The organism is Synechococcus sp. MIT S9220 (assembly GCF_014304815.1).
Lineage (GTDB): Bacteria > Cyanobacteriota > Cyanobacteriia > PCC-6307 > Cyanobiaceae > Synechococcus_C.
In genome coordinates, this window is record NZ_CP047958.1 from 1,532,754 (window position 1) to 1,585,208 (window position 52,455).

70 protein-coding genes (2 of these 70 running past the window's edge) are annotated in these 52,455 nt (G+C 55.4%); 35 read left to right on the forward strand and 35 right to left on the reverse strand.

Annotation, left to right across the window (positions count from 1 at the left end):
* Together SynMITS9220_RS08420 and SynMITS9220_RS08425 are read left to right on the forward strand one after the other, a co-directional pair.
* Positions 1-341, forward strand: the 3' portion of a protein-coding gene (locus SynMITS9220_RS08420; protein WP_186988582.1) for a hypothetical protein. It extends 169 nt beyond the left edge of the window; 341 of the gene's 510 nt are visible here — the last part of the coding sequence; its start codon lies beyond the left edge, outside the window; the stop codon is at positions 339-341.
* Positions 341-511, forward strand: coding sequence for a hypothetical protein (locus SynMITS9220_RS08425; RefSeq protein WP_186988584.1), 171 nt, complete (start codon positions 341-343; stop codon positions 509-511). Before SynMITS9220_RS08420 ends, SynMITS9220_RS08425 begins: the two co-directional genes overlap by 1 nt.
* On the opposite strand, the gene SynMITS9220_RS08430 is transcribed toward SynMITS9220_RS08425, so the two are convergent.
* The 4 genes from SynMITS9220_RS08430 to SynMITS9220_RS08445 all read right to left on the reverse strand — a co-directional run bounded on the left by SynMITS9220_RS08430 (position 508) and on the right by SynMITS9220_RS08445 (position 3,801).
* Entirely contained in the window at positions 508-2,010 is a 1,503-nt protein-coding gene (locus SynMITS9220_RS08430; RefSeq protein WP_186988586.1) for a SagB family peptide dehydrogenase, read from the reverse strand. The genes SynMITS9220_RS08425 and SynMITS9220_RS08430 overlap by 4 nt on opposite strands.
* A 477-nt stretch (positions 2,011-2,487) precedes the next feature.
* Entirely contained in the window at positions 2,488-2,739 is a 252-nt protein-coding gene (locus SynMITS9220_RS08435; protein ID WP_136975612.1) for a hypothetical protein, read from the reverse strand.
* Positions 2,740-2,961: 222 nt separating this feature from the next.
* On the reverse strand, positions 2,962-3,603 hold the full coding sequence (locus tag SynMITS9220_RS08440) for an SOS response-associated peptidase (protein WP_186988588.1): 642 nt from the start codon (positions 3,601-3,603) through the stop codon (positions 2,962-2,964).
* A 15-nt stretch (positions 3,604-3,618) separates the two neighbouring features.
* Complete coding sequence (locus SynMITS9220_RS08445) at positions 3,619-3,801, reverse strand: hypothetical protein (protein ID WP_115126865.1); 183 nt, start codon at positions 3,799-3,801, stop codon at positions 3,619-3,621.
* A 47-nt stretch (positions 3,802-3,848) separates the two neighbouring features.
* Between SynMITS9220_RS08445 and SynMITS9220_RS08450 the strand changes: the two genes are divergently transcribed.
* Positions 3,849-4,004 (forward strand): hypothetical protein, encoded by a 156-nt coding sequence (locus tag SynMITS9220_RS08450; protein WP_170951887.1) that lies wholly within the window; start codon positions 3,849-3,851, stop codon positions 4,002-4,004.
* Between the two features lie 18 nt (positions 4,005-4,022).
* Here SynMITS9220_RS08450 and SynMITS9220_RS08455 read toward each other — a convergent pair whose 3' ends face one another.
* Complete coding sequence (locus tag SynMITS9220_RS08455) at positions 4,023-4,544, reverse strand: DoxX family protein (protein WP_186988590.1); 522 nt, start codon at positions 4,542-4,544, stop codon at positions 4,023-4,025.
* 242 nt (positions 4,545-4,786) lie between these two features.
* Complete coding sequence (locus tag SynMITS9220_RS08460; protein WP_186992023.1) at positions 4,787-5,206, reverse strand: nuclear transport factor 2 family protein; 420 nt, start codon at positions 5,204-5,206, stop codon at positions 4,787-4,789.
* A gap of 84 nt (positions 5,207-5,290) precedes the next feature.
* On the opposite strand from SynMITS9220_RS08460, the gene SynMITS9220_RS08465 reads away from it, so the two are divergent.
* Positions 5,291-5,506, forward strand: coding sequence for a chlorophyll a/b-binding protein (locus tag SynMITS9220_RS08465; protein ID WP_186988592.1), 216 nt, complete (start codon positions 5,291-5,293; stop codon positions 5,504-5,506).
* Positions 5,507-5,526: 20 nt separating this feature from the next.
* Here SynMITS9220_RS08465 and SynMITS9220_RS08470 read toward each other — a convergent pair whose 3' ends face one another.
* On the reverse strand, positions 5,527-6,381 hold the full coding sequence (locus SynMITS9220_RS08470; RefSeq protein WP_186988594.1) for an NAD(P)-dependent oxidoreductase: 855 nt from the start codon (positions 6,379-6,381) through the stop codon (positions 5,527-5,529).
* 167 nt (positions 6,382-6,548) lie between these two features.
* On the opposite strand from SynMITS9220_RS08470, the gene SynMITS9220_RS13385 reads away from it, so the two are divergent.
* Positions 6,549-6,680, forward strand: a complete 132-nt coding sequence (locus SynMITS9220_RS13385; RefSeq protein WP_255482993.1) for a hypothetical protein — start codon at positions 6,549-6,551, stop codon at positions 6,678-6,680.
* A gap of 132 nt (positions 6,681-6,812) precedes the next feature.
* On the opposite strand, the gene SynMITS9220_RS08475 is transcribed toward SynMITS9220_RS13385, so the two are convergent.
* Both SynMITS9220_RS08475 and SynMITS9220_RS08480 read right to left on the reverse strand, forming a co-directional pair.
* A complete protein-coding gene (locus tag SynMITS9220_RS08475) occupies positions 6,813-7,112 on the reverse strand; it encodes a DUF2811 domain-containing protein (protein WP_186988596.1) in 300 nt (99 codons plus the stop codon).
* Positions 7,113-7,997: 885 nt separating this feature from the next.
* Positions 7,998-9,248 carry a glutathione S-transferase gene (locus SynMITS9220_RS08480; protein WP_186988598.1) on the reverse strand — a complete coding sequence of 417 codons (1,251 nt, stop codon included), beginning with the start codon at positions 9,246-9,248 and terminating at the stop codon, positions 7,998-8,000.
* On the opposite strand from SynMITS9220_RS08480, the gene SynMITS9220_RS08485 reads away from it, so the two are divergent.
* The gene (locus SynMITS9220_RS08485) at positions 9,234-9,767 is read left to right on the forward strand and encodes a hypothetical protein (RefSeq protein WP_255482994.1); all 534 of its coding nucleotides are present in this window, start codon (positions 9,234-9,236) and stop codon (positions 9,765-9,767) included. The genes SynMITS9220_RS08480 and SynMITS9220_RS08485 overlap by 15 nt on opposite strands.
* On the opposite strand, the gene SynMITS9220_RS08490 is transcribed toward SynMITS9220_RS08485, so the two are convergent.
* Together SynMITS9220_RS08490 and SynMITS9220_RS08495 are read right to left on the reverse strand one after the other, a co-directional pair.
* Complete coding sequence (locus tag SynMITS9220_RS08490; RefSeq protein ID WP_255482995.1) at positions 9,757-10,317, reverse strand: pyridoxamine 5'-phosphate oxidase family protein; 561 nt, start codon at positions 10,315-10,317, stop codon at positions 9,757-9,759. The two genes, SynMITS9220_RS08485 and SynMITS9220_RS08490, sit on opposite strands and share 11 nt — an antisense overlap.
* A 13-nt stretch (positions 10,318-10,330) precedes the next feature.
* Positions 10,331-11,065, reverse strand: a complete 735-nt coding sequence (locus SynMITS9220_RS08495; protein ID WP_186988602.1) for a peroxiredoxin-like family protein — start codon at positions 11,063-11,065, stop codon at positions 10,331-10,333.
* A 160-nt stretch (positions 11,066-11,225) separates the two neighbouring features.
* Between SynMITS9220_RS08495 and SynMITS9220_RS08500 the strand changes: the two genes are divergently transcribed.
* Positions 11,226-11,507 carry a hypothetical protein gene (locus SynMITS9220_RS08500; protein WP_186988604.1) on the forward strand — a complete coding sequence of 94 codons (282 nt, stop codon included), beginning with the start codon at positions 11,226-11,228 and terminating at the stop codon, positions 11,505-11,507.
* A 125-nt stretch (positions 11,508-11,632) separates the two neighbouring features.
* On the opposite strand, the gene SynMITS9220_RS08505 is transcribed toward SynMITS9220_RS08500, so the two are convergent.
* The 3 genes from SynMITS9220_RS08505 to SynMITS9220_RS08515 all read right to left on the reverse strand — a co-directional run bounded on the left by SynMITS9220_RS08505 (position 11,633) and on the right by SynMITS9220_RS08515 (position 12,386).
* Complete coding sequence (locus SynMITS9220_RS08505) at positions 11,633-11,863, reverse strand: hypothetical protein (RefSeq protein WP_255482996.1); 231 nt, start codon at positions 11,861-11,863, stop codon at positions 11,633-11,635.
* A 104-nt stretch (positions 11,864-11,967) separates the two neighbouring features.
* Positions 11,968-12,204: a hypothetical protein gene (locus SynMITS9220_RS08510; RefSeq protein WP_186988606.1), complete on the reverse strand. Its 237-nt coding sequence runs from the start codon at positions 12,202-12,204 to the stop codon at positions 11,968-11,970.
* A gap of 11 nt (positions 12,205-12,215) precedes the next feature.
* Positions 12,216-12,386, reverse strand: coding sequence for a hypothetical protein (locus SynMITS9220_RS08515; protein ID WP_170951890.1), 171 nt, complete (start codon positions 12,384-12,386; stop codon positions 12,216-12,218).
* 249 nt (positions 12,387-12,635) lie between these two features.
* Here SynMITS9220_RS08515 and SynMITS9220_RS08520 point away from each other — a divergent pair, with 249 nt between their 5' ends.
* Complete coding sequence (locus SynMITS9220_RS08520; RefSeq protein ID WP_115126817.1) at positions 12,636-12,884, forward strand: DUF1651 domain-containing protein; 249 nt, start codon at positions 12,636-12,638, stop codon at positions 12,882-12,884.
* Positions 12,885-12,917: 33 nt separating this feature from the next.
* On the opposite strand, the gene SynMITS9220_RS08525 is transcribed toward SynMITS9220_RS08520, so the two are convergent.
* Positions 12,918-13,187: a cupin domain-containing protein gene (locus SynMITS9220_RS08525; RefSeq protein WP_067093031.1), complete on the reverse strand. Its 270-nt coding sequence runs from the start codon at positions 13,185-13,187 to the stop codon at positions 12,918-12,920.
* A 130-nt stretch (positions 13,188-13,317) separates the two neighbouring features.
* Here SynMITS9220_RS08525 and SynMITS9220_RS08530 point away from each other — a divergent pair, with 130 nt between their 5' ends.
* Positions 13,318-14,250 carry a bestrophin family ion channel gene (locus tag SynMITS9220_RS08530; protein ID WP_186988608.1) on the forward strand — a complete coding sequence of 311 codons (933 nt, stop codon included), beginning with the start codon at positions 13,318-13,320 and terminating at the stop codon, positions 14,248-14,250.
* A 29-nt stretch (positions 14,251-14,279) separates the two neighbouring features.
* Here the strand turns inward: SynMITS9220_RS08530 and SynMITS9220_RS08535 are convergent, their stop codons facing one another.
* Complete coding sequence (locus SynMITS9220_RS08535; protein ID WP_186988610.1) at positions 14,280-14,630, reverse strand: hypothetical protein; 351 nt, start codon at positions 14,628-14,630, stop codon at positions 14,280-14,282.
* 91 nt (positions 14,631-14,721) lie between these two features.
* On the opposite strand from SynMITS9220_RS08535, the gene SynMITS9220_RS08540 reads away from it, so the two are divergent.
* A complete protein-coding gene (locus SynMITS9220_RS08540) occupies positions 14,722-15,156 on the forward strand; it encodes a DUF1499 domain-containing protein (RefSeq protein WP_255482998.1) in 435 nt (144 codons plus the stop codon).
* Between the two features lie 568 nt (positions 15,157-15,724).
* Here SynMITS9220_RS08540 and SynMITS9220_RS08545 read toward each other — a convergent pair.
* On the reverse strand, positions 15,725-15,913 hold the full coding sequence (locus SynMITS9220_RS08545) for a hypothetical protein (protein ID WP_186988612.1): 189 nt from the start codon (positions 15,911-15,913) through the stop codon (positions 15,725-15,727).
* 173 nt (positions 15,914-16,086) lie between these two features.
* On the opposite strand from SynMITS9220_RS08545, the gene SynMITS9220_RS08550 reads away from it, so the two are divergent.
* Positions 16,087-16,317 carry a hypothetical protein gene (locus SynMITS9220_RS08550; RefSeq protein WP_186988615.1) on the forward strand — a complete coding sequence of 77 codons (231 nt, stop codon included), beginning with the start codon at positions 16,087-16,089 and terminating at the stop codon, positions 16,315-16,317.
* A gap of 349 nt (positions 16,318-16,666) precedes the next feature.
* Here SynMITS9220_RS08550 and SynMITS9220_RS08555 read toward each other — a convergent pair whose 3' ends face one another.
* Together SynMITS9220_RS08555 and SynMITS9220_RS08560 are read right to left on the reverse strand one after the other, a co-directional pair.
* The gene (locus SynMITS9220_RS08555; protein WP_186988617.1) at positions 16,667-17,791 is read right to left on the reverse strand and encodes an NAD(P)-binding protein; all 1,125 of its coding nucleotides are present in this window, start codon (positions 17,789-17,791) and stop codon (positions 16,667-16,669) included.
* A gap of 224 nt (positions 17,792-18,015) precedes the next feature.
* Positions 18,016-18,216: a hypothetical protein gene (locus SynMITS9220_RS08560; RefSeq protein WP_067093164.1), complete on the reverse strand. Its 201-nt coding sequence runs from the start codon at positions 18,214-18,216 to the stop codon at positions 18,016-18,018.
* A gap of 282 nt (positions 18,217-18,498) precedes the next feature.
* Between SynMITS9220_RS08560 and SynMITS9220_RS08565 the strand changes: the two genes are divergently transcribed.
* On the forward strand, positions 18,499-19,167 hold the full coding sequence (locus SynMITS9220_RS08565; RefSeq protein WP_186988619.1) for an SDR family oxidoreductase: 669 nt from the start codon (positions 18,499-18,501) through the stop codon (positions 19,165-19,167).
* A gap of 86 nt (positions 19,168-19,253) precedes the next feature.
* The gene (locus tag SynMITS9220_RS08570; protein ID WP_067093023.1) at positions 19,254-19,481 is read left to right on the forward strand and encodes a TIGR02450 family Trp-rich protein; all 228 of its coding nucleotides are present in this window, start codon (positions 19,254-19,256) and stop codon (positions 19,479-19,481) included.
* On the opposite strand, the gene SynMITS9220_RS08575 is transcribed toward SynMITS9220_RS08570, so the two are convergent.
* On the reverse strand, positions 19,467-20,132 hold the full coding sequence (locus SynMITS9220_RS08575; RefSeq protein ID WP_186988621.1) for a methyltransferase domain-containing protein: 666 nt from the start codon (positions 20,130-20,132) through the stop codon (positions 19,467-19,469). The genes SynMITS9220_RS08570 and SynMITS9220_RS08575 overlap by 15 nt on opposite strands.
* Before the next feature lie 104 nt (positions 20,133-20,236).
* Complete coding sequence (locus tag SynMITS9220_RS08580) at positions 20,237-21,772, reverse strand: NAD(P)/FAD-dependent oxidoreductase (protein WP_186988623.1); 1,536 nt, start codon at positions 21,770-21,772, stop codon at positions 20,237-20,239.
* A 139-nt stretch (positions 21,773-21,911) separates the two neighbouring features.
* Here SynMITS9220_RS08580 and SynMITS9220_RS08585 point away from each other — a divergent pair, with 139 nt between their 5' ends.
* On the forward strand, positions 21,912-22,448 hold the full coding sequence (locus SynMITS9220_RS08585) for a rhomboid family intramembrane serine protease (protein WP_186992029.1): 537 nt from the start codon (positions 21,912-21,914) through the stop codon (positions 22,446-22,448).
* Here the strand turns inward: SynMITS9220_RS08585 and SynMITS9220_RS08590 are convergent.
* Positions 22,445-22,681 carry a hypothetical protein gene (locus SynMITS9220_RS08590; RefSeq protein ID WP_186988625.1) on the reverse strand — a complete coding sequence of 79 codons (237 nt, stop codon included), beginning with the start codon at positions 22,679-22,681 and terminating at the stop codon, positions 22,445-22,447. The two genes, SynMITS9220_RS08585 and SynMITS9220_RS08590, sit on opposite strands and share 4 nt — an antisense overlap.
* Before the next feature lie 38 nt (positions 22,682-22,719).
* Complete coding sequence (locus tag SynMITS9220_RS08595) at positions 22,720-23,022, reverse strand: hypothetical protein (protein ID WP_186988627.1); 303 nt, start codon at positions 23,020-23,022, stop codon at positions 22,720-22,722.
* 140 nt (positions 23,023-23,162) lie between these two features.
* Between SynMITS9220_RS08595 and SynMITS9220_RS08600 the strand changes: the two genes are divergently transcribed.
* A complete protein-coding gene (locus SynMITS9220_RS08600; RefSeq protein WP_115126827.1) occupies positions 23,163-23,372 on the forward strand; it encodes a hypothetical protein in 210 nt (69 codons plus the stop codon).
* Between the two features lie 308 nt (positions 23,373-23,680).
* Positions 23,681-24,124, forward strand: coding sequence for a hypothetical protein (locus SynMITS9220_RS08605; RefSeq protein WP_186988629.1), 444 nt, complete (start codon positions 23,681-23,683; stop codon positions 24,122-24,124).
* An 82-nt stretch (positions 24,125-24,206) separates the two neighbouring features.
* Here the strand turns inward: SynMITS9220_RS08605 and SynMITS9220_RS08610 are convergent, their stop codons facing one another.
* From SynMITS9220_RS08610 to SynMITS9220_RS08625, 4 genes are all read right to left on the reverse strand, one after another.
* Positions 24,207-24,521, reverse strand: coding sequence for a hypothetical protein (locus tag SynMITS9220_RS08610; RefSeq protein ID WP_186988631.1), 315 nt, complete (start codon positions 24,519-24,521; stop codon positions 24,207-24,209).
* Positions 24,522-24,588: 67 nt separating this feature from the next.
* The gene (locus SynMITS9220_RS08615) at positions 24,589-24,765 is read right to left on the reverse strand and encodes a hypothetical protein (RefSeq protein WP_186988633.1); all 177 of its coding nucleotides are present in this window, start codon (positions 24,763-24,765) and stop codon (positions 24,589-24,591) included.
* 380 nt (positions 24,766-25,145) lie between these two features.
* Positions 25,146-25,496 (reverse strand): hypothetical protein, encoded by a 351-nt coding sequence (locus tag SynMITS9220_RS08620; protein ID WP_186988635.1) that lies wholly within the window; start codon positions 25,494-25,496, stop codon positions 25,146-25,148.
* Positions 25,497-25,752: 256 nt separating this feature from the next.
* A complete protein-coding gene (locus SynMITS9220_RS08625; RefSeq protein WP_115126832.1) occupies positions 25,753-25,959 on the reverse strand; it encodes a hypothetical protein in 207 nt (68 codons plus the stop codon).
* A gap of 78 nt (positions 25,960-26,037) precedes the next feature.
* On the opposite strand from SynMITS9220_RS08625, the gene nth reads away from it, so the two are divergent.
* From nth to SynMITS9220_RS08660, 7 genes are all read left to right on the forward strand, one after another.
* The gene (gene nth / locus SynMITS9220_RS08630) at positions 26,038-26,691 is read left to right on the forward strand and encodes an endonuclease III (RefSeq protein ID WP_186988637.1); all 654 of its coding nucleotides are present in this window, start codon (positions 26,038-26,040) and stop codon (positions 26,689-26,691) included.
* Positions 26,691-27,509, forward strand: coding sequence for a bifunctional hydroxymethylpyrimidine kinase/phosphomethylpyrimidine kinase (gene thiD / locus SynMITS9220_RS08635; protein ID WP_186988639.1), 819 nt, complete (start codon positions 26,691-26,693; stop codon positions 27,507-27,509). The genes nth and thiD overlap by 1 nt, the downstream gene beginning before the upstream one ends.
* A gap of 49 nt (positions 27,510-27,558) precedes the next feature.
* The gene (locus SynMITS9220_RS08640; RefSeq protein ID WP_067093010.1) at positions 27,559-27,795 is read left to right on the forward strand and encodes a high light inducible protein; all 237 of its coding nucleotides are present in this window, start codon (positions 27,559-27,561) and stop codon (positions 27,793-27,795) included.
* Positions 27,796-27,869: 74 nt separating this feature from the next.
* Entirely contained in the window at positions 27,870-28,139 is a 270-nt protein-coding gene (locus tag SynMITS9220_RS08645; RefSeq protein ID WP_186988641.1) for a hypothetical protein, read from the forward strand.
* A gap of 141 nt (positions 28,140-28,280) precedes the next feature.
* Positions 28,281-28,763, forward strand: a complete 483-nt coding sequence (locus tag SynMITS9220_RS08650; protein ID WP_255483000.1) for a hypothetical protein — start codon at positions 28,281-28,283, stop codon at positions 28,761-28,763.
* 4 nt (positions 28,764-28,767) lie between these two features.
* Positions 28,768-29,607 (forward strand): PfkB family carbohydrate kinase, encoded by an 840-nt coding sequence (locus SynMITS9220_RS08655; protein WP_186992031.1) that lies wholly within the window; start codon positions 28,768-28,770, stop codon positions 29,605-29,607.
* 17 nt (positions 29,608-29,624) lie between these two features.
* Complete coding sequence (locus tag SynMITS9220_RS08660) at positions 29,625-29,849, forward strand: hypothetical protein (protein ID WP_186988645.1); 225 nt, start codon at positions 29,625-29,627, stop codon at positions 29,847-29,849.
* 24 nt (positions 29,850-29,873) lie between these two features.
* On the opposite strand, the gene SynMITS9220_RS08665 is transcribed toward SynMITS9220_RS08660, so the two are convergent.
* Positions 29,874-30,347, reverse strand: coding sequence for an HIT family protein (locus tag SynMITS9220_RS08665; RefSeq protein ID WP_186988647.1), 474 nt, complete (start codon positions 30,345-30,347; stop codon positions 29,874-29,876).
* 106 nt (positions 30,348-30,453) lie between these two features.
* Between SynMITS9220_RS08665 and gap the strand changes: the two genes are divergently transcribed.
* Positions 30,454-31,458 (forward strand): type I glyceraldehyde-3-phosphate dehydrogenase, encoded by a 1,005-nt coding sequence (gene gap, locus SynMITS9220_RS08670; protein ID WP_186988649.1) that lies wholly within the window; start codon positions 30,454-30,456, stop codon positions 31,456-31,458.
* Positions 31,459-31,492: 34 nt separating this feature from the next.
* On the opposite strand, the gene SynMITS9220_RS08675 is transcribed toward gap, so the two are convergent.
* The 3 genes from SynMITS9220_RS08675 to SynMITS9220_RS08685 form a co-directional block, all read right to left on the reverse strand.
* Entirely contained in the window at positions 31,493-32,722 is a 1,230-nt protein-coding gene (locus tag SynMITS9220_RS08675) for a HEAT repeat domain-containing protein (RefSeq protein WP_186988652.1), read from the reverse strand.
* A 672-nt stretch (positions 32,723-33,394) separates the two neighbouring features.
* Positions 33,395-34,342, reverse strand: coding sequence for a helix-turn-helix domain-containing protein (locus SynMITS9220_RS08680; RefSeq protein ID WP_186988655.1), 948 nt, complete (start codon positions 34,340-34,342; stop codon positions 33,395-33,397).
* Complete coding sequence (locus tag SynMITS9220_RS08685) at positions 34,342-35,373, reverse strand: AraC family transcriptional regulator (RefSeq protein WP_186988657.1); 1,032 nt, start codon at positions 35,371-35,373, stop codon at positions 34,342-34,344. Before SynMITS9220_RS08685 ends, SynMITS9220_RS08680 begins: the two co-directional genes overlap by 1 nt.
* A 312-nt stretch (positions 35,374-35,685) precedes the next feature.
* On the opposite strand from SynMITS9220_RS08685, the gene SynMITS9220_RS08690 reads away from it, so the two are divergent.
* The gene (locus SynMITS9220_RS08690; protein ID WP_186988659.1) at positions 35,686-36,009 is read left to right on the forward strand and encodes a Nif11-like leader peptide family natural product precursor; all 324 of its coding nucleotides are present in this window, start codon (positions 35,686-35,688) and stop codon (positions 36,007-36,009) included.
* Between the two features lie 300 nt (positions 36,010-36,309).
* Here SynMITS9220_RS08690 and psbA read toward each other — a convergent pair whose 3' ends face one another.
* Positions 36,310-37,386 (reverse strand): photosystem II q(b) protein, encoded by a 1,077-nt coding sequence (psbA, locus tag SynMITS9220_RS08695; protein ID WP_186988661.1) that lies wholly within the window; start codon positions 37,384-37,386, stop codon positions 36,310-36,312.
* A 198-nt stretch (positions 37,387-37,584) separates the two neighbouring features.
* A complete protein-coding gene (locus tag SynMITS9220_RS08700) occupies positions 37,585-38,946 on the reverse strand; it encodes a YcjF family protein (protein WP_255483001.1) in 1,362 nt (453 codons plus the stop codon).
* A 234-nt stretch (positions 38,947-39,180) separates the two neighbouring features.
* Here SynMITS9220_RS08700 and SynMITS9220_RS08705 point away from each other — a divergent pair, with 234 nt between their 5' ends.
* From SynMITS9220_RS08705 to SynMITS9220_RS08715, 3 genes are all read left to right on the forward strand, one after another.
* On the forward strand, positions 39,181-39,711 hold the full coding sequence (locus SynMITS9220_RS08705) for a hypothetical protein (RefSeq protein WP_186988663.1): 531 nt from the start codon (positions 39,181-39,183) through the stop codon (positions 39,709-39,711).
* Between the two features lie 3 nt (positions 39,712-39,714).
* A complete protein-coding gene (gene trpS / locus SynMITS9220_RS08710) occupies positions 39,715-40,728 on the forward strand; it encodes a tryptophan--tRNA ligase (protein ID WP_186988665.1) in 1,014 nt (337 codons plus the stop codon).
* A 249-nt stretch (positions 40,729-40,977) separates the two neighbouring features.
* Positions 40,978-41,691, forward strand: a complete 714-nt coding sequence (locus tag SynMITS9220_RS08715) for a glycoside hydrolase family 104 protein (protein WP_255483002.1) — start codon at positions 40,978-40,980, stop codon at positions 41,689-41,691.
* A gap of 63 nt (positions 41,692-41,754) precedes the next feature.
* On the opposite strand, the gene SynMITS9220_RS08720 is transcribed toward SynMITS9220_RS08715, so the two are convergent.
* Positions 41,755-42,066 (reverse strand): DUF2605 domain-containing protein, encoded by a 312-nt coding sequence (locus SynMITS9220_RS08720; RefSeq protein ID WP_186988667.1) that lies wholly within the window; start codon positions 42,064-42,066, stop codon positions 41,755-41,757.
* Between the two features lie 106 nt (positions 42,067-42,172).
* On the opposite strand from SynMITS9220_RS08720, the gene thrS reads away from it, so the two are divergent.
* The 7 genes from thrS to SynMITS9220_RS08755 all read left to right on the forward strand — a co-directional run bounded on the left by thrS (position 42,173) and on the right by SynMITS9220_RS08755 (position 51,881).
* On the forward strand, positions 42,173-44,110 hold the full coding sequence (gene thrS, locus SynMITS9220_RS08725; RefSeq protein WP_186988669.1) for a threonine--tRNA ligase: 1,938 nt from the start codon (positions 42,173-42,175) through the stop codon (positions 44,108-44,110).
* Positions 44,107-44,493 carry a DUF1824 family protein gene (locus tag SynMITS9220_RS08730; RefSeq protein ID WP_186988672.1) on the forward strand — a complete coding sequence of 129 codons (387 nt, stop codon included), beginning with the start codon at positions 44,107-44,109 and terminating at the stop codon, positions 44,491-44,493. Before thrS ends, SynMITS9220_RS08730 begins: the two co-directional genes overlap by 4 nt.
* Before the next feature lie 92 nt (positions 44,494-44,585).
* Positions 44,586-45,662: a glucokinase gene (locus SynMITS9220_RS08735; protein ID WP_186988674.1), complete on the forward strand. Its 1,077-nt coding sequence runs from the start codon at positions 44,586-44,588 to the stop codon at positions 45,660-45,662.
* A 14-nt stretch (positions 45,663-45,676) separates the two neighbouring features.
* On the forward strand, positions 45,677-46,624 hold the full coding sequence (thrB, locus tag SynMITS9220_RS08740; protein WP_067092996.1) for a homoserine kinase: 948 nt from the start codon (positions 45,677-45,679) through the stop codon (positions 46,622-46,624).
* 72 nt (positions 46,625-46,696) lie between these two features.
* Positions 46,697-48,268 carry an NAD(P)H-quinone oxidoreductase subunit 4 gene (locus SynMITS9220_RS08745; protein ID WP_186988676.1) on the forward strand — a complete coding sequence of 524 codons (1,572 nt, stop codon included), beginning with the start codon at positions 46,697-46,699 and terminating at the stop codon, positions 48,266-48,268.
* Between the two features lie 6 nt (positions 48,269-48,274).
* Entirely contained in the window at positions 48,275-50,392 is a 2,118-nt protein-coding gene (locus SynMITS9220_RS08750) for a M3 family metallopeptidase (RefSeq protein ID WP_186988678.1), read from the forward strand.
* Between the two features lie 19 nt (positions 50,393-50,411).
* Positions 50,412-51,881 carry an ArgR family transcriptional regulator gene (locus SynMITS9220_RS08755; RefSeq protein WP_186988680.1) on the forward strand — a complete coding sequence of 490 codons (1,470 nt, stop codon included), beginning with the start codon at positions 50,412-50,414 and terminating at the stop codon, positions 51,879-51,881.
* On the opposite strand, the gene SynMITS9220_RS08760 is transcribed toward SynMITS9220_RS08755, so the two are convergent.
* Positions 51,853-52,455, reverse strand: the 3' portion of a protein-coding gene (locus SynMITS9220_RS08760; RefSeq protein ID WP_186988682.1) for an alpha/beta hydrolase. 525 nt of this gene lie beyond the right edge of the window; the window shows 603 of its 1,128 coding nt (coding positions 526-1,128); the start codon falls outside the window, past its right edge; its stop codon occupies positions 51,853-51,855. The genes SynMITS9220_RS08755 and SynMITS9220_RS08760 overlap by 29 nt on opposite strands.

The window sequence follows — 52,455 nt, forward strand, 5'->3', positions numbered from 1 at the left end:
CGGAAGGAGCTAGCTGCTACGTGCTGAGCGGAAACGTCAACAACCCCGGCCGCAACTCCGTTGTGGATACGGATGTGTATGCCCGAATTCTGGATCGCAGTGGCGAACCGGTGCTCCAGAACCGCACACGCGTGGGATCGATCGGCGATGTGCTTCCAGGAGACCACCCTTTTGCACTGCGACTGGCAGTGCCGGCTGGAACACCAGGACCGTTTGAGGTGAAAAACCCACGCGCTCGCGGCTTCAGCGCTCCGGTGCGCAGCAGGGCCGGCGACGACGAAGAGTTGCTGCCGCTCGAGCAGGGTGTGGTGCAACCTGGACTGGAGGACGAGATCAGCTGATGCTCCAGATGCTTCGAGCCGGAGCGGTGATCCTTTTGATGCTGATTGGCATGGTGCTGATCGGCTTCCATCCGCGCGCACGACAGCCGGGGAATCGGATGCCCTCACTGCAAGACAACCGGATGATGCCCAGAAACACCATGAGGCGTCTGCGGCAGGACAGGCTTTAAGCCACAACAGCAGCCCCAGGGTCAAATCCATGCGTTGACGCTGGATTGCCAATCATGAATTCACCCACGGAACATTCCAGCCGACCGGAAAGGCCTGAAGCCTGCTCAAACAATTCGCTGCTGCCAAAACTCAGCCCACAAGGAGCGAGTCCAAGCGCCGTCGCCACCAGATACAGCTGCTGGTAGATCGACCCCACGTCTTTGAGGATCAGCGCGTAGGACAAACCGGTGTGCTGATGAAGACTTGCATGTCTGCCGTAGCGGGCAGCCATCACAACAAGCACATCCGGTCGCTGGCCCTGGCCCGGCGATACAGAAGCGGCCTGAGGTGCACGACAGGTGGATGCAGCAGCAAGGTCGAGCATCTGCAGACAAGATTCGCCGAGATCACTCAGTTTTCCTAGAGAGTGATTGAAGGAGTCGTAGTGATAAAACCCAGGCTGAAGACCGATGCATCGGTGGATGCATAAATACAGCTCAATGGAATGAAGAGCTCCTGCGCTGGCGACAGGTCTCAACAAGCCGGAATACGCTCGCGATAGACCTGGATCGCAGAGAATTTCCTCCCGAATGTGCATGGAGTACCAGAGGAAATCACTCAACACACCTGCAGTCACGGGCTGTTCGTGAAAAGCCCGGATTGTTTTACGTTCGCGAACGACTTGAAAAAAACTCAGGTTGTGATGAATGTGCGACGGCTCAGGAAGGGCTGCCGTAGAGAGAACGATTCTTTGATGCTTCGCAGAAAACCGCTGTTGGTTGATTGGCTTCGGGAGTGATTGATCGCGACAAACATCAATCATCTGTTCACGCGTATGACAGTGAAACGCGAGGTCTTCAGGCGTCCAGCCCGCATCGACGGCTTCCTTGTCGATATCAACAACACACTCACCATCACAGACGCCTGCGACACCAGAGCTCAACAACAGAGAAACAAAATCCTCATGGTGCCCACGCAGATCATCAGGCAGAGCCTCCTGGAAGGTCTTCCGGTCGGACGCCGAAACGAGCTGCATGAGGATCGGGAACAATCGTTGATCCTTCAGCAACACCGTTGCCGTTGCCAAAGGTGTTGTGATCTGTAGCCCATCAACCCGGGGCAGAACACGAACAAACTTTGACAACTTAATGCGGTAGTCGCCAACAGGGACAGTCTTTCGCTGAAGCGACGACTTCACAGGATCAAGACAGATCGCTGCACCCTTGAATCCGCTAATTTCAACGAAAAGCAATCCCTTGGCGTAAAAAACCTCAAGCTCATCAAACAGTTCTTGATGATCAGCAAAGGCGGACAAAGCATCATCATTGATGCAAAACTGTGCTCGACTCACGCCTTTTGCAGACAAATCTTGCAAGAGACTCATTAATGAATCACTTGGGGCTTCAATCTTCAGGCTTTGCTGAATCGAGTTCAGCCTCGTGGCATAGGGACTGGTGATGACAACAGCGTTCTCATCCGAATCAACGTGAACACCCTCGCGGAATCGATAGTTCAGCATCCTCCAAACACTAGCCTCAAGTGCCTTCGACACCATGGCTGGGATCAGAACAGGCTCACATCAATGCATCAATGAAAATCGCAATCAAAGTCGCCCAAACTAGGACTACGCTGCATCTGCGCAATCCAAAGGGTAGGACAACCACAAGCTCACTGATTCAACGAAACAGGATGAACATACAAGCCGGTATCTCCTGAGAAAGATGGAGATCCAACAGAACCCCATGCAACCGCGACCAAAAGACCTAAGGCAATCGTTAGACCAAATATTTCCAGAATTTTTTATTCACAGCAATTCGAGCCCAAAAATATAACGACAACAGAAGTGCTCCTAAAAATCCGAGCCCCATTCCCCACATCAAAGTGTCTTCAGCACCAAGAAAGTCAATGCAATGGAAGCAAGCACCAGTCATAAAGAATGCAAAGCCAAAAGCCCGAAAATTCTTTGGCAATTCAGTTGTGACCTGAGTGGAGCTGTTCATTTCCGGTTAAAGCCTCTATTCAAAAAGGTGAACCATCCACCAGCGACAAGAAGCATTGCCGGCAGACCCGCGATGAAAACGCTGAAATCCGATTCCGCTGCATTAACAATCCAGAAAATTCCCCAAAACCAGGTCAGGAGAAAAATCAGATTGAGCAGCAGCTTCGAGGAGAATTGAGCAATCAGCACTTCTCCAACTCGACGCTGAAAAGTTGTAGCTTGCGTGTTAGCCATAATCATCAGTGCCAACTAGATTTTGATACTCACGCGTCCCTGTGCCGTATCAATTGCTCCACAAAGCAAGGTCTCCTCGACCAGGCGAGGGATTCAATTGATGCAGACGGAAGCTGAATGGCCCAAAAGGAGAGGCACCGTCGAACGTCTTTTCGCAAGCCATCAACTCACTGCCTGAACAGGATTGGCTTGAAAGCAATTGGGGCTTGCCGAAAACTTCGTCCGTTCACCAACAGATCAGCTCTGCAGAGCAGAAAGCAACGAAAGCTGGCCATCGTCCTTGCCAGAGACCACTTCCCAGCCCCTGGGATCCCATGGACTGAGCAGCGGCTCAAGCGCTCTCAACTGCTGGCCATCCAAGGCTGACATCCAGGCTTCTTCCAATCCCTGCGGAATCAGCACGGGCATCCGGTGATGCAGTGGTTTGACGAGCTGATTCGGACTCGTTGTGAGGACAGTGCAGCTATCAACCTCACTGCCATCACTCCCCAACCAACGCTCCCAGAGGCCAGCAAGCCAGAAGGGTTGGCGATCAATGCGTCTGATCGCGCGACCTTTTTCGAAGAAACAACTGGCAGGGATCAGACAGCGTCGATGACGCCAGGAGCCTCGAAAACTGGGCTTGTCTGCGACCGTTTCCGAACGGGCATTGAAAGGCCTGGGCCCCTGCGAAGGATCCTTCAGCCAACCAGGAATCAATCCCCAAAGCATCAGCGATGCTTCTGGACCCGACTGATCAGAGCGATAGGCCAGCAGCGGCTCGCCAGGAACAATCAAATCGCGTGGTGCGTAGCGAGTGCGATGTTCGTGGTCCATGCGCTCGAGCAAAACCTTTGGAAGCTGGCTCAGGGGCGTGGCGAGGGCATAACGACCGCACATTTCAGCTTGGCTCGATCAGGATTCCTGACGGAAGATACGTTCCAGATCGCGTCTGAACTGCTGAGTGGAAAGAGGTCGCTCTCCGCGACGGCGATTGTTGCGAATCACCAGTGAGCCAATCCACCAGACCTGCAGGCCCGCAAAGACCGAACCGACCACGAGCAAACTGAATGTTGGAGGGTCGAGGTGAAAAGGCATCAGCGAAGCGACAAATCGAGCAAAATGAAGATCCTCGCCACCGGTCAATGAAGGAGATCAGCATTGTTGAGCTGGTTGCCCGCAACTTCGCCCGCTTCGCTGCGGTCTCTGGCGTTGTCGCCCTGGTGATCTGGCTCAGCTGGGTGTTGCTCGATTTCGAGCACATGAACAGTGGATTCACCCTGCCTCAATCTGTGTACTGAGGCAGAGCAAAAGCTAATTCAGCTGACGCCGTCAGCAACAACGTCGGCTTTGACGTCGTTAGCGGCCTCGGCGTCTGCGGTAAAAGCAGCTTCAAGACGATCGGCCTGAGAGCGTGTATCGGGTGCAAATCGGCGAGCAATCAACTCGTCAACGGACAGTCGACCTGGACCCACGGCCAGAATTGCTGTCGCAGATGCGAAATACAGACCAAGAAGCTCAAGCAGGTAGATATTGAATCCAGCGGTGCTGACAGCGTGGTAGATCGCCACGGTCATTGTTCCGAGAATGGCCAGGGCACCGAAACGGGTCAGCAAACCCGTGATCAGCAACCAGCTGCCGCCGACTTCTGAAAAAGCTGCGATGTAAGACAGCGTGATGGGGAAGGGAAGTCCGAGAGGACGGACAAACGCGTCTGCAAAATTGTTGATATTGGCGAGCTTCTCGTAACCGTGGTGGATCAGGAGCACTCCGGTGAAGACTCGGAGCAGAAGCAGACCAGCGTCAGCAAGGAATGGACGAGTAAGAATTGCCCTGATCACAGAACTAAAAGATAGTTTACGAAACGTAAGGGACGAGCCCCCTGTCTCGTGTGACCAAAGAACGGATCAGGCGAAAAATAAGCAGATATACTCATCTGCAGCGGGGTCGCGGCCCGTGGTCGCACCCTCCAGAATGAAGCAACATTACGAGTGCTTGACATGACCAGCGAAGCCCTCATCACTTTGTTCCTTGGCTTCGGGGCTGCGACACTCAGCCTGCTGTTCTGGAAACTGAGCCGTGCTCAGTCAACAAATCGCTTGTAAAGCCAGCGCACAAAACCACCCACCACGGGAACGGGCTCAAAGGTTGGGCCCACGAAATCGAAATAATCCCTGTGGTCCTCCACCTTGCCTTCAGCGTTGAAGCGCAGCCGACTTGTGCCTGGGTAGACAAACTCAATTCCCTTGATCTTGAGTCCCATCTCCCATTCCACAAATGCGGTGTCGCCCTCGACGGCGATGGCGGCGGGAGTGAGATACACATCATCGCAACGCCGCATTAAGCCGTCCTGGGCCTCCACGTAGGCCTTGATGCCCTGGCGCTCCTGTGTCGGGTCCTTGAAGCGCACGTTCTCGTCATACAGCTCTCGCCACTGCTCCTCAGTGGGAGCAGCCATGCCGTAGGGCTTCGTGAACAGTTCTCGCAGACGATCAACGTTCACAGCCAAGACCAACAAGGAAAATCACACTATTCAGATTTCTGCGCAGATTGCATAAGCTTCTGGGCCGCACAAGCGCCTCGTCCCATGTCCGATCAGCGATATCAATACGAACCCATCGAAGCCTTCGGAGAAAGCCTCACCACCAATCGCCCCTGGAACACGTCGGCTCTGGAGATCGTTGAGCGAATCAATGGACGCACAGCAATGGTGGGATTTGCAGCCGCGATCATCGGCGAGTGGATCACCGGCCATGGTCCCGCCGGGCAGGTAGTGGCCATGATCCGTTGGTACCTCAGCTGAGCTTCAACACAACCGCCAACTCATCGTCCATCCGTCAGTTCATGCAGGGCGGAGTAGTCGCCAACATCAAGGTCCGTGCCAGTAGCCCGTTCCAGCAAACTCGAGAGTCCGTCCAGAGCAGAAGCGTCCACTCCAGCCAATCGCGCCTCCCGCAAAAAGAGCTTTAGATCCTTGCGCAGCAGACTGGTACTGAAGTTTGGATCGCCGTAGTGGTGAGACATCATCCGCTCCAGCTTCTTGTCGACGGTGGGGGCATAAAGAGCTGAAGGACGCAGAACCTCCATGAAGCGATCGACGTCCAGACCGGAGGCTTGAACCAAACGCAGTGCCAGTGAATATCCATGGGTCAGGCTGGCAATCAGCTGATTGAGTGCCAGCTTCGAGGCAGCACCCGTGCCCACAGCACCCATCAATCGCGGCTCTGATGCCAGCTGGCGCAGGAGGGGCAATTGAGCTGCAAACACGTCCTGCTCGCCGCCGGCCATCACCAACAAACTTCCCTTCAACGCTTCAGGGCGACTGCCGAGCACCGGAGCTTCCAGATAAGAGCCTCCCTGCAGGCTTACCTGCTCAGCGAGGGAGACGCTCTCACTGATGCCCATGGTGCCCATCGGCACGATGCATCTCCCAGCCAAGGGTCCGAGGCTGCCGATGATCTCTGCGGTAACAGGACCATCACGCAGCACAGTGATCACAACGGATGATGCGTTCAGCCCCTCGCCGGGAAGGTTCAGCTGCTGAGCCCCTGCCTGCACAAGCCCAGCACAGCGAGTGGGGTTGCGATTCCACACGTTCAGCGTGCAGCCCACATCAAGCAGACGTTGTCCGATCGCAGCGCCTAGAAGGCCAGCACCCAGCAAAGTAATGGTGGTCATCAGGCAGCCTGAAATCCCTTCCACCTTGCAACAGGCGTCGGCCTAGCTCATCTGTGCATGCACCTCGATGAGCCTGCGCCAGTCAGGTGCTCAGTCAGAGCTCGAACACATCAGTGGTCACCAAGGCCGGATTGAGCAACCAATGGGGAGATGTCTGGCCTCAAGTGATGGCGAGAAAAATCCAGCTCCCACTGTCCAAGCGCCCCAGTTCAATCACGACAGCGTTGGCCACGTTGACCTTCGCCTACATCGCAGCCTGGGCTCTTTGGGGATTGGCAAACGCTTATCCCAGCATTTGAGCCAAAAGAATGCCTTCTTCTAACTGGAATGATGGCCTCTGAGGATTAGCTCGCGACAATCAATATGCCCGCTGACATTCATCTCTAACAGTTCTCAAATCAGTCAAAACTGATCACCTGAAAACGAACTTTTCAAGTCGTTGTTGAGCCTTTCCTTTGCTTGGAGGATGCAGCGATCGGAGTTGCGAACAAGTCATCGAGATAACGCTCCGTTACTGCCCTTTCGCTGCAACCGTTCTGGTACAAGAATCGCGCCAACGCCGAACTCATCAGCTGATATTGATCCCAGTTGGGATTGGCACCGATGAACCCCTTCATCGCGTTGAAAAGGACTTCAGGTATTTCAGATTCCAGACTCACAAACGGTGTCTCTTGTTCAGTGGCGACAGCCAGCGCGGGGTTGACGCAGCTTTCCAGTTGATAGCGATCCATTCAGTCTTCGGACGTCCGGCTATTCGCCACTACAAAGCCATGAATCAGAGAGGACGTCAAAGCTCTCGCAGAATTACCAGCAATCCCTGATCTCAGACGAGACTCGTCTCACTGCAGTGGCTTCCGGTTTGACGATCCGGTCCAACAGTTGCCTTTCAAGCGAAATTCCTTTTCTGTCAAGCGCCGAATGGCACTCGGAGCAAAAACCACAGATTTTCAATTTTCATCTGCTGTTTCGGGGATTTTCTGTGGAAAAGCTCTTGAGACCAGTGGAAAATCGTCCTTTTTTTCCACAGGACAACCCGCCATCAGCAAGGCTTATCCCTCGAAGTCTCATAGGACGCGCCAAGAGCAAAGACATTTGAGAAATAAACTGGGGCAAGGTTGCTTGGGAAAGCGAGTAGCGCTTGCTACTTATTTTTTCTCCATGTCCGATACGGATCAAACGCGATCCGCATCGATGTTCTGATCGCTCACAAGCTCAGCTGAATTCCAACGCCTGCAGGAACGGGGCCTGAAACCGAACCTTCAAGGGCGGTCAGCCCCCATCCATGGACAACGAAACAGCTTGGCTCCAGTCCCACAACCCGGGACAGCAACAAAAAAGACCCCACTGCTAGTGCAGCCGGGCCAGGGTGATGGGGATCCACATCTTGGGATCACTCATCAGGCTCGTCAACGCCACATATGGTGCATCGCTGCTGAAATTGATGACCAGGTATGCCTGAACACCTATTTCGCGTGTTGGATCCCTACTCTCCCGAAGAAGGCCGGGTGATGGGAATGATCCGAGCCAAGAGTCGAGCCACTGCCAAGGCGGTGGCTTTTTGATGGCAAGGGTCTCTCTCATCTTGTGGATCTAACGCCAGTTGCTGAGCCAATCCATCAGCTGTGATGGGTCAAAAAAGGCCTGGGATCCTGATCGAAACGATGCTCAAACGGCAGTGCATCTGGATGCTGATCACCATCCAGTGCCGCAGTGGACTCCAGACACTTCCTCAGCAACCTGGCGCTCTCCAGCGGCATATCCCGGGGCACGGAAATCCGGTCTCGCAGATAACGCAATGCTGAGGCCGAACCTGTCTCCGGTGGTACGGGCTGGTCAAGAACCATTGCTGTGAGTGCAGCCCTCAGCGGTTGATCAAAGCGATCACCAAGAGGGTTTCTGGCCAGAAGAATGTTGCGATGCCTCAGCACCCTCTCCAAAGCGCGCGCCTTTGCAGACACCATCTCGCTTGACGAGCTCCAGCGACGTTCAAGCTCATTGAGTCCGGATCCGCTATCCACCGCCAGAGCCATGCGTTGCTGTGCCTCGCTGCCATCAGCCCAGCAGCCGCCCATCTGCGGAGGTAGATCATGGGCATGGGTGTGCACATCGCTCTGGGTGCCTCGATAGGTCTCCAGGTGCTCAAGTGCCGTGAGCCAGCGATCGATTGCGGGATGCTCCTCGCGCAACGCAAAGCCCTTGAAATAAGCGAGTGAGGCGTTCATCCGTTCCACATAAGGAATGAACACCAGGTCTGCTGTGCCAGGGATCGGACCATCAGGTGCATCGGGATCCAACCAGCTGCCGCCGCCGCTGATGAGCGCCTGCTCCATTTGCTGGGCGACACGCTGAAACTGATCACGGGCCTGACGTTCTTGTCGCTCTCCCAGACCGGGAGTGCACAACCAGATGCACCAGGCCCTGAACAGCAGGCGTTCAAGATCCCGAAGCCGACGCACTCTGCGGTCGGCCATCGGAGCACCAACTGGCCCGAAGCTTCGCTCAAGAGCCTCCAAAATCCGATCACTTTCAGTGATCAGACGGCCATCAAGCTCCAGAGCCGGAAGCATCCCCGACGGAACGAGAGCAGTGAACCAGGGCTCCTTGGGGCCGTAGCAGCGCATGGTCACTTTGCGAATTCGGTACGGAATCCGGCGAAACTCAAGCCAAAGCCACACTTTCTGGCAGTACGGGCACCAGGCATGGTGATCGCGGAACAATGTGACCCGAATCGAGTCTTCGGGCTGACCAAACAGGCGCAAGGTGGCCTGGGAATTGGCAGGTCCTTCGATGCGCTCGGCTGCTGGGGCCGCCAGAGCATCCAGCTCAGACCAGCTGAGCGCATCAGCGCCAGGTTGGACTTCTGTCATGGCATCCTCGGAGCACCGCTGCATGATCATCGCCAGAGCGGATCACCCGTGGACATCGAACACAGCCATCTACTGGATCTCGAGAAGCAGGCTCGTCGCAGCGGTTCAGGACTGACCGCCGGAAACCTGATGGGGTACTGGCAACTCAAGACCGTATGGCCCAAGGGTCAAACCGAAGCCAATGCCTTCAATGGCTGGCTGCTGCGCAGCATCGGCGCCTGCCTCGAAATCAGCGGCGGATCCACCGACGGGCTTCAACTGCGTAACGCCGTGAACCTCGCCGGACTCACCCTCCAGTTCACAGGTCCAGGCGAACTGAATGGCCGCCAACCACTGCTGAAGTTCCGCTTTGAGCAGGTGGAACTGCTGCTCGGCCGCTTCACTCTGTTGAAGAAGGAGTTGCCGCCACCGCAAGAAGGTCGAGAGCCGTTTTTTGCCCTGATCAGCCGCAGCCCAGAGGGGTGGATGGCCGCGCGGGGCAGAGGCGGCGGACTGGCGTTTTGGACTCTCAGGGGTTGAGACGTTGCTCATGCCAGCCATCTCGGAGCTCCCAGCTGCGGCGAAGGTGGGGATGGGGTTTGAGATCGAGCTGCTCGACACGTTCCAGAGCAACACGCATGATCAGCAGATGCGAGGAGATCGGCTCGTCATCAGCCACCTCCTGGGGCCAGGGCCCTTGCGCATCAAAAGGTTCACCTGGAGACGGCCAGGCCCAGACCATGCGACCGGATGGGGACAGGCGTTGCCAATGATCGAGCAACGCCTCCGGTTCCTGCTCAGCAGTGACGAGAAGCGCCCTGCCCCTCAGTCGAAACTGCTCTTTAGCCTTGCGAAACAACCAGCACAGTTCAACCCTCGGCTGACTGAGCAGCTGAGAAGACTTTTCACTGCGCACATCGGTCAGCAGCTCCAAGTCCCCACGAGGGCTCCAACCCCGGAAGACCAGCGTTCTCACTCGTGGTGTGCCGTCTTCTGCAGTCGTCGCCAACTGCAGCCAGGTGGCGCCGGGAGATCGCCCCTCCCGTTGACGAGCACTGCGCAGAAGTGATCGCCAAGGGGGAAGACTCATCGCCGTTTCGTGATCACTCGACATCATTCAGCCAGGGATCGAGAAACGCGAGCGGACGCTGCATGGTTGCCGAGAATCCAAGAATGCCACGATCGCGGTAGACGTAGAGGATTGAATCGTCGCGATCCAGCAGGAATGTGCCGCCACGCTGGGTGATGAAGCGATCATCCGGCACGTAAGTGCTCCAGTTGCGGAGCACCTCGTTCATGTTGCGCAGCCGCACGGTGGCCAATTCAAAGGGCCGCTGAAACCCATCGCCTCCAGCACGTCGGAACAAAGCAGCAGGTATCGGAGGCAGCACGCCGGTGGACACCGTTTCATCAGCATCGAAGCGTTGGGCCGCTGAACGGTCACCGGTGTAACCACGCAACACCTCGGCAAGGGTTCCTGGGGAACCGATGCCAGCGCACATCAGCAAAAGCGAAGGCCAGGGCCCTCCCGGTGCCTGCAGACCGGGGGACAAGCCAAGAGCCTGATGCAAGCCGGAATCAGGCTCGACCTCAAGCAACTCCCTTGGCAACCCAGTAAACGAGCAGAAACGCTCTGCCCCGGCCTGATCGCCAATTGCAATGGCGAGGGGGCGGATCCCTGCTTGTTCGAGCCTGGGCAGCGCAGGCACCAGCGCCTGGGCATATTCCATCGAATCAAAGTCACCAAGCTGTGTCAGCAGCAGAACCAGACGTTTAAATCCCTGATCATGGCCTTGGCTCTCTCCAATGCGTGTCAGCAGTGCTTGTGGTGCGTTCATGACTGGGCTAACGACAGTGCCGACACGGGGTCTGACCTGAACGACAGCATGGACTGTTTCAAGCGCAAACGGTGATCGATGACGCCAGGGCTCTAAAGGATGAAGCTTGCCGACGAGCTGTGGTCAGTGCAGCGTGGGGACAGCACAGACAAATCTGAGCATGGGACGGGTCCAGAGGTTGGCAGCTCAAAGGCAGGTCACGCCTTACGAGCTGTCGCGCAACATTCTCCAGGAAGCCGGCTACCGGATCACTCGCAGAGAGGAGAAAACTCCCGCTGGGCATCGCGGCTATGACGTGATCTTTCCCTGCACAATTGATGGACAGCCACATCAGAAAATGATGCGACGAACATGGCTGATCGAACTCGCTGAATTGGTACTGGAAGGATTCAAGCCCGAGGAGATTGCCAGCAACTATTTCAAACGAGAATTCGACTCGTAGCGCGATGTTCAGTGAAACCCGAGAGGTCGATCAATGATGACAATCTGACAGGAGACGCCTCTCCCCTCAGCTCTGAAGGGAGAAGAAAGCGCTCAGAATTTCCATCATGCATCGAGGAGAATCCCTCAAAGAGAAGTCCCATTGCAGAGCCTCACTCCCAGAGCACGTTTTTCTGAAAACGACATTTTCTCAACATTACTTTCACGAATCACCTCATCTACGCAGTGATTGAAATACCGCGCTTGATTCGCCAGCGGAGAGATCTGGATGGCTCCATAGATCACGGCAAAGATCAAAAGCACTGGGTAAAGATGTGCATTAATCAGCTCACGTGCTTGAGACATTGACGGATCCATCACTGACTGCGCAGTAGCAATGAAGACACCACCGCGTCAAGCGAAATCGCCATCGAACAGGGCCTGCTCCAAGGCGGCAATGTGAGCAAACAGGAAAGCCTGGCTCAGGCCTCTTGTCTCTGGACGCAAAACTGGGTTTGATGGCGTTGTGTCACCCGGGAGCCCCCGCCGTGATCGGTCAAACCAGGATTTACTGCCATCAGGGAAAGGACTTCCTCCTTGTTGAGGTTCCATCCCAGGAAGCCCCATTGCAGATCCAAGAACTCACGGATCAAGGCTGGGAGATTGAGGCTGAAATCCCTGTCTGAACAGCTGAAATCGGCAGCAAAGCCTGCGATCACCCAGATCGGCCTCAATCGTCGTCGTCAAATTTCTGCACTGCCGAATCAATCAGCCCCTGGGTGTCCGTGTTTAGGGAAGCCACAACAAAAAACACCAATGACAACACCCCTGCAGCCGCAATCACCACAACGCTGAGATTGCTCATCTCAAGATTGCCGTAGCGGAAAGCCAGATAAATCATCGTTGTCGCAGCAGCTCGAACCTGAGGGATCGCAGTCCGTTCTCAGAACCATCAATGTACGCATTGACCGAAACGCGACGACACCAACAACGGCAGCAACCAAAAGACAACAAAGCTTTGCATTGACACATCTGTACTACAGCACTAGAACAGATGTATCAGCAGAGGATCCATGGCTCCGAGCTCCCCCTATGCACCGTTCAAGGCTGAGGAGTGGATGCGTGCGTCCCTGATCACCCCACGGAAACGATGCCAAGCCATGGTTGGATCCAGGATCCCAGCACCCAGGACACGAAACGGTTCCATGCCGATGAAAAAAGCTGGAACCGCGATCCGAGGGTGTTCGTGGATTCAGGGCGACCTTTTCCAGACCAGGCACCACTATTGACCACACGTGTGCATTTGAGTCAGGACACGGCTGAACGCCTCTGGGGTGAACTCCTACGTGTCGGTTGGCTTCCATGCAGGCCCCAGTGGGCCGCTGATGCTGAATTCTGAGCCGTCAACACTCGCCAGACGCAGCATCTGTCGTCAGCCGAACTGATAATGCTTTCGAACAGGTTGATGAACCTGCCAGGTGCACGACAGGCCTGCTGGGAATTCCACGAGATCGCCAGCACCGAATCGAACCGGCTCGCCGTCTTCTGGCGTCACCGTGACATCACCCTCAAGCAGCAGACAGGTTTCACGCTGGTCATACTGCCAGGGGAAACAGCTGATTTCACAGGCCCATACCGGCCAGTCGCGAACACCCAGGGCCAGGATCACACTCTCCGGGCAGTTGGAGGTCACACAGATCATCGCGGGGTTGGTCGCGGCATCAGCAAACCATGATTACTCGGCGTCGGCCCCACCCATCGAGCTTTGGCAATTGGCCCCTTGGTTGGCCGGCGATGATCACAGCTGTGATCAAGTCTCTGCAAGAGCGGCCATGATCGAGTCTGGCGACTACGGCTATCCACCAAGCACCCGCAGACAGGACTACGTGCTTGTTGTGCTGCAGCTGCTCTGGCGCATGCGCTTCGACTTGCTGCTGCTGCTCTTGATCACCGTTCTCGTGCATAACGACTGGATCCCACGCAGCTGGACCGCCAACGAAAGCGTGGTGAGGATCATGGGCATCGCGGCATCGATTTTTCTCGGCTTTCGCAACACCCAGGCAATCGGGCGCTGGTGGGAAGCCCGCAAACTCTGGGGAACCGTTGTGAACGTGAGCCGAAACTGGGCAGACACACTGCGGGCCCATCTCGACAGCAGCAGGCCGCCCGGACGTCAGGAACGCAAGTTGTTGCGTCTGCAGGTTGCCATCGTGTGGCAACTGAACTTTCAGCTACGCAACTTCTGGCAGCGAGACCTGCGGGAATTGCAAGATCATTTGCTGCAGGATCTGAGGCTGCCTAGCACCACCAACCTTCGCCAGCTGGGGCAGCTACGCGGCGTCTGGATTGGGGATCTCCATCGCCAAGGCTTAACCGATGGATTTGGTCGTCTGCAGCTGATACAAGTTGGCAACGCCTGCACCGATGCCATTGGCGGCTTGGAGCGAATCCGCAACACACCGCTTCCGGCCTCTTACGAAGTTTTCGTCAGACTTCTGAACTGGTTGTTCGTCCTGTTGCTGCTGCTGTACTTCCACGACCTTGGTCCCGATTCACACAGTCGTTTTGGAGGTGTGGTGATCGTGGTGCTGTTCCTGATGGCCGAACGAATCGGTGCCTATGTGGAAGGTCCGTTTGATGCTGATTGCAGCAGCTTTTCCCTGCCGCTGGACAGCATCTGCCTCACGATCAGTCACGACCTGCTCGATCACGCGACCGAGCACGTGCAACACCTGAAATCGGACGATCCCGTGCGCTGGACCTGATCAGAACAGGGCCATCATGAAAGGCACAGTCAGCTGGCTCCCAGGTATTGATTCCTGAATTCCCAGGCCACAGAACAGCGATACTGATAATTCAGGCCAGCGATGCCAATTCTTTTGCACGATGCATCCGTCATTGCTGCGCCTTCAGGAACTTGTGACAGCAGTTTGTTCAGCGTGACTTCTCGGTTTCGCCCGCTAGCGGAGATCGATAAATCATTGGCAAAAGCTGTAGGCCCAAAACCCAACAGCAAGAAGCCGAGCAGAATTACAGTGAAAAATCTCATCATCAACGAGACCGCTTCCCCAGCAATAGCCACGAAGAGAAACCGTGGCCCAATGATTGACTCGTTCTGATCCTCAAGAAATTGCTCGGTAGCCACCAGACGATTGCAGGAGACCGCAGATTTAGTCTTCAGTTCAGATGACTGGGATCAAGGAATGATCGTTGATGAAGCCCCATAGGATGACTGCATGCCTGGACTGTTGATCAGCATGCCTGCGTTTCTGGTTCAGATCACCATCCCGGTTGTTCTGGCGCTGTTCCATGTTGTTGGACCCATGCCAACCGACTTGGCGACCGATGGCGGTCACCTGAGTCCCTGCCCAGGCCCTGAGCACTGTGCAAGCAGCCAATGGATCGTTAAAGATTCCTCTGCAGCTCTGAAACAGCTGTCTGAACGAATCAAAGCCACTCCTCGCACAGAGATTGTCGAGCAGAGGGCTAACTATCTGCATGCCACCTACAGCAGCAGGATCTTCGGTTTCGTCGACGACGTCGAACTCTCTGCAACCGATGCCGTCACTCTGGAGGCGCGTTCCATCTCGCGCCTTGGAGAGTCCGACCTCGGCGTGAATGCACAACGCCTGGAGAGCCTCGGCTCAACGATCGAAACTCCGGAAGCTTGAATCGAAGCCAGGCAAACGTCTTCAACGAACACTGTTGTTACAGCTGGATGCCTGACGAGTCGCACAGGTGTTGACTGAACCCAACACCTGAGCAGTTCTCAGATGAGCTGCTCAACAGAGACAACGCCTTGCCTTGAATCCCTCCAGCATTCGCAGATTTATCTTCACTCTGATCACCGGATACCTAGCGATCTTTGGGGTTCAGAAACTTCCCTATGAGTTTGAGAATCAGTGGCTTGTTCTGATTCCAGTTCTGATCGTTGTTTACATCATCACCGTCTGGCTGGATGGAATCTTCTTCAAAGATTCTGCTGTGGAGGAGACAACTGCGCCCAAAGCAAAGAAAGCTCAAAAGCAATCATCAAATAAGGGTTTTGGCCAATAATCAACCAAAACTCAGAGCGAACAACTCAACTCATCAACTCCAGCTGCGCTATGAATGGATCCGCCGATTTAGTGTCCATGCACACGACCGCATTGCGGCGATGACGAGAAGGTTCGCGTGTCTCCCAGCCATGGGTGGCACGACGAGAAAACTCAGGGGCAGAGCTGGCACTCTGCCTCTTTTTTATGGGCGGCAGGCATACACGCTCAGCACCCTGCCTTCATCGGTGCTGCGAGTTCCAACCCGATGACAATGAGCCTCAGCCGGTGGGGTTCTTGAACCCACGTGAATCGTGACATCGGCCTTGGCTCCGCTGGCCAAGACAACGACAAAGGCTGCCAGGGAGAGCAGAGCCGTGATCAACCATCGCATGGCCTGACGTCAAGGGAATCGATTCTGGCCAATGGCTGCTCTTGCGGCGGCGGCTCGTGCGATGGCTGCTTGCGGACGGGGATCTGGCCCAGAGCCGATCAGAAGCTTTTTGAAGGCACTTGACCCGGAGCCATTGGATGGATTAGTACATCAGTACTATTTACTAGCAGGCTATGGACGAGTGGGAGTACGTCGACGCAAGTGAGCTTCAGAACTGGAAGGGGGCTCGGATTTGCCTGACCTGCCAGCACTTCACCTATGGAGTGGATGCGTCCTGCCGAACGATGGTGGCCTGCAAGCTCAGACAGCAACAACTCCAGCAGGGAGACCATCTCACCAAGCGCTGCCGGCTCTGGTGTCCGACCTGGCAGGACCAGGCTGGATGGTGCCCCGAATACGGCTGATCAGCTCAAACGCTTGTCAAAGCCTTGGATCAACCTTCAAAGTCCAACCATGGAGACGTTTCTCCTTACCGGCAGGCGTAGACGGGGCGATGCGGCCCAGGCAACGGTTTGGTCTGAGTGACCATCTGGGTCAAACGACGACGTAGGGCCACACAGTCTTGGCACTGGCATGGCTCATCATCATGAACACTGGCATGAACCCGGACAGGCTGAAATCGGCTGCGCATGGGAGACGACCTTTTCTCTGTTGTGACGCGCTGCGCCGATTCCGGCCAGCAGTTATCACAATCCTGTGATTGTTTTGCATGAACCAACGACGGGTGATGCTTGAGCGACAAGCAGTCGGCATTCAGGACGCAATCAACTCGGCCAGATCGAGACCGCTCTGAAGGGCTCCCTCCGCCATGCCGAAACCGGGTCCCGCAATCCAGTCGCCACAGAACCCCACACGGGCTTTGCTGCACCACTGCAGCGCTTTTGGCATTCCTTGCTCCAAGGGTTGAGCAGCTCCCCAGCGCATCACGCCAAGCGAATGCGCATGGGACACCATCCTCTGCAGTGATGGCCAGGAGCCAAGAAGCTCTGGCAAAACACTCAGCAATCGCTGTTCCTGAATGATCAGAAGCTGTGGCTGCGTTTCAGGCGTGATCAACGAACCATCGTCAAGACCGTGGATCACCAGACCGAGACGCCCCTGCTGTTGTCGCTGCAGCACAAGACGTTCCACTCCGAATTGCTGCTGCGCCCGAGGCGTCAGCCAGATCTGCCGAGGCAAAGGATCAAGATCCATCGCCGGGAACTCCAGCATCAGATTCCAGCGAATGCTCGCGTTGAGGCCGGCAATCGAGGCCAGTGCCTGATCAAGAAGAAGATCGTGCCGCTCAGGAACGGCGTCACGCAAGGGCACGTCGCTCCTGCCAAGCATGGCCAACGAACGGGGATGGGCAAGGAGCGTCCCGCTGAGCACGAGATTGCTGGCACAAGCCCCACCAGGAAGAACCCAGCTCTCACCATCTCTGGAGAGCGTCTGAATCCGCTCCCCAAAACAAACACCAACTTGATCAGAGCCATCAGACAGCAACGTCTCCGCAACCGAAGCCATGGTTGGGATGCCTCGCCAGCGCGGACCGCGCAGCAGAGGGTGATCAGGAGGTGCAACGACAGCACCGTGATGGTCCAGGCCAACAACAGGGTCATCATCAACACGAATGACGCCGCGTTGTTCCAGCGACTGCATCAGCTCCAGCAAATGGCCTTGAGGCTCACTCTGAAAACTCAGGGTCGGAGATCCGTGATCCAGACGCCAGAGAGGGGCATCGCGCCGTCGCCTGGTGGCACAGCGACCTCCGGGTCCTCGACCAGCTTCCAGAATTTGAATGGTCCCGCGCCAGCCTTTGTTGCTCAGAGCTGCCACCAAGGCGCAACCGGACAGCCCAGCACCGATCACAACAAGATCAACATCCTTGCCAGGCATGGAAACCGCTGGAAAAGCCTCGATTCTGAAGGAGCCAACAAAAAAGACGGGTGGCGGCCCGTCTTGATTCTCCCCAAGCGCTTTCCGGAGAAAAACTCCGTGCACATCTTTTATCGCGTGGTGAAGACTCACGCGCCCTAGGAATCGATACTCAAATCATTGAACGTGAAAGGTCCAATTCAACGTCTTGAATCAAGCCTTGTGCAGGCAAAAGAGAGTGACAACTACGAACTCGCTTCAAGAGCGAGAGCCGAGGACATTCTTTTCTCTTCATTCACCAGAAAATCAGACCACATGCCAACAAGGAAACTGAGTGTGGACAAAGCACGAACCTGCTCCTTCGAACCCGGCTTGGTGTACTTGAAATCCATAAACATCTGATCAGCAACCGACTGCTGTTCCTTGCAACGCGAATCAATCGACATCAATCAACCCCTTGTTTGAACGGAAGGCAGGTCGGTCGGCTGAGCCAGCACATAGACCACACCTGCAGTGATCACAGCGGTGAAAGTAAGGAGCCCATAGATGGCGGCGGAGTAATCAGTCATCACTGGCTTGTGAATTTCTGTTAAGAACCATAGCTCGTTTGTAAAGCTGTGTAACTGAGTGTTTGTGCTGGTCACGCTCCGGCCAGCGCCGCTGCCGTATCAAGAGCGAAGTCTATGGCTGGGCTTTATGGCTAGGTTTCGTGCCCGCCTCGATCGACTATGACGCGCACGATTGCCGTAAGCGGTGCCTCGGGCAAAACAGGCTTCCGTGTTGCCGAAGAAATCATGGCTTCAGGCGATCAGGCCAGGCTGCTTCTGCGTCCTGAATCCCAGATTCCATCATCACTGGAGGGCTGTGAACAGCACCGACTCAGCCTGATGGATTCCAACGCCCTGGACGACTCTCTGCGCGGCGTGGACGCGCTGGTGATCGCGACAGGAGCACGTCCATCCGTTGACCTGACAGGGCCCATGAAAGTGGATGCTTGGGGCGTCGAGCGACAGGTCGAGAGTTGCCAGCGCGTCGGCGTGCAGCGCGTGGTGCTGGTCAGTTCGCTATGCGCAGGGCGTTGGAAACACCCTCTCAACCTGTTTGGCTTGATCCTGGTTTGGAAGCGTGTTGGTGAGCGCAATCTGGAAAACAGTGGGCTCGACTGGACAGTGATCCGACCTGGTGGACTCAACGAGCGCGAAGACGACCTTGACGAGGAAGGCGTGCTGTGGACTGGAGCTGACAAGCAGGAAAGTGATTCAATCCCTCGTCGTCTGGTTGCACGCTGCTGCATCGAAGCCTTGAACACCTCCGATTCGATCGGAAAAATCCTTGAGGTCACCAGTTCTAAGCAGCAGACCGTGGTGCGCTTGCAAGACGCAATCGCCAACTGTTGAGTCGTTAGGAGCAACCGAATCCTGACAACGTCGAGAGGGCAGAACGCGAGGCATGATCATTCTCTCCACCGTTGTGCTGCAGTTCTGTGCCCTGGAAGCCGGCAGAAGCCTGGACCAGCCTCACCCCCCGATCAGGACGACGTCATTTTCGTGTTGTTCTGCAGGGCGGACGAGGCTCTGAACGCTGGGTTGAACTGGCTTCCCTGCTAGAGCCTCAGGTACGACTCAGAGAAAGCTGGACGCAGCTTCAAGACAAGGCGCAATGGCAGAGCGGCTGGCAGCCGATCCCTCCAGACGACTCAGAGGGGATCTGAAGCCAAGGGCTTGGTGGCGATCACTGCAAAAAAGGGGTCTCCCTTCGCACCGACCCAACCAAGAGGTCCGGTTTGCTGCGTTTGTTCAGCAACCAATTCAGGCTTAGGCCATCCCTGCGCCATCATCACCTCCGCCACGTAGCGAAGGTGGTCGCCGTCACCGCCATCGGTCCAGATCTGAGGTGCCTTCGTGAAGAACATGCGATTGCTGAAAGCACAGATCACCTGCCCCTTGGGGCGGGTGATGCGCAGCAGCTCGGCGGCCACAGACTCTGGCTGCTGCAGATACTGCCAGCCGGCCACGATCAAGGTGCAGTCGACACTGGCATCGTCGAGGGGAAGTGTCTGGTCGCGATTCAGGTTTTGCACCCAGTGACGATCGAGACGCGAATTGGCCTGCAACTCCTGAGCATTCAATCCATGGCCAATCACCTGCTCATAGCGTTGATCTTCCGGCAGATGGCTCACCCAACTGCTCATCAGATCAAGCACAACCGCACAACTGGGGATGCGCTCGCGATAAAGCTGTGTCAAGCGCAAACGAAATGCTGCATCGAGATGCTGAACAAAACGGGGGTCGCTGTAAAACAGCGCATCATCGCTGTCGTCGAGCTTGAAGCGCTCGTTGTCGTTCAAGACCTGCACGACCACGGGGAATTCCTACCGTCCAATCAACCCGGAAGCTAAAGAAACCAGCGACGAAGCGCGTCCCTAGGAGCGTTGTAATGAGCAGCTGGCAGAGGTTGTGCGGTTAATCAAAGAGACAAGCTCTCCAGCAATTGCTTCTGAGCCCGTTGTCCGGTGATCGCATGGGCAGCCATCGCTCCACTGGCAGCCACAGGCGGAATACCGATACCGGGGAAGGTACTGGCTCCACATTGAAGAAAACCTTGCACTGGCGTCTGCACACCAGGAAACAACCCCTTGGCCGCCGACAGCGCTGGGCCATAACTGCCCTGATGCACCGACAGGAAATGACGATGGGTGAGAGGCGTGCCCTCCATCACAATCCGACAGCGGCTGCGCAGATCCGGGATGCGCTGCTCAAGCACCTGCCAGAACACCGAACAGCGCTGCTCACGCTGCTTGTCGTAGGCAGCCGTTGAACGTTCCAAACCACTCCAGTGCGACCACGGTTCATTGGCCGGTGTGTAGGCATGCAGAACGTGCTGAGCGGCAGGCGCCATCGAGGCATCAAGCACCGACGGAATCGAAACCACCACGGCATTGCGTTCGGCTTCGATTCCCCGTTCCCAGTCTCCAACCCAAACCGTATGAATGGGCAGATCGTCGAGGCCACTGGCATCAAAGCCCAGGTGCAGATGGAGAAAGGAAGCGCAGGCTGGAGTCTCTAGGCGTTGATGGCGCCAGGAGGGCGATGTCGCTTCAGGCAACAGCTTCGCCGTACTCCAGGCATCAGCGTTACTGACCACATGATCGGCAGCGAACTGTTCACCGTTGACCAGCTCGACGCCAACAGCACGATCTCCATCCAGCAGGACCCGCTTCACACGAGCGCCAAGGCGCAGGCTGCCGCCATGTTTCTCAAGACCACGGACGAGGGCCTGCACCACGGAAGCACTCCCGCCCTTGGGAAAATCAAGGCAGGCCTCAGGCTCAAACCATTCGCCAAACAGTGTTGCCATCGCGGCCGCATTGGTATCCGCCATGGGCATTCCACTGATCAGGAAACAGAGCAGATCAACCCAATGGCGCAGGAAGGGATCCTGAAGGTGGCGATCCACCAGCGGACCGAAGGCACCGCTGAGATGACGCAGAGCCGGCAGATGGGGAAGCAAGCGACCGCTGCGTCGCAGCAGTGGTCCAAGACCCTCAAGTCCACCCGGCGGTAGTGCCAGTAACGGCAGTGCGTCCGCCGCTGCTGCTATGGGCTGCAACACCTCAGCGAAACGTCGCCACTCCTCGACCGCCGCCGTTCCTCGCAGATCAGCGACAACCCGTTCGAAGCCGTCAGCGCCCACCCCGATGCGCAGATGCCCCTCGGGGAACAGCACATCCCAGTCTCGATAGGGGATGACCTCCAGGGGCTCATCCAAGGCCTTGAGAATCTGAGCCAGCGGGTTGCTGCTTGGCCATCGGCCAAGTCCGCTCCAGAGAGAAGGGCCTGATTCGAACTGATAGCCCTGCCGCTCAAATCCATGAGCAGCACCACCCGGATGGCCATGGGCTTCGAGAACCATCACCTCGTGGCCGGCTCTGGCACAGAGTGCAGCACAACAGAGACCACCGATACCGCTGCCGATCACGATCACCTCACACTTGGTGGTCATGGTGTGATCCGCTCGGTGACTGGTCAGTTCATAGCGGGTCGGAGCTGAATTCCGACACATGAACATCGGCTGTCACCAACACGACGAACCGAGATCGGCCAAAAACTGCTTCAGTGATCAGAGCAAACGTGTGGATGGATTGATCGCTCTGCCTCTGATTCTGCTGGGCCTGGCCTGGCTTCAGGAACTGGTGGATCAACTGCTGCTCGGCGGTCGATGGAACCTTGCGATGGGTCCTGGAACACCCTGGTGGACGTTGTTCACAGCACCATTCAGCCACCAAGGCTTCGGCCATCTGCTCACGAACAGCCTGGTCTTCCTACCGCTGAGCTACCTCGTACTGGCCAGAAGCCGAAGGGCTTATCTGAGCATCTGGATTGTGGTGATCGTTCTTGAGATTCCGGTCTGGCTGTTTTGGCCGGTTGGTTCTCACGGCTTATCCGGAGTGGTCTACGGGTTGCTGGGCTATCTGGTGCTGATCGGTTTTCTGGAACGACGACCTCTGTCGATCCTGCTGAGCACCATCGCGCTGCTGCTCTACGGAAGCACCCTGCCTGGCCTGCTTCCCTGGGCATCTCCAGCTGGCGTGAGCTGGATCGGACATGCATCCGGATTTCTAGCCGGAATGCTGGCTGCGCTGGCGGTCCATCGATCGCCGGATCAGCCGGCTGACTAATCGCGGTCGGCACTCTCCTCGGCAACCTCGGCTTTGAACAGAAAGCGACTGGAAAGACGTACCGCGAGAACCGAGGCAGCAGCTCCGTAGCCGATGAAGGTGGCGGCCTGGCCGAAACTGCCTTCTTGGTAAAGATCAGCGTGGAGAAGCAACCAGTCCACGAGTGAGGAGGCCGTGCCCCAAATCACCACCCAGACCGAAACGTAAATCACTCCTCGCGAGGTGTTGTTCAAGACGAGACAGCAGGTGCTGAATCAACGCTAAGCGAACCTCAGTCACGTCTCAGCCAGGAATCGGCCCCTGCGAACCAATCACCGAGGTCATCAGCCTCGGGACTGTGCTGCTGGTCGGGTTCTGCACTGCACAGGTCAAGACCATCGAGAAGGCTGTCAAGACCTTCGAGAGGGCGCCCGGAAAGTTGTTGGCGCCGAGCACGACGCAGCCAGGACGAGACCGTGCGATCTCGGTCGGCGAATTTCTGAAGATAAACACGGTCCGACAGGCTGACACTGGCCCCCTCAGCCACTCGCTGAAGGATTGACTGCAGCTTCAGACGGGTGCTGGTGGTGAGCATGGCCCGAACACTCCGAACTGGTGACGTTATGGCTCGTCATAGCGACAACGATGCCAGCGATCAAATCCATTGGCGCAGACGGACAAGACAACAATCAATGGCTACAACCATGTCAGTGATGAACAGTGAGAGGAGCCTCAATGAGTGATCAGGAACAGCAAAGGCCTGTTGTGATTCAACAGGGGGGCAATGGGATTGGCCTTGTTCTTGCCGCATTGATTGTGGGTGGCGCCATCGTCTACGCCGTCAACATCTGGTCGACGACTCAGCAACAGAAGCTCAGAGTGCCCGCAGAAGCGATCCAGAAAGGCGTTGAATCAGTGAAAGAAGCGATCAAGCCTGGCTCTTGAATGAGCCTCATTGCGCTCCATCTTTGAATACAGCAAGCAGATAATGCAGAAAGCCTTGAGACAAGAATGTCCTGAAGAAATCAAAACTCCTGCACAAACAATCCAATAATGAAATCATTCATCAACACATGAAGAGCTTTGTTGCCATCGTTCTTTTGATCTCTACTTTACTTGCAGGCTGTACAGCATCAGATCGGTTTGAAGAAACAACATTTCTGAGCAATGGCCCCTACCAACAGGGAACCATCGGAATTGACAGGTCGAAACTGCAGACAGTCGTGACTTGGTGCAGTCCAACGCTCCTACAAATGGCGGTTTACGACGACGTTGGAGACACCTACCCCATGCAGTACGAGCGATTGGAAGGGAAAGACCATCCACTGCAGGTCTCCGTCACGGTGTTTCCTCAAGACTTGCCATTCAGCTATGCAGCGGATTACAGCACACCAACAGATGTCACCAGTGTCTGCAGCCCTGCAAGCATCCAAACAACGCTGAGCACTGAAACGGGAAGATCAGCGGACCTCGACAAGAAACTGGGAGAAACATTTGAGGTCAGAAGTGACCAACTGGTGGCCGCCACGGTGGATTGCAACGCAGGCAAAGCTGGTTATGCAGAAATCACTCAATATCGCGGAGCTGACTATGGACAGAGGGGAGGAATCGCCCTGATCCCGGCGGGCGAGGCTTCAGACGTCACCGCGCAATGCAAGCGTCAAAATTTCTCGATAGAAATCAATCCATCCAAGTAATCAACATGCAGACAGTAGATCCATGCTTCAGAGCAATGATTCACTGAGAAGGCATCTCAGGAGAACATCCAACCCCGATCAATCAACGCTCATTAAACGATTTCAGAACCTTGTCTAGCACAATGATATTTCTCATGTGCTGAACTTCTGTCAGCCCATTGATGCTCATAAACTCAGCGAGACGATCCGGATAGTCAATAATTTCACGACCGGTGTCAACAAACTGGCAAAAAGCCTTCAGCAGCTCATCCTTATTGTCGGCACGCTGAATAGCACAGCAGCACCAATTAATTGCAGCATGTTCTTGAAGCTGATGATCTCGAAGCTGCGACTTTAGATTTTTAATTATTGCCTTTGTTCTTCTGACATAAAAAGCCCATGCAAGGCCAAGACACACCAAAACAATTGTCTGTAGCACGCACGCATGGCAACTAGTGGAAGACTAATCAAGCCGGAACGTCATGTCATTTCGCAACAGCCTTTGACTCAGCAGAAGACTCATCAATCACCAGTGACTTTTGATTCGGCTCTTGCTCTTCCGCTGACTCTTGAAAGACAATGTCAATCTCAGCGACCCAGGCAACGATCGCAATCAAGCCGATAACGGTCCCAATCACTAAAGCGATCCGTCGATTCGACATGCAACTCAATGAATCATGGGCCGAGACTACAACGAGAGGACATGGGGCCGACATGGGCAACCAAGCCAGAGATGCTGTCATCGGGCTAAGGGAGCAAGTCAAACCACATCATCAAAACAAAGCCAACAGGAGCAGAGGAAAGACCAGTCAACAAAAATGAAAGTAGCAACGCGTCACTCAACCCATACTGCGCGTCGAAGTGGATAGCCGTTGACATAGAGGCATGCTTGAATCTGCTATCTGAATAATCCCGCAGCAAAGCACAAACCTGAGCACAGGCTGAGAAATCAATGAATGATTTGATCCATACAACCAAGTGATCCAAGATCACAATCGATTCAAAAGGATTGCAACATTCCCTAGCACCTAAGCGCTATGGATTAATCAGCCATTTTATAGAGATCGGGGAATAGTCTTTTTGCTCGTTGCGGGCAGTGATCAATGGCATAAGAAATCATGCCCTCAATCATAGGCAGTGCGTAGCGATCATCTTCAAAGTCCATTTCGCTTATCACTGACATCGGTATATTTGCCTGGCCCATGGCAATAGCAGTTCCTTTTTCCATCGCTTCTTGAGCTGCTTTATTGGCGCAATACTGTTTTCCAGCCTGCGTGCCGATATTGTATGAAAAGCGAACCTTGTCTTGAAGCGTTGCCGCGGAAATAGAGTGGGCAGTGGATAGCGTCAAAGCAACAGTAGTAACTGCGATCAATCGATTGCGAAGGTTCATCCTGTTTCTCTTAAGCCTCAACATCACTATAGCCACTACATGCAAGCGGAAAATGCTAATTGAATTGATGCTTTCTCACGAAACGCTGCCATCAGATGTTTCGTCCATCAATTGATTCAATCTGGAAGCTTGATGTCTTTTTCGAGCTGTTCAACAGGACGCTGATACGTCTCGATTCGATCAAAGACCAGGTTCAATGTCTTCACTCTTGGGAGCTTGTGCAACTCCTGGAGATGGGATCGAGAACAAGCCAGACTCAGCCACCTTCCATTGATTGTTGATGGCTGTGCTGGCGAAACAGATCGCTGGCCTCGTCAATCTCAGTGAGTTCAGCAATGTTCTGAGGTTTGTCGTCCTGACGACGCTGCTGCTGTTCACGCTCCTGTTGCTGCTCTTCCCGACGCACTGCCCGTGCATAGGCGTCGCTTGAATCAGAACTGTTTCGGCGCTGCTCAGGGCTCATGAACCCACAGTTCGAACACTCGCCAATCTCTCATCCCAACAACGGCGCTGCAATCATGGCTGTCGATCTCAAGCCGTGATGAACAAGGGCGAAAGAGCCAGAGTGATCCTCGATCGGCTGAACGAGCATTACCCCGAGACGCCGATTCCCCTGGATCACAGCGATGCCTTCACGCTGCTGATCGCCGTTCTGCTCAGTGCTCAGTGCACCGACAAAAAGGTGAATGAAGTCACTCCGGCACTGTTCTCCGCCGGGCCAACGCCCGCTGCCATGGCAGCACTCGACGAAACAGAGATCCACCGCCACATCCGTCAGCTGGGACTGGCCAAAACCAAAGCGCGCAATGTGCACAAGCTCGCCCACATCCTCGTGAATGTCCACGACGGAGTCGTTCCACAGAGTTTTGAAGAGCTTGAAGCGCTACCAGGAGTCGGGCACAAGACCGCCAGCGTGGTGATGGCGCAGGCTTTCGGTGTCCCTGCATTCCCCGTGGATACTCACATTCATCGTCTGGCTCAGCGCTGGGGGTTGAGCAAAGGCGACAGCGTTGTGAAAACAGAAGCAGATCTCAAGGCTCTCTTCCCAAAGGAGCAATGGAATCGACTGCATTTGCAGATCATTTTCTACGGCCGCGAGCACTGCAGCGCACGCGGCTGCGATGGCACCGTCTGCAAGCTGTGCCGAGAGCTCTACCCGAAACGCCGCAAGCCGGTGGTCTGGCGTAAACCCTGATGCAGGCCCAACACATCACTCCAGCGATCGCCCTCACCATCGCGGGAAGCGATTCAGGAGGAGGTGCAGGGATCCAGGCTGATTTGCGCGCCTTCATGGCCTTCAGGGTTCATGGCTGCAGTGCCCTGACCTGCGTCACCGCGCAAAACACCTGCGGAGTGACCCGAGTGGATCCCATACCGCCCGCAGGCCTGGAGGCACAGCTGCAAGCCGTCAAGAACGACCTGCCTGTCGATGCACTGAAAACCGGCATGCTGCTGAATCGCGAACTGATTCAAACCACCGCTGAACTCTTACGGCACTGGAGCATCCCCAAGGTGATCGACCCGGTGATGGTGAGCCGCACAGGCGCCGTGCTGCTTGAAGATGACGCGATCGCCGCGCTACGCGACGACCTGCTGCCGCTGGCAACCCTGCTGACCCCGAATCGCCATGAAGCGCGGTTGCTGAGCGGCCATGAACTGAGCGACGACAGTGACATCGAAGCAGCCGCAGCCGCGATCCACGCCCAGGGACCTGCGGCAGTTCTGATCAAAAGCGGCAGCGAACGATCGCTGGGGGGCCGGGATTTGCTGTTCAACGGCCAACCCCACTGGCTTGAGGGGCCTTGGGTGGATACTCCCCATACCCACGGCACAGGATGCACGTTGTCAGCAGCCATCACCGCAGGATTGGCTCTCGGACAGGATCTCGATGTGGCAATGACGGCGGCGCGTGCGTACGTCAAGCAAGGCCTGAAGCAGGCTCTGGCCATCGGTCAGGGGCAAGGCCCGATCTGCCACTGGGCGGCGATGAGAAGCATTAGAGATCGTGATTAAGAACAAAAGTCAATGTGCTGTTACATTGCTACACATCCGCAACGGTTCCATGACTCAACAGCAAGCCAGCGACAAGTGGTTCCAGGATTCAGCGGCCCGCGCCATCCATGAACAGCAGCTGGATCGGGTGGAGCGTTTCAATGGCCGTGCCGCCATGTTGGGCATCGTGATCGGCGTTCTCACTGAAGCCATCACAGGTCAGGGGATCGTCCATCAGATCGGACTCGGCCCACTCGTTGATGGTTACGTCGCCTGCAGCGCCAAATATCTTCCGTTCTGTTTCTGACTCGGCTGAAGACCTGCAGGTCTCACTCCGCCTGCAGGTCTCACTCCTAGGTTGAAGCCAGTCGAACCAGAGGCATGGCTCGCAAGCGACGCAAACTGAGCAAGGAGATGGAGGCTGAGATCAAAGCAGCCGAGAAAAAAGTGGAATTCGTCTCAGCGATGATCAGAGACATCCGTGAGGAAGACGTTCAAAACGAGTACGCAGAAGCCTTTGCTCAGGTTCATGCCGCTTGCAGCCATCTGGCCGCGCTCTACATCACCGAGGGGGTGACCGAAGAAAGCGAGGGGACCTTGGCTCTCTACAAAGGGTTATTGACGCGATTCGAAGAGGAATACGAGCTCTGAACTTGAGCTGTAGGTCCTGGCGCCACCCATGGCCGAGCCGCAGGAAGCCGGTACAACCGGTGCATCAAGTTCATTCAAGCCATGGCAGACCAGGGCCCATCGACCTCACCAAGCTCGAATCCTCGTTGGTTCATTCTGATGATGGCCAGCCGCTGGCCGCTGGCTGTGGTGATCGCCGCATGGGCCGTTGCCGTGGCTGCTATTCAGATCCTTCGTCAACCCATCCCGATTGCCTTGCCACTTGATCAGCCGCTGCCTGTGCGGCTGGTGGGGGGCATCACCGTTGATCAGCTCTCTGCGCCGGTCAGCGTGAAGGGCGAGGAGCCTCTATCGATCGAAGCTGTCAAAGCGCTGCCCGTGAGCGGCGACGTGGGAGTGCCCAAAGGTGTGGCCGTGACCGAACCCGTCAAGGTTGAGGGCGGTGTTTCCGTTGATGGTGCTGTCACGGTGGGAGAAGTCACTGCGCCGGTGACCGTGAACGGCAGCGACGGAGGTCCCGTGCTGGTCGGCACTCCCGATGGGGAACTGCTGAATGTGACCGGAGGAGTGAGAGTGGATTCTGTTGGAGGCAAGATCAACGTGCAGCTGCGCGATGCCGCCAAATCCGTCCTGCCCATCCCCTGACGCAATGCCCACGCCTTTGGATAGCGAGCTGAAATCTCTGAATCTGGCGGTGGTAGGGCATCAGGAGTGGGTCACCTTTTTGGAGGTCGATGCACTGCCCAGACCAGGCAGGATCGGACGGGCTTCTCGAGACCTCGAAGAACCTGCCGGTGCCGGAGCTGTCATCGCAGTCCAGCTAGCACGCCTCACCGGCCAAAAAGTTCTGTTTTTCACAGCACTCGGTCGGGATGCGATTGGCCAACGCAGCGAACAACGCCTCAGAGAGTTGGGAGTTGAACCCGTGGTGGCCTGGCGCGACCAACCCAGTCGGCGCGGAATTAGCCTGATGGATCCCAGTGGTGACCGTGCAATCACGGTGATTGGCGAGCGCTTGATGCCCACCGCTGAAGACGACCTCAACTGGGAACGACTTGCAGACTGCGACGGCGTGTTCGTCTCAGCAACCGACTGCGATGGCCTGCGTCGGGCACGCCAGGCCAGGATTCTGAGTGCAACACCACGACTCGGACTCGCCGTGTTGCAGCAGGCTTCAGTGCCTCTGGACGCCTTGATCGGCAGCGCACTGGACCCCGGCGAACAGGTTCCCGAGAACTGTCTCAATCCAGCGCCCACCGTTCGAATCGCCACGGAGGGTGAGGCCGGAGGCATGCTGATTCCAGGCGGCCGTTTTGATGCTGTTCAACTGCCAGGACCGATGGTGGAGTCCTATGGATGTGGCGACAGCTTTGCCGCAGGCGTCACCGCTGGACTAAGCGCAGGTTGGAGCACCCAACAGGCGGTCGCGCTGGGAGCGCGCTGCGGTGCTGCCTGCGCGACGCGCTTCGGGCCTTACGGCGAACACTGATCAAGGCCAGGCAAAGGATGAAATTTGACTTCTCAAACGAAGAGTTCAGCGAATTAATTGCTGCTGCGAAGGAAGCACAGGTTCGCTGGAAAAAAGCCAGAACTTTATGGAAAGTGGGTCATCACGCCTATCTCAAACACAATGAGCAGGAACTGACGAACAACATCAACCGGTTCAAGCAAACCGAGCAAATGCTGCTTGATCGCTACAAAAGCGTGACTGGAGACGACTGGCATCGGTGAGCTGTTCAATCACAATGACCTGTGTCAATCCAGAACGGCTGAGGCCAAATCTCTGGCGCGCAACACCCATTCATTCACACAGTCAGCAGACGCTGCATTGACCGTTCCCGCTTCGACATCGCGATAGAGATCAGCAATCTTCCAGGCGCTGGTGCGTGGATCATCAGCAGAACGTGGGATCAGATGCAGATGCAGATGTCGGGCTCCTTCACCGAAGGCGATGGCATAGACCCGTTCGCAGCCTGTGACCGCACGCTCCAACTGGGAGGCACGTTGGACAACAACGCCCCAATCCTGCGCTTCCTCAGGGACAAAGTTGATTGGACCACCACAGTGTCGTCGCGAATCAAGCAGGCACCAACCGGCCAACGGGGCAGGGCGCGGATGGTGTCGCAGCAGCCAGAGATCATTGCGCCAGATCTCATGAGCCGTCAGCTCAGCCTGATTGCCATGCAGGGCACAGATGGGGCAAGAGGCTTCGGCTGGCGGAGAAACCATGGGCGTCGACAACGACCTGAGCTCACTCTGTCTGCGTCCCAGAAAAGGAGGGGGTTTTCGATTGCAATGGGCTCTATAAGTCAGGGAAGCAGAAGGGCTCGCCTTCATGTCCATCCGTATTGGCATCAATGGCTTCGGACGCATCGGGCGTCTCGCCTTCCGACAGGCCATGGCCTGCCCCGACGTGGAGGTGGTTGCCATCAACGACCTGATCGAACTCGACTACCTCGCCTACCTGCTGCGTTACGACTCAACGCATCGCCGCTTCCCAGGTGAAATCAAGGTGGTGGATGGCCACTTGATGGTGAATGGCAGTCACATTCGCGTCACGGCCGAACGAGACCCCCGCCAGCTGCGCTGGGGTGACGTGGGAGCCGACTACGTGCTGGAAAGCACTGGCTTCTTTCTGACCGCCGACACCGCACGCCAACACCTTGAGGCCGGCGCCAAACGTGTGGTGATGAGCGCTCCCTCCAAAGACGACACGCCGATGTTCGTCATGGGAGTGAATCACAACTCCTATGCAGGAGAAGACATCGTGTCGAATGCCAGCTGCACAACGAACTGTCTGGCACCACTCGCCAAGGTCGTGAACGACCACTACGGAATCGTCAGCGGTCTGATGACCACCGTGCATGCCACCACGGCAACCCAGAAGCCAGTAGACAGCCCTTCACTCAAAGACTGGCGAGGTGGACGAGGCGCGGGGCAGAGCATCATTCCCAGCTCAACGGGTGCTGCCAAAGCCGTGGGTCGTGTGATTCCGGAACTGAATGGAAAACTCACAGGCATGGCTTTCCGGGTACCAACTCCTGATGTCTCCGTCGTCGACCTGACCGTGAATCTGGCCAAACCAGCCAGTTACGAAGAGATCAAGACAACCATGAAAGAAGCCTCACAAAACGGTCTTTCCGGCATCCTTGGTTACACCGAAGATCCAATCGTGTCCAACGATCTTCTGGGTGAAAGCTGCACCTCAGTGTTTGATGCTGGAGCAGGCATGGCGCTCAATGATCAGTTCATGAAACTGGTTGCTTGGTACGACAATGAATGGGCCTACAGCTGCAAATGCATTGACCTGATGCAGCACATGGCTAAGCATTCTGCTTAAGCAAGCAAGAGGAAAATCGTTCAGTCAATCGATCTCAGAACGTCCTTTCGAGCTGTTGCGTCTCAATCAAGCGTGCCAATGCTTGCTGGCATGTCCAACGCAATGGAACCCAAGGAGCAGATGAAGAGAGCTCGTACAAAAGATCCATCTGGTCATCAAGTTGCAGTTCAACGCAAGCCCAGGCAGCTGCAATTCTCGACTTCGTATATTGGGGCGTGGTTTCGGCAAGAGCAGACCTAACGAGATCACTCTTTTCTCTGAACTTTCGCAAACCAACAAGACAACTCAGATAATAGTGAGTGACATAATCAGACCAGAGTCTTTCCTGCATACTTTCAATCACTGCAAGGCATTCGCTGCGATCAATCCGCATCAAACTCGCTGCAGCACCATACTGTCGAGCTTCATCACGATGGCTGAGATTCCGCTCGATCTCATCAGGATCTGATCCACATTCCCACTCAGGTCGAATGTCTAACAACAAAGGATCATCGCGAAGCAGCTGCTCAAACAAAGCTTGGTTTTGAGGCTTCGAGAAAGACTGGTTGCCATCAACGATCTGTAAGAAACTTTTAGCTCGAAGAGACATGGATACCGGCGCACGAACCAGAACAGGCAGCAGGCTTTCATCACCGGAATCACCAATATCAATCACCGCAGATCTGCGCTTACCAGCAACCAGATCTGTAAGAGATGCGACCAATGGTTTCATCAAATCACATTCGCCATAAAGCGAAGCCATGTAAGCCCTTGCAGCGCCGGAGACCAGAAGACTTTCGTGATCACAACAATCCATGATGCAAGACTTCGAACGAGGACTCTGAATTCCAAGCCTTGTAAATGTTTGAATGACTGCACGTATTTGTGTCACTTCCCCATTCAACAATCCAAGCAGACATCCTTCTTCTACCTCGCTGGGACGCCAGCCAATTCTGGTCAAGGCCGACAGCGCATTAATCACGGCCTCAGTGTCACTACAACCCAAAACATCAACAAGAGCAGGGATGGCCCTTGGATCTTTTCTGCGACCTAAAGCCTCAACAACTTTTCGCCTGGTGATTCGGTCGAACAATTCATCGACTTTGAGCTCATGCGTCGCTCGAATTAAAGCCTCAAGGGTCATATCGCAATCACAAAGCCCTAATCGAGTCGCGGCAAAATAGCGATCTGAGGGTCGTTCAACAGAAGCTGTATCCGCAAAGATCAGCGATAGGGCATCAGCCTCTGATATACCTTGCACTAAAACATCAAAACGTTCTGCCATGTCTCAACAAACGCTTGAAAAAAGCTATCAAAAATAAAACTCAAAATCCCGCAAAAAAACAACTGATATAATCACTTTTACTCATCTCACAACCACGAACAGAAGCAAGACAGCGCTTCACAATTGCAGCAAAGCGACCAACAGGTGAGCAGAATTCATAAACACACAATTGCACAAAAGCATCAAATCAGCTGTCCGCACAGTCTTCCGACAAGAAACTGCAGCAGCCAGGGCTGAAAGCAGAGCTATTAAATCAGGCGACTTAAACGACTACTTGGAGCGGCGATCAATCAATTCAATAAGATGGGCATCGTGCTTATTGCAGAAGTCAGTAACACACTCACGTAGGATATGACCAATAGAAACAGACTCGGTATAGCAAAGAAGCTTTAACTTCTTATGGAGTTCATCGCTGAGCTCAAACGTGACTCTTTTCATTTGCAAGCAACTGACACGACAAGAGCGTGAAACACGAGAACGTCCTAATTAGCTGTATTTTAGATCTTTTGATAAGAAATGGATACCGGCAATCGTTCAGTTTACAAAGCTAAACAGCGATAATGCATGGTTTGAGCCTCCCTTCCTCAAGACGACACGAATGAATCAACAGACAGGGAATGCCTGAGAGCAGGCCTGACGCAACTAGCAAAACCCAAGCTGGATCCAGGAGCACTACGCGTTTAGCAGAGTCTGACTGGGCAATTCTCCGAAGCTGTTGAAGTATCTACGGGCATAGCGTCCTGCATGCTTGAAACCATATTGAATAGCCACTTCACGAATCATGCTTTCTTCAGCTGCCGACTGATCCTGATATCTCAATAAAGCACGTCTTGATTCTTCAAGACGGACTTGCATCATCATCTCAATAATTCCCATGCCAAAATATTTCTGGCACACTCTATAGAGTGATGCTTGGCCAGTATTCAGGAAATGGCAGACATCAGCCAATGTCATAGGAGAGGACATTTTCGTCGTGTCGTGAGACAGGCGAACAATCTCTGACAAGAGTGCATGATTCTTAGTTTCACCTTTTTTATAAGCACGAGGCTTACCATCTTCTAAACAACAAATAATGAGGTCATAATACTTCGAGGGATTAGATATTCCAGCTTGGAGATCTTTTCTTGCCAGCCTTTTAAGCTGATGACTCAATTGATCCGATACTTCCAGCCCCTTGTTGCTCGTCAAGTTTTCAATACCTACCTGAGCATTACAAGCAATCATTGCCTCCATTAACGAGGCTTTGTCAAGCATGCAAGCCGTCGAAGAGCAAAGTGGAGAATACTTTCCCCATGAACCACCCTTCGATCCATTGTAAGTATTCAAACCTCCAAGACTATTGGCTTTCATCTCATAACCTTCGCAAATCCCCATTGGAGCAAGCGAGTTTTTCAGCGGTGTGATCCAATTAAAGTCAACGGACCAATCAGTCCCCCATCCCTCATAAAGGAGTGTTTTTGATGCCTTAATTTCTGCGATTGAAATTCCAGACGCCATGGAATGAGTCATGCTGTAGTTTCCAGCTCCAGAATCAAACTGTGTGATTCTGGTCAACTGACCCATCTCATTCAGTGTTTCCGAAATCTGCAGAGGGTCTGAATAAGGAAGAGATAATTCCATCAACTTCTGGACCTCAACAAATCCGAAACAAAGACTGTCGACTTACTTGCCGTCTCAATCGTTTCCTCGGGACTTTGGGAAAAAGTTCTAAAATACAATCGTTCGAAGGCATTCCAATTTTTAAATCCATAATATTCAGCATTGTTTTTCATCGTGAAATAACGCAGACCTTTTGGAACATGTGAATTCAAATATGATTTTTTAACTTGTTCAAGCCTGATACTCTTAATCAATTCGAGGATGCTCATATCAAAATTTGACCGGCACACCTCGCTCAATGACTTCTCTTCTGAATTCAGGAATTTTGTAATCTCCCCAATCCTCAAGGGAGGCAAGCCCAATCGATCTTCGTGCAACAACTTAACGAGATCCTCAATCAGATCAGTTTGGTCAGATCGTTCCGTGATGAGATTTTCATGATCAGAAGATTCTTCAAGCGTTGCAATCGCCAGATCGTAAAAAGCCTGCCCACATTTCAGTCCAAACTCAAAATGCTGTTCAAACAGACGCCTTAATTGATGAGTGCACTCACTCTCAGTATCAATTCCGATGCACTCTTCCAAACGAGCATAAGCGTTATAGGCATTCATTTGATCAATCTGATCCTTTAATTTTTCCCACTTCAAGCTCATACAGCACAACACTGTATTAGCACCAACAATGTCCCAAGTATTGCCACCCGCTTTATTCAAGCGGTTGAATCCTGCAATACTTGGGCTGCGCATCTTATGGCCGCCGATAATTGTACTGGAAACCGACTTCGTATCTTGCCCTCTAATCCAGCAGAATGCCACTGAATTCTGATTAGCATCCTCTTCGTAAAGCAACGTCTGATTCGACTTAAAGACCTCTAAGTGGACATTCTTAATTGGCGCGCAAATTGAACTTGTTAGAAGTTCTCCTTTACTCAACTGAGTAACATTACAAGAGAAATTAGACTTTGAAAAATATTCAGCGTAATGGTTCTGGCAATGCATTTCCATGCCAAGCAAATCGCCAAACACATATTCTTTTGCCTTTCTTGCCTTCATGTCTAACCGTAAGCTATTCAAACAAATTTCATTGAGATAAATCTATAATGAAGATCTTGAATCGTCAATCATTGAGTCAACTTTGAAATCAAGCCAGAGCAAATAGAAGACGCGACCTCAGCAAGCAACCCATGCGTTACAGTTGTTAAGAACAGGGCTTTAGGAGAAAGGACGCTTGCAGACGATCTGAAGCCACAACGCAAGAGCAGAATTCATAAATGCGAACTGACGCCAGTAATAACTGTAATTTTACGATTAGCCATCCATTGGATTCGCTTTTCCAAGTAAAGATATAGAAGAAGCCATCATTCGATGAGCAAGGCAGCATTACACGCTTTCATCGACAGAGCCAGAGCCGATCAATCGTTCAGAGATCAATTGTCGGAGCTCGGGCCTCAAGAGATCATTGATTTTGCAGCTCAAAGCGGCTTTGTCTTTTCCGACGAAATCAAGGGTCGCTTTATCAATCGCTGGGCTGGTGTTTATTTCTGCCCACAGGCCATCGAAGTGGGCATTCTTTGCCCTGGGTTAGTGCCAGAAGGGTATAAAAACCTTATCCACTATGCACAATCAACTTGCAGTTCATCTGAATTAAAAGAAGAAGAGCACGATTTCAGATCCGGCAAAAAATACTAAATAGCCGCATTCTTTAATAAGGCCCAGCGATACAATCTATTCATTCATCACAAGCAGATCATTGCTAATGGTCTGCTTGTTCTGGTCGCTTGTTATTTAGACGAAAACCACAATTGCCATGTTCAAAGCGTTGAACTTCGCCGATTGCGAATACTGAAGTGCTCTTAAAGCTGTTGATTATGAGCCAAGCGCTGTCCTTGATGCTGCAGTGTCTTTCCTGAAGAACAAGCAGCAAAAAGCCCCCTCGTGAGAGGGGGCTTTCCGATTCAGCTAAAGCTGAATCTCTTGGAGACTTCAGCCTCAGCCGATCGCGGGAGCTTGCAGAGCCACAGGAGTGGACTCAACAGCAGCCAGGTCGAGGGGGAAGTTGTGAGCGTTGCGCTCGTGCATGACTTCCATGCCGAGGTTGGCGCGGTTCAGCACATCAGCCCAGGTGTTCAGGACGCGGCCCTGACCATCAAGGATGGACTGGTTGAAGTTGAAACCGTTCAGGTTGAACGCCATGGTGCTGATGCCCATGGAGGTGAACCAGATGCCGACAACGGGCCAGGCAGCCAGGAAGAAGTGCAGGCTACGGCTGTTGTTGAACGACGCGTATTGGAAGATCAGGCGACCGAAGTAACCGTGGGCAGCCACGATGTTGTAGGTCTCTTCCTCTTGGCCGAACTTGTAGCCGTAGTTCTGGGACTCGCTCTCGGTTGTTTCACGAACCAAGGAGGAGGTCACCAGTGAACCGTGCATGGCGGAGAACAGTGAACCACCGAAGACGCCAGCCACACCAAGCATGTGGAAGGGGTGCATCAGGATGTTGTGCTCGGCCTGGAACACCAACATGAAGTTGAAGGTGCCGGAGATGCCCAGGGGCATGCCGTCAGAGAAGGAACCCTGACCGAAGGGGTACACCAGGAACACAGCGAAGGCTGCAGACAGCGGTGCGCTGTAAGCAACGCAGATCCAGGGGCGCATGCCGAGGCGGTAGGAGAGTTCCCACTGACGCCCCATGTAGGCGGAGATGCCGATCAGAAAGTGGAAGACAACCAGCTGGTAAGGACCGCCGTTGTACAGCCACTCGTCGAGAGAGGCAGCTTCCCAGATGGGATAGAAGTGAAGGCCGATGGCATTCGAGGAGGGAACAACAGCACCAGAGATGATGTTGTTGCCGTAGATCAGGGAGCCAGCAACGGGCTCACGGATGCCGTCGATGTCGACCGCGGGAGCGGCGATGAAGGCGATGATGAAGCAGACGGTGGCTGCAAGCAGACAGGGAATCATCAGCACACCGAACCAACCCACATAAATGCGGTTATTGGTGTCGGTGACCCACTGACAGAAATTTTCCCAACTGCCGCGGCGCCCGCTGCGGATTGCAGTAGCCATGAAAGGAATGAGAACGGATTTGAACCAGGCCTTCCAATTGGTCGGACAAGATTCGAACCAAGGCTATGGACATGTCGACAGATGACCTGGCAATCACATCATTCGAGTCAACTCGCAGCATTCATTCATGACGGCTTCATGAAGGCTTCATGAAGAAGTCTGAAGCAATTCAGCTCGAGCCGATTGAGGTCGCCCAAATCATGCGGGGGTGCAGCTGTTGCGTTCCTGAATCCATTCACGGGCCTGCTGGGCGAACCCAGCGAGGTTGAGGCGCTCCTGCTCTGCAGCACGTGCCACCAGCAGCGGAGCCTGTCGCTTCAGCTCCTCCAGATCGGGCTCAGCGACGCCGGCATTCAGAGCCATCCAGTCGGCCATGGAAACGCCCACCACGCGGGTGAGGTAAGCAGCACTCAATCCCTGCATGGCACCTGCGGCGATCCAGCTGGCCCCATCAAGCTTGGCCAGCCCAAGCAGCGCCTGGCCGCTCAACTCCACAACACCCTGCGCCAAAGCGGCGCTGCCCAGCTGCCGGGCGACCACCTGCAGCACCTCGGGACTCCATGGACAGCTCCAGATCGTGGCCATCTCCTTCACCATCAAGCCATTGCCCACGGCAACAGCCAACAGATCAACAGAAGGAACCGGTGAAGCGATGACAACGCCAGCGACAATCCACTGACTGCGCTGCAGCAGCAGGCGGAATCTCTCTCTTCGCAGCGTTTCAAGATCAGCTTGCCAGCGCCGATGCAGGTTGTTGAGCAAGCGTTGACGCGTGCCCTCTCGAACCCGTTCCGCACGCATCAGCTGTTGACGAACAGGCTGGAGCACACCTCGCAATTCGATGGCTTCACCAGACCAAGGAAGCAGGCACTGGTGCCATCGCTCCGGCAATTGACAGCGCAAAGCCTCCAGATGGTCTTCAGCAGACCTGTCAACTGAGGAGCGCAGCAGCAGCCAAACAGGGCGATCCGCAGGCAGCTGGTCCAACCAGAGCAGATCTGCAGCACGCAGAGGCAGGGGTAGCACATGCAACAGCACATCCAGCTCCTGCAGATCATCAGGCCAGCTCCAAGAAGTGGATGTCACCGGCAGGGGATTCGCCAGGCAGAGATCGAGCGAGGCCGCGCCCGCCAACGCTTGCTGCAACTGAACCGTGGCGGGCACACCGGATCCCTCAGTGGCCACCACACCCACACTGAGCGGGACATCAAAGCCTTCGATGCGCCGCAACTCCTTTTCCCGGGGAGCACGCAATCCCTGCAGTTCCAGCACCACCTCAAGCTCCTCGAACTGATTCAGCACCAGCTCGCAGCGCTCAATCCAACCTTTGAGGGATGCCGGCTCACGAAAACGGGGTTGCTTTGGAGGCCTGGACAACCACCACAGGCCTGCAACAGCAGCAACACCCAGCCCACCCCCAGGTACATGCACCACATCCGACAGCAGCCACTGACCGGTTCCGATCACGCCGACAGACAGCAGGACTCGCCTGATCACACCGGACGTCATGGTTCCATCACCCAGTGATAGGGAGCGGATCAATTGGACCGGGAACTGCACTGGGATCCTCCAGATCTGGCCTTCTTAGCTCACCTCCAGTGATACAGCCCAGAGAATCCGCCGCCTGCAATCGATCAACAAGTCGACTTGCCTCGCTCACAGGAAACCGGCAAAGGGGGGCGAGCCGCTGGTGTCGACCGCAGGCGATCAGGTCAAAGCTGTTGGAAACGAATCAAGTCACTGTCAGAAGAGCGGTGATGCGTCACACTTGCGCCTGACTCCAGGCCCCAGGCCATGACTGATTCCTACAGCGATTCCCGCCACCAGGGCGGACAGGGTGACAACGGCCGCGATGGCGGTCGTGGAGGCCGCGGAGGACGCGGCCAGGGCAACCGTGAGGGCGGTGGCTTCAGAATCAGGCTGAGCGACAACGAAATGCGCTCCGCACGTGCGCTGCAGGAGGCCTTAAATCTCCGCTCAACCGTTGCGGTACTCGGCTTTGCAGTGCGCACACTCGGCCAGATGCTCGAAGAGGGGAAGCTGGAAGAACTGGTGGCAGCGCAACGCGCCCAGGGCAACCAGGGCAACCGAGGCGGCGGCCGGCGTGATGATGACCGTGGCGGACGCCGTGACAATCGCGGAGACGGTGGTCGCGGATCAAGACCAGATCCCTTCGCGCGCCCTGCCAAACCCCAGCCCCCCGCTCCAGAGCCCGAGCCTGAAGAACCTGCCGAAACAGCAGAGGCTGCTGCTGAAGCCGACTCAACTCCTGAACAAGCAGCAGGAGATGACAGCGCAAACCAGGACAGCACAACAGAGGCCTGATTGATGGGGCTGCCTCGTGTTCTTTCGGGCGTCCAGCCGACGGGCGCCCTTCATCTGGGCAACTGGCTGGGAGCGATCCGCAACTGGGTTGATCTTCAGAAGGATCACGACACGTTTTTCTGTGTCGTCGATCTCCATGCCATCACGGTTCCTCACGATCCGGATCGCTTGGCCCAGGACACCCTCAGCACTGCAGCGCTGTATTTGGCCTGTGGACTGGATCCCGAGCGCTCCACTGTTTTTGTTCAGAGCCAGGTCGCTGCCCACAGCGAGCTCTGCTGGCTACTGAACTGCGTCACGCCTCTGAATTGGCTGGAACGGATGATCCAGTTCAAGGAAAAGGCGGTCAAGCAAGGCGACAACGTGTCGGTGGGCTTGCTCGATTACCCCGTGCTGATGGCCGCCGACATCCTTTTATATGACGCAGACCTGGTTCCGGTCGGCGAAGACCAGAAGCAGCACCTGGAACTGGCCCGCGACATCGCACAACAGCGCATCAATGCCCGCTTCGGCAAAGCTGAGACCCCCGTACTCAAGGTTCCTAAACCACTGATCCTCAAGGAGGGCGCCAGGGTCATGAGCCTGACGGATGGCCGCAGCAAAATGAGCAAGAGCGATCCCAATGAAGGCAGTCGCATCTCCCTGCTGGACCCTCCGGAGCTGATTGCCAAAAAAGTCAAACGGGCCAAAACAGACCCTGAGCGTGGCCTGGAATTTGACAATCCCGACCGTCCCGAAACCGACAACCTGCTTGGGCTCTACGCCATTCTCAGCGGCAAGGGGCGCGATGTCGTCGCTAAGGAGTGCACCGAGATGGGTTGGGGGCAGTTCAAACCCCTGCTGGCAGAAGCCACGATTGCCGCTCTTGAGCCGATTCAGGAGCGCTACCGCTTACTGATGGACGACCGCGCCCAGCTGGAAACGGTCCTACAAAAAGGACGCGAACGGGCCAGCGCCGTGGCTGACTCCACGGTCAGACGAACGCGGGATGCCATGGGATTCCTCAGCGCCAGCTGATCAGTCCCAAAGCAATTAAAAAGCTTCGCTAATACTTAAAGCTCGATGAGAGCACCCAGCGCATCAAAGAGCACTCAGACAAGGGGTTGCACGCCACCAGGCCGGTCTCGCGAGTCCAGCGCCGAGATCTGGCTGAGTTTTTCTGCCTAGGCATATCAACAGCAACGCGTCAAGAGAGCGCATGGGGTCCTCGCCATCAAGCCATGCCATTGACGAGGGTGGCGACTCCTTTGTTCGGAGTTATCTCGGTTGCTGCATCGATTCACTCACCGGATCCAGCCCATTGCCCAGGCCGCGCCAAAGGTCCTCGGCCTTGGCGCCATCAGCGTCGGGCTGGCGCTTTCCGTGGGACAGAGCCTGCAGGCCGAGCGCTCTAGCGAACGCAATCAGCACAACCGGATGGTGGCTGAGGCTCTGAAGCCGCAGCGATCGCTGCACACCACGAGCGACAACATCAGCGCAGCGACCCTCTCCGGCCAACCCGCAGCGCATTACGCCATCACACCTGAACGTCGCGCACTGCTCAACACCATCCGCTTTGCAGAAGGCACCTGGAAGGACGGCAAGGATCAGGGCTACCGCATCCTTTATGGGGGAGGTCAGTTTCAAGACCTCTCCCGCCACCCTGAACGTGTTGTAGTGAAGCGCTATTCCAGTGCCGCAGCAGGGGCCTATCAGTTCTTGCCAACCACCTGGCAGGAGGTGGCCAACAGGCTCGACCTGCCCAGCTTCGCCCCAGAGCATCAAGACCAAGCAGCGCTGCATCTCGTCGAAAAGCGTGGCGCCTTGAAGGAGATTGACCGCAATGGTCTCACCAAAGCGGCAATGAATCGGCTCGCCCCGGAATGGGCTTCCTTTCCGACCCATGCCGGCCAAAGCGCCTATGGACAGCCCGTAAAAAGCCATGCCGAGCTGGTGGCCTTCTATATGACCAATCTGAGTCAGCTGCGCCAAAGCGCCTGATAGCCAACCATCAATGATTCCGGGCTGCCCCGAAAGCAGCCCAGACAGCTCAAGCCCTGCGGCTCATCCGGAAGACCGCGAGACACGCGCCGAGAGAGCCCAAACCTCCATGACCAGTTGATGCCAGGGAGCCATCGCCTGCATCGAGACAGCGACCGGTTCAGAGGAGGCCTGCAAGAGTGAGCGTGTCGCCGCGATCGAACGCTTTCCGTCGGCAAGACGTTCAGCCAACTCAAGACGATCACCTGCCGACAGGACACCGTCAGGACATTGCTCAAGTATTACTTGCCCCCTGGTAAACCAGTGGTCGAAATCAGCTAGCAACGAAGCAAGAAGTGACGCGAGCAAGTCACCACCTTCACGATCAGAGGGCAAGTGAAACGAGCCTCGCTTTTTTGCGAGCGTACATCCACTAATAGGATGTCCGTGGCTTGCCAGCTGTGGCAGTAGCCATCGATCAGATCTCAGGACTCACGCCTCCATGCCCGTCGTCACCCTTCCAAACGGAACCACTAAAAGTTTTGACGGGCCAGTCACCATTGCAGATGTCGCTGCATCCATCGGACCCGGGCTTGCCAAAGCAGCTCTCGCAGGAGTGGTCGATGGTGAATCCTTGGATATGGCCATGCCAATCGATAAGGATGTTGATCTGCGCTTGTTAACAGCAAAAGATGCTGAAGGAATTGACATTATAAGACACTCTTTTGCTCACCTTGTAGGGCATGCAGTAAAACAGCTCTACCCGGAAGCAAGGATGGCCATCGGCCCTGTCATTAAAGACGGATTTTATTACGATATTGCCTATGAAAAACCCTTCACTCCAGAAGATTTAGAAGCTATAGAGCAACGAATGAAAGAGCTGATTGCTAAAGATTATGAGGTCAATGTTGAAGTTGTCAATCGCAATCAGGCAAAACAAGCATTCGAATCCAGAGAAGAGCCCTACAAGCTGGAAATCGTTGAAGACATTCCCGACGGCGAAACAATCAAGCTCTACCATCATGAGGAATACACAGACATGTGTCGTGGTCCTCACGTCCCCAATACAAGACACCTAAGACATTTCAAACTGATGAAAGTGTCTGGCGCTTATTGGCGAGGTGACTCCAATAACCAGATGCTTCAAAGAATCTACGGAACGGCATGGGGCACAGAAAAAGAGCTGAAATCGCACTTAAAGCAACTCGAAGAAGCTGAAAAACGAGATCATCGACGCTTGGGCCGTCAGCTCTCGCTATTTCACATTCAAGACAATGCGCCTGGCATGGTCTTTTGGCATCCACCGGGGTGGGCGATCTACCAAAAGTTGCAACAATATATCCGCAGGAGACTTCGGGAATCTGGCTACCAAGAAATCAGCACTCCACAAATTGTGGATAGAACTTTGTGGGAAAAATCAGGGCACTGGGATAAATTCAAAGAGGACATGTTTACAACATCCTCTGAAAACAGAGACTACGCGGTCAAACCGATGAATTGCCCGTGTCATGTTCAAATCTTCAACCAGGGATTACGCAGCTACAAAGATTTACCAGTCAGGCTCTCTGAGTTTGGTTCATGTCACAGAAATGAACCATCAGGAACACTGCATGGGTTAATGAGAGTCAGGAACTTCGTTCAAGACGATGGACATATCTTCTGCTCAGAAGATCAGATTCAGTCTGAAGTATCAAGCTTCATTGACCTTGTCTTTGACGTCTATAAAACACTTGGCTTTGAGAAAATTTCGATTAAACTATCAACCCGCCCTGAGAAGAGAGTGGGCAGCGATGAAGTCTGGGACAAATCTGAAAAGGCGCTACAAGACGCCTTAGAAAATAAAAACCTGGAGTGGGAGCTATACCCTGGCGAAGGTGCTTTTTATGGGCCCAAGATTGAATTCTCTCTCCAAGATTGCCTAGGAAGAGTATGGCAATGCGGAACTATTCAGGTTGATTTTTCGATGCCTGACCGACTCGACGCAAGCTTCATCGGGGAAGATGGATCTCGCCATACCCCAGTCATGCTGCACCGAGCTGTACTCGGCAGCTTTGAACGTTTCATCGGAATTCTGATTGAAAACTACGCCGGCGAGTTCCCGTTCTGGCTTGCACCGGAGCAAATTAGAATTCTTCCCGTGAGCGACGACGCAAGAGGCTTTTCTGAAACAGTTCAGACTAAATTGCTCAGTCAAGGCATCTCTGCCACTGTGGATGAATCCGGAGAGCGCCTGGGTAAACTCATTCGCAATGGAGAAAAAGCCAAGATCCCAGTGCTTGCAGTGATTGGAGCCAAAGAAGCTGAAAACAATACCGTCAGCCTTAGAAGTCGAAAGAATGGCGACTTAGGAGAAATATCTGTTAACGAATTGATCAATTATTGCAATCAAGCCAATAACAATAAATCTGAAGATGCTCTGGTTGCGGCAGTTCATTCATGAGACTGACTGACTTGAGTCGATTGAGAACTGCACCTGTTCTCAATGCAACGGAAAAGGCATTAATTGTGCCTGAGCTTCAACAGCAGATGATTTTATATCGATGGTTCACCGCAGGAATCATGGCGTTAACGGCTGATCAGGCTGTTCGATCGCTTCGCCAACTTGAACAACATCAAGCCTGGCCAGCTCATGAGCTGATTTCCGGTCCCGAACTTGATGGACCGGTTTATCTCAAAGCCAACCAGCAAACCTTGACTGCCAGATTGCGCATCGAGCACGGGTTAGGGGAAGGAATCCTGATCAGCGGTCACGGCAACGACAACACCGAGCCAAGCACCACATGGGGCCCCCTCCCGCTGGATTTCTTTGCATCCACTCCCTAGATCATTCGCCATCCGATGGCTGAGTCGATCCAATTGGTTGCCGAGTTGCAAGGCGAGCTCCAGCCTGAAGACAGCAGCCCTGATCCGCACCCATGGCAGCCAAGACCTACCTGGCAGGAGATCTTGGAGGCACAAAGACACTCCTGAGCATCTATCGGGACATTGATGGGCAGCTGAAGAAAGAGCACAGCCACCGCTACAGATCAGCGGATTGGCACGACCTCGAGTCGATGCTCAAGCATTTTGTGGAACAAGCGCCCACCGAGCTACCAAAACCGACGACCAGTTGTATTGCGGTTGCCGGGCCTGTGCATCAGGGCATCGCAAAGCTCACCAATCTGCCCTGGCAGATGAGTGAAACATCCTTATCCGCTGCAACGGGGGTGGAACGGCTTGAGCTGGTCAACGACTTCGCTGTCTTGATCCATGGGCTACCCCATTTCAGTGATCAGCAACAGGTGGTGCTGCAGATGGGATGCAACCGATCGACACCTGCACCTGCCGGTGCTGAAAACGGGCCCGTTGCCATCCTTGGTGCGGGAACCGGCCTTGGCATGGCACGCGGACTGCCCGCAGCTGGCGGATGGCTGGCCATACCAAGCGAAGGCGGCCATCGGGAATTTGCACCGCGCAGCGAAGAGGAATGGGAACTGGCTCAGTGGCTGAAGCGGGACCTTGGACTGCAACGGTTATCCATCGAGCGGATTGTCAGTGGCACCGGACTCGGACATGTCATGAATTGGCTGCTTCACCGCCAGACCGGAATTCAGCATGGTCTGAAGGCTCACGCCCAGGCATGGCGCGCCATGCCTGCCGATCACCCCGATTATCCGGATCTCCCGGCCTTGACTGGCAAAGCAGCCGCAGAGGGTGACGACCTTGCCGGCAAAGCACTGAAACTCTGGCTTGGAGCCTATGGATCTGCTGCAGGAGACCTGGCCCTGCAGGAGCTCTGCATCGGAGGCCTCTGGATTGGAGGGGGAACGGCCGAGAAAAACATTGATGGCCTTTGCTCAACGCAGTTTCTGGAGCCCTTACGGTCCAAAGGACGGTTTCGTTCCCTGATCGAAGGATTGACCATCCGCGCGGTCATCGATCCGGAGGCGGGATTGTTTAGCGCGGCTTGCCGCGCACGTGATCTCGTGGAGTCGGGTGGGACACTGGCCTGAGTAGAGCAGCAGGGATGGCGCAGCCGCGAATAGGCCAGACCGTCGTGGTGGATGTACCAGCCACCACCGCCAACATCGGGCCAGGCTTTGACTGCCTTGGCGCCGCCCTCGATCTCAACAACCGCTTCACGATGCGACGCATCGAGGGGCATGGAGAACGTTTTGAGCTGATCATCGAAGGGCAAGAGGGATCTCACCTGCGAGGCGGTGCTGAAAATCTTGTCTACCGAGCGGCTCAGCGCGTTTGGAAAGCTGCCGGTGAAGAACCGGTCGCTCTTGAGGCAAGGGTGCGTCTTGCGGTGCCTCCGGCCAGAGGACTAGGCAGCAGTGCCACAGCAATCGTGGCGGGGCTTGTGGGAGCCAACGCGCTGGTGGGCGAACCTCTGAGTCGGGAGAAACTGCTGGAACTCGCCATCGATATCGAAGGGCATCCAGACAACGTCGTGCCGTCGCTGTTGGGGGGCCTCTGCATGACAGCCAAGGCCGCCTCTCAACGCTGGCGGGTTGTGCGCTGCGAATGGATGAACAGCGTGAAGGCCGTTGTCGCGATTCCGGCGATACGGCTGAGCACCAGTGAAGCGCGTCGCGCCATGCCCAAGGCTGTGCCTGTGAGCGATGCGGTGGTCAACCTGGGTGCACTCACACTTCTGCTCCAGGGATTACGCACCGGCAACGGTGACCTGATCTCAGATGGGATGCACGACAGGCTGCATGAGCCCTATCGCTGGCGATTGATCAAGGGCGGACAGGAGGTCAAAGAAGCTGCAATCGCTGCAGGGGCATGGGGATGCGCCATCAGTGGTGCCGGTCCAAGCATCCTGGCCCTCTGTTGCGAAGAGAATGGTGCCGCCGTCAGCCAGGCGATGGTGAGGGCATGGGAGTCTGTGGGTGTTGCCAGTCGCGCGCCGCTTCTAAGCCTCCAAACAGCTGGCAGTCACTGGCATCCCAAGGATGCAGGCTGAGCTCAGAGCTGGGTAGAAGTACTCAGGAGAGGCCTCGGAGCTGATAAGTTCAATCACAATCTTGGGAGTTCCATGGACGCCAACCTGCCGCTGATGGCTGCGTCCGACGCAGGGTTCCCCTGGCTCTCGCTGATCGTGCTGCTTCCAGCGGCTGCAGCGTTGTTGATGCCGCTTCTCCCTGGAGAAGACCAGAACACCTCACCGGTTCCACGCAATCTCACGATTGCCGTGCTGCTGGCGGATCTCGGTCTGATGATCGCTGCCTTCAGTCGTCACTACGACCCGCTGGAGAGTCAGCTTCAGCTGGTGGAACGCGTCAGTTGGGTCCCTGCGATCGGTCTGGAGTGGTCACTCGGAGCCGACGGGCTCTCAGCTCCACTCGTTGTGCTCAGTGGTCTGGTCACGCTGCTGACCGTGTGCGCCAGCTGGAACATCACCCATAAATCCAGGCTGTATTTCGCACTGCTGCTGGTGCAGGCCTCAGCCCAGGCCCTGGTGTTTCTCTCCCAGGACTTCCTGCTGTTCTTCCTGGCCTGGGAACTGGAACTCGTGCCGGTGTATTTGCTGATTGCCATCTGGGGCGGTCAGAACCGTCAGTACGCAGCGACCAAATTCATTCTCTATACAGCGCTGGCATCCCTTCTGATCCTGATCAGCGGCCTAGCCATTGCCAACTCCGGTGACAGCTTCACCCTGAACATGACGGAGATGGCTCAGCGCTCCCCAGGTGGCAGTTTCGGCCTGCTCTGCTATCTGGGCTTCCTCGTGGGTTTCGGCGTGAAATTGCCGATTTTCCCTTTGCATACCTGGCTTCCGGATGCCCACGGTGAAGCCAATGCTCCGGTCTCCATGTTGTTAGCCGGCGTTCTGCTGAAGATGGGCGGTTACGCGCTGCTGCGCTTCAACGTGCAGATGCTCCCGGAAGCCCATCTCTTACTGGCCCCGGCTCTGATCATCCTCGGGATCGTCAATATCGTTTACGGCGCTCTGAACGCCTTCGCCCAAGACAACGTGAAGCGCAGGATCGCTTGCAGCTCAGTCAGTCATATGGGCTTCGTGCTGGTGGGGATCGGCGCCGTCGATGCTCTCGGCCTGAGCGGAGCCATGCTTCAGATGATTAGCCATGGCCTCATCGCAGCAGCAATGTTCTTCGTCACGGGCTGCTTCTACGAGCGCACCAAGACCCTTTCGATCCCCAACATGGGAGGCCTGGCCAAAGCCTTACCGATCACATTCGCCTTTTTCCTTGCAAGCTCCCTAGCCTCACTGGCCCTACCTGGCATGAGCGGCTTCATCAGCGAGATCACAGTGTTCCTAGGCATCACCAGCCAGGAGAGTTTCACCACATTCTTCAGAGTCACCACCATCGTTTTGGCGGCGATTGGGCTTGTTCTCACTCCCATCTATCTGCTGTCAATGTGCCGCAGAGTGTTTTTCGGACCACGAATTCCTGCCCTCGCCTTCGTGAAGGACATGCGCCCTCGGGAAGCGGCGATTGGGCTCACCTTGCTGGTTCCAACACTGGTGATTGGCTTTTGGCCTCGGATCGCCATGGATCTCTATGAGGCATCCACCGATGCCCTTGCTTCTGATCTAGCAAGTCACACCCTTGTTGCTGCCCGTGCCCTTCTCCCCACCGGCTGACCATCCATGAGCACCCCAGAACTGCTGCGCGGCGAGGGCCTTCCTCACTTCGAGGCCATTGACGCTGAGCAGGTCAACAATGAGATCCCTGCGCTACTGACCAGCCTGAACGATCAGCTGGAGACGCTGGAGACATCCCTGCAGCAGCGCCTCGCCGCGGCCTCACCTCTGGGCTGGGATGAGCTGATGCCGAGCCTGCATCAGCTTGGCGAACGTCTTCGCTGGAGCTGGGGCGTGGTGAGTCATCTCACTGGTGTTCGCAACACGCCCGAGCTGCGTGAAGCCCATGCGAAACAGCAGCCCGAGGTGGTGCGCTTCAGCAACCGCCTCGGTCAGAGCCAGATTCTGCATGAAGCTCTCAGCAGACTGAAGTCATCCCCTGCTGAACCCCTCGACAGCACCCAGCTCCGCATCCTCGATGCGGAGCTTCTCTCGATGCAGCATCGAGGCGTGGCCCTCAGAGGCGAAGAGCAATCGGATTTCAACCGCACGAGTGAACGGATGGCGGCTCTCTCCACCGGATTCAGCAACCACGTGCTCGACGCCACGCAGACCTGGAGCCTGGTGATTCAGGAGCGTGATCAGCTGAACGGTGTTCCCGAGAGAGCCCTGGAAATCCTTGCTGCCGCCGCCAAGGAAGCCGGTGATCAAGCCGCTGACGGTTCCGAACCGAGCGCAACCGAAGGACCATGGCGACTGGGACTGGACATGCCGCGCTATATCCCGGTGATTACTCATGCCAAGGACCGAAGCCTGCGTGAGACCGTTTACAAAGCCCATGTGAGTCGCGCCAGCAGTGGCGATCTGGATAACGCGCCACTGATCGAGGAGATCCTTCAGCTGCGGCGTGAACAGGCAACCCGGCTGGGCTACGCCAACTGGGCGGAGCTCAGCCTCGCTTCCAAAATGGCTGATGATGTGCCCGCGGTGGAGTCGCTGCTGGAAGAGCTGAGAGCTTCAGCGATGCCAGTGGCTCAAAAGGAACTCCAGGAATTGGGTGAATGTGCCCGAAGCCACGGTGCTGCCGAAGCCGATGCACTGGCCCCATGGGATGTGAGCCACTGGGCGGAGCAGCTCAGACGAGAACGTTTCGATCTCGATCAGGAAGCACTGCGGCCCTGGTTTCCTCTTCCCCAGGTGCTTGAGGGACTGTTCAGCCTCTGCGAACGCCTGTTCAGCATCCGCATCAAAGCCGCAGATGGCGAAGCACCGATTTGGAACGAGGATGTTCGCTTCTTCCGGGTCATGGACTGCAGCGGCGAAGACCTGGCGGCTTTTTATCTGGACCCTTTCAGCCGTCCCGCCAGCAAGCGCGGCGGTGCATGGATGGATGAGTGCCTGAGCCGTCAACGCAACGCCGATGGCGATCTCACCCTGCCGGTGGCCTACCTGATCTGCAACCAGACCCCCCCGGCCGGTGACACCCCCAGCCTGATGAGCTTCGAAGAGGTGGAAACCCTCTTCCATGAATTCGGTCATGGCCTTCAACACATGCTCACCACGGTTGAGCACCCGGAAGCCGCTGGCATCAACAACGTGGAATGGGACGCCGTTGAGCTTCCCAGCCAGTTCATGGAGAACTGGTGTCTGGATCGAAGCACCCTGATGGGCATGGCCCGTCATTGGCAGACCGGGGAACCGCTACCGGAGGAGGACTATCAGAAGCTGTGCAGTAGCCGTACCTTCATGCAGGGCAACGGCACGCTTCGGCAGGTCCATTTCGCTCTGACCGACCTGCGACTCCACAGCCAATGGACCCCAGAACTCAAGATCAGCCCGGATGCATTCCGTCGCCGCATCGCTGAAACCACCAGCGTGCTGCAGCCCGTTAAGGAAGACCGTTTCCTCTGCGCATTTGGCCACATCTTTGCCGGGGGTTATGCCGCTGGCTATTACTCCTACAAATGGGCCGAGGTGCTCAGCGCCGATGCATTTGCAGCCTTTGAAGAAGTGGGCCTGGAGAAAGACGATGATGTCGCTGCCACTGGGGAACGTTTCCGCAACACCGTCCTCAGCCTGGGTGGGAGCCTGCGGCCTGCAGAGGTGTATCGGCGCTTCCGCGGCAGGGACGCCACCAGCGCAGCACTCATCCGACATACTGGTCTGGCGGTCAAGGCTTCCTGATCAGCTTGAGGCCTGAGCCTTGGCACACGATCTGCTCAGGTTGAGTGCAACCTGGGGCCAGTCTGCTGAAGATGGCACTGGCCTCGCTCCTCTGATCGAGCTGGAAGCCGCACTGGAACAGAGCAGCTTGCGGCGCGGCATCAGCCGTGATGTGTTTCTCAAGGAGCTGCTCAGCGACCTACACCATCAACGTTTGATCCCGCTGTTGATGATGCTTCCCAGGCGTTGGCGAGGGCAGAGCGCCAGCCTGCCGGAACATCTACGCAGCTTTGCAAGCTTGCTAGAGAACAATCTGATCAGCCCACTGCTGCTGGCAACCCTGGCCGATGACCTGCAGCACATGTTGCCCGCAGTCTCCAAACCCTCAGCACTCGGTGCCCTTGATCGCTGGTGTGAGCGACAGATCTCCATCAGCGCTGAACAGACCCTCACACTGCCGCAGACGCTCGAAGAGCTGTGGTCAATGACGGTGGATGCATCCGAGGACTTGCCTGCAGTCCAAGAGAAACCCCCTGGCACGCTGGCGAGAATCAGTGCAATGGGAGGGGTTCTGACCTGGAGCAACCGAGGACTCTCCAATCTGCAGGAAGAACCTGAACGGCTGCGCAACCGTCTGCTGGCTCAGATCCTCAATGTGCTCGGGAGCAACCGACTGAACGGGGCAAGCCGTGCATCAGAACCATTCAGGTTCGAGAACGTCAGCAGCGGCCGTGAGCTGTTGGATCATCTGAACAGCAAGGGCTGGCTGTGTTGCGCTCGGATTCGCACGAGTGTGGCCAGTTTCGGCCTGGGCGCCAGCACCGGCATGGGTGAGCAATGGCTGCAGATCCCGCTAGCGGTGCCCTATCGGACCAGCCTTCTTGATGAAACTGGCGAAGAGATCCAGGCACTGATGCCCCATTCCTCCTTGGAAATGGAACTGCAGCCTCCCAGCGGCTCACCACTACTGTTGCAGTACTACCAGGGCGTTGAAGGATTGAACGGCTGGGCAGCCCTCAATGAGCTGCATCGTCCCTGGCAGAACGATCGGAACAATGGAACCGTCGCTTATCAAGCGACCGAACTCAGAGGCGCACAGCTGGGTGAGACCCTCAATCTCTGTGAGCTGATGGGAGCTGTGCACAACAGCGAAGCCCAGTTCAGCTCTCTCCATATGGGCGGATACGGAGTGCTGGGGTTCTGCATCGACTCGACAGCCCTGCTAGAGCAGGCCATCACGGGAACAACCCATCTTTTCCCACTGACGCTCGGAGACCTTTGGCGTCAGCGACTGCACCGCCAGTTGCAACAACAATTGGACGCTGGCCTGCAAGCGACAGACCACAGCGTGAACCGCTACCGCCTCGCCCTGGACCAACTGCCCCAGGACCTCTTTCATGACAACCAGACACGACCTGAAGCCCATCGAAGGTTGAAAGCCAGCCAGCCACGACACAGCCCTTTCGCACTGGTTCGCGCTCTCAACGGGGAATTCTCAACGGAGGACTGAGGGCAGAAAGCTCCAGTTCCTTGCAGATGGCCTCAACCACTGAGCTACGGAACGCCGTGGAAAAGGGGCCCGAGGAGCCGTTGTGACTCATCCCCTCAATCATGTAGCGCTGCAGAGAATGATGCCGTTGCCAGCAATTCCAATTGGAGAGTGGCAGCAGGGGCAGACGACCGGGATAGGCGATCCGCCCCAGAGCCGCCACGGGGTCTCGACTACCCAGCACCATGGCCACATCATTGACGGACTCGAGCGCACCGTTGCCGCTGAAGACTCCACAGACCGTGATCACCTGAACCCTCACACGACAGAGCTGCTGGAGAATCTCAGCGATGCCGATCGCCATCTCTCCACCTCCGCTGTAACCAACGAGGACGATGCGGGACGCCTGATGAGGCATGAAGCCAATCGAATCGAGGCGACGGGCGATCTTCAACGCCAGCTCATAGTTCATCACCGGTCCATAACGTCGATCCGAGGAGATTCCGACCTTGATGACGTTGTTCGCCTGCACGCAGAAGGCGCAGATGAAACGAACCAGACCATTGGGGTGATGCTCCTGCAGAGCGAACAGCCG

Coding starts and splice junctions, on each gene's coding strand:
- SynMITS9220_RS08550 (WP_186988615.1), top strand. CDS start 16,087: ATGGACGAGTGGGAGTACGTCGACGCAAGTGAGCTTCAGAACTGGAAG.
- psbA (WP_186988661.1), bottom strand. CDS start 37,386: ATGGCTACTGCAATCCGCAGCGGGCGCCGCGGCAGTTGGGAAAATTTC.
- SynMITS9220_RS08445 (WP_115126865.1), bottom strand. CDS start 3,801: ATGCCTTTTCACCTCGACCCTCCAACATTCAGTTTGCTCGTGGTCGGT.
- SynMITS9220_RS08750 (WP_186988678.1), top strand. CDS start 48,275: ATGAGCACCCCAGAACTGCTGCGCGGCGAGGGCCTTCCTCACTTCGAG.
- SynMITS9220_RS08620 (WP_186988635.1), bottom strand. CDS start 25,496: ATGAACCTTCGCAATCGATTGATCGCAGTTACTACTGTTGCTTTGACG.
- SynMITS9220_RS08665 (WP_186988647.1), bottom strand. CDS start 30,347: ATGGTTTCTCCGCCAGCCGAAGCCTCTTGCCCCATCTGTGCCCTGCAT.
- SynMITS9220_RS08730 (WP_186988672.1), top strand. CDS start 44,107: ATGAGACTGACTGACTTGAGTCGATTGAGAACTGCACCTGTTCTCAAT.
- SynMITS9220_RS08515 (WP_170951890.1), bottom strand. CDS start 12,386: ATGATTTATCTGGCTTTCCGCTACGGCAATCTTGAGATGAGCAATCTC.
- SynMITS9220_RS08500 (WP_186988604.1), top strand. CDS start 11,226: ATGGGACGGGTCCAGAGGTTGGCAGCTCAAAGGCAGGTCACGCCTTAC.
- thrB (WP_067092996.1), top strand. CDS start 45,677: ATGGCGCAGCCGCGAATAGGCCAGACCGTCGTGGTGGATGTACCAGCC.
- SynMITS9220_RS08650 (WP_255483000.1), top strand. CDS start 28,281: ATGGCCAGCCGCTGGCCGCTGGCTGTGGTGATCGCCGCATGGGCCGTT.
- SynMITS9220_RS08745 (WP_186988676.1), top strand. CDS start 46,697: ATGGACGCCAACCTGCCGCTGATGGCTGCGTCCGACGCAGGGTTCCCC.
- nth (WP_186988637.1), top strand. CDS start 26,038: ATGAACAAGGGCGAAAGAGCCAGAGTGATCCTCGATCGGCTGAACGAG.
- gap (WP_186988649.1), top strand. CDS start 30,454: ATGTCCATCCGTATTGGCATCAATGGCTTCGGACGCATCGGGCGTCTC.
- SynMITS9220_RS08565 (WP_186988619.1), top strand. CDS start 18,499: ATGACGCGCACGATTGCCGTAAGCGGTGCCTCGGGCAAAACAGGCTTC.
- SynMITS9220_RS08425 (WP_186988584.1), top strand. CDS start 341: ATGCTCCAGATGCTTCGAGCCGGAGCGGTGATCCTTTTGATGCTGATT.
- SynMITS9220_RS08465 (WP_186988592.1), top strand. CDS start 5,291: ATGTCCGATCAGCGATATCAATACGAACCCATCGAAGCCTTCGGAGAA.
- SynMITS9220_RS08705 (WP_186988663.1), top strand. CDS start 39,181: ATGACTGATTCCTACAGCGATTCCCGCCACCAGGGCGGACAGGGTGAC.
- trpS (WP_186988665.1), top strand. CDS start 39,715: ATGGGGCTGCCTCGTGTTCTTTCGGGCGTCCAGCCGACGGGCGCCCTT.
- SynMITS9220_RS08505 (WP_255482996.1), bottom strand. CDS start 11,863: ATGGATCCGTCAATGTCTCAAGCACGTGAGCTGATTAATGCACATCTT.
- thrS (WP_186988669.1), top strand. CDS start 42,173: ATGCCCGTCGTCACCCTTCCAAACGGAACCACTAAAAGTTTTGACGGG.
- SynMITS9220_RS08520 (WP_115126817.1), top strand. CDS start 12,636: ATGCCAAGCCATGGTTGGATCCAGGATCCCAGCACCCAGGACACGAAA.
- SynMITS9220_RS08595 (WP_186988627.1), bottom strand. CDS start 23,022: ATGCTCACCACCAGCACCCGTCTGAAGCTGCAGTCAATCCTTCAGCGA.
- SynMITS9220_RS08540 (WP_255482998.1), top strand. CDS start 14,722: ATGCCTGGACTGTTGATCAGCATGCCTGCGTTTCTGGTTCAGATCACC.
- SynMITS9220_RS08470 (WP_186988594.1), bottom strand. CDS start 6,381: ATGACCACCATTACTTTGCTGGGTGCTGGCCTTCTAGGCGCTGCGATC.
- SynMITS9220_RS08555 (WP_186988617.1), bottom strand. CDS start 17,791: ATGCCTGGCAAGGATGTTGATCTTGTTGTGATCGGTGCTGGGCTGTCC.
- SynMITS9220_RS08655 (WP_186992031.1), top strand. CDS start 28,768: ATGCCCACGCCTTTGGATAGCGAGCTGAAATCTCTGAATCTGGCGGTG.
- SynMITS9220_RS08580 (WP_186988623.1), bottom strand. CDS start 21,772: ATGACCACCAAGTGTGAGGTGATCGTGATCGGCAGCGGTATCGGTGGT.
- SynMITS9220_RS08680 (WP_186988655.1), bottom strand. CDS start 34,342: ATGGAATTATCTCTTCCTTATTCAGACCCTCTGCAGATTTCGGAAACA.
- SynMITS9220_RS08625 (WP_115126832.1), bottom strand. CDS start 25,959: ATGAGCCCTGAGCAGCGCCGAAACAGTTCTGATTCAAGCGACGCCTAT.
- SynMITS9220_RS08545 (WP_186988612.1), bottom strand. CDS start 15,913: ATGCGATGGTTGATCACGGCTCTGCTCTCCCTGGCAGCCTTTGTCGTT.
- SynMITS9220_RS08645 (WP_186988641.1), top strand. CDS start 27,870: ATGGCTCGCAAGCGACGCAAACTGAGCAAGGAGATGGAGGCTGAGATC.
- SynMITS9220_RS08675 (WP_186988652.1), bottom strand. CDS start 32,722: ATGGCAGAACGTTTTGATGTTTTAGTGCAAGGTATATCAGAGGCTGAT.
- SynMITS9220_RS08685 (WP_186988657.1), bottom strand. CDS start 35,373: ATGAAGGCAAGAAAGGCAAAAGAATATGTGTTTGGCGATTTGCTTGGC.
- SynMITS9220_RS08560 (WP_067093164.1), bottom strand. CDS start 18,216: ATGTCGATTGATTCGCGTTGCAAGGAACAGCAGTCGGTTGCTGATCAG.
- SynMITS9220_RS08480 (WP_186988598.1), bottom strand. CDS start 9,248: ATGACAGAAGTCCAACCTGGCGCTGATGCGCTCAGCTGGTCTGAGCTG.
- SynMITS9220_RS08640 (WP_067093010.1), top strand. CDS start 27,559: ATGACTCAACAGCAAGCCAGCGACAAGTGGTTCCAGGATTCAGCGGCC.
- SynMITS9220_RS08440 (WP_186988588.1), bottom strand. CDS start 3,603: ATGTGCGGTCGTTATGCCCTCGCCACGCCCCTGAGCCAGCTTCCAAAG.
- SynMITS9220_RS08605 (WP_186988629.1), top strand. CDS start 23,681: ATGGCGGTTTACGACGACGTTGGAGACACCTACCCCATGCAGTACGAG.
- SynMITS9220_RS08430 (WP_186988586.1), bottom strand. CDS start 2,010: ATGCTGAACTATCGATTCCGCGAGGGTGTTCACGTTGATTCGGATGAG.
- SynMITS9220_RS08475 (WP_186988596.1), bottom strand. CDS start 7,112: ATGGATCGCTATCAACTGGAAAGCTGCGTCAACCCCGCGCTGGCTGTC.
- SynMITS9220_RS08660 (WP_186988645.1), top strand. CDS start 29,625: ATGAAATTTGACTTCTCAAACGAAGAGTTCAGCGAATTAATTGCTGCT.
- SynMITS9220_RS08525 (WP_067093031.1), bottom strand. CDS start 13,187: ATGATCTGTGTGACCTCCAACTGCCCGGAGAGTGTGATCCTGGCCCTG.
- SynMITS9220_RS08490 (WP_255482995.1), bottom strand. CDS start 10,317: ATGAGTCTTCCCCCTTGGCGATCACTTCTGCGCAGTGCTCGTCAACGG.
- thiD (WP_186988639.1), top strand. CDS start 26,691: ATGCAGGCCCAACACATCACTCCAGCGATCGCCCTCACCATCGCGGGA.
- SynMITS9220_RS08690 (WP_186988659.1), top strand. CDS start 35,686: ATGAGCAAGGCAGCATTACACGCTTTCATCGACAGAGCCAGAGCCGAT.
- SynMITS9220_RS08735 (WP_186988674.1), top strand. CDS start 44,586: ATGGCAGCCAAGACCTACCTGGCAGGAGATCTTGGAGGCACAAAGACA.
- SynMITS9220_RS08450 (WP_170951887.1), top strand. CDS start 3,849: ATGAAGGAGATCAGCATTGTTGAGCTGGTTGCCCGCAACTTCGCCCGC.
- SynMITS9220_RS08530 (WP_186988608.1), top strand. CDS start 13,318: ATGATCGAGTCTGGCGACTACGGCTATCCACCAAGCACCCGCAGACAG.
- SynMITS9220_RS13385 (WP_255482993.1), top strand. CDS start 6,549: ATGGCGAGAAAAATCCAGCTCCCACTGTCCAAGCGCCCCAGTTCAATC.
- SynMITS9220_RS08495 (WP_186988602.1), bottom strand. CDS start 11,065: ATGAACGCACCACAAGCACTGCTGACACGCATTGGAGAGAGCCAAGGC.
- SynMITS9220_RS08615 (WP_186988633.1), bottom strand. CDS start 24,765: ATGTCGAATCGACGGATCGCTTTAGTGATTGGGACCGTTATCGGCTTG.
- SynMITS9220_RS08600 (WP_115126827.1), top strand. CDS start 23,163: ATGAGTGATCAGGAACAGCAAAGGCCTGTTGTGATTCAACAGGGGGGC.